Source organism: Dorea sp. YH-dor226, assembly GCF_039832105.1.
Lineage (GTDB): Bacteria > Bacillota > Clostridia > Lachnospirales > Lachnospiraceae > Dorea_A.
The window spans coordinates 1-57,671 of record NZ_JBDOHS010000010.1 but is presented as its reverse complement, the minus strand read 5'-3'; the positions used below and the strand labels follow the sequence as shown (position 1 = coordinate 57,671).

Here is a 57,671-nt window from a genome sequence, read left to right as displayed (position 1 = left end):
TTCACGCAAAATCATTTCATTCGTAACTTTATATTTAGTACAAATATTTTTATTCAAAGGATTTTCACTATTTTCTATCTTTGCAAAAGGCTTTTGATATGTTTTCTTCAATTTCAGTACTCAACCTTCCTTCCAGAATCTTAACACCATATATAACAATTTAAAAAATAAATTTCGATTTATCGAACTCATGTACGTCCAAAAATCGCATAATTATGGAATCTTATCCATTATAACTCAGTTATATTTCAATTCCTCATCTTAAAGTATTAGTTTTTTTATATTTTTTCTCAACAATTATTTCCCTTATCATAACATGTCTGTTTGACCATTTCTACACCAAACGTTACACTTAATTCAAAAAGGGGTGTTTTTATGAAATCTGTCATCTGATGCAGCCGCATCTTTCTCCTGATCAGAATCGAATACTGGAAACCGTATTAAATCAGGTGTTTGACACCTGCAATCTTCCGGATTGTTCTATCGATACGCCCGCTGTTGATTCCAGACAGAACAAAAAACTGATTCAGCTTTTTATTGCCGCCAAAAAGATCGAGGGATGTTCTGACAACACGCTGGATTATTACTATAATACGCTTTCCCGCATGGACAAAACGCTCCAGAAAAACATCTGTGATATCCAGACCAATGATCTTCGCCTTTATCTGTCCAATTATCAGAATTCGAGGCATTCCAGTAAAATTACGCTTGATAACATCCGACGAATCATGTCTTCCTTTTTTGCCTGGTTGGAGGATGAAGATTATATTGTGAAAAGTCCGGTACGCCGCATCCACAAAGTAAAGACCACACAACAGGTCAAGGAAACTCTCTCAGACGAACAGCTGGAGCTTTTGCGCGATCAATGTTCGCACCCTCGCGATCTGGCAATCATTGACCTCCTGACATCTACCGGTATCCGAGTCGGAGAACTGGTGAAATTGAATCGCTCTGACATTAATTTTGTGGAACGCGAATGCATTGTTCTGGGAAACGGCGACAAAGAACGGCCTGTGTACTTTGATGCAAAAACGAAAATTCATTTGCAGCAATACCTTGCGACCCGAACAGATTCTGACCCCGCTCTATTCGTCAGCGTGCATGCTCCATGGAATCGTCTTACCATTGCCGGAGTTGAACGTTTCCTGAAGAATCTGGGGCAGAAATCGCAGGTGCGTCATGTCCACCCTCATAAATTCCGGCGTACCATGGCGACCATGGCAATTGAAAAAGGAATGCCGATCGAACAGGTGCAAAAACTTCTCGGTCACACTAAGATTGATACGACTCTCCATTATTATGGAAAGCAAGTACTTATGGAAAGCGATGTCCTTAAGTCTGCATAGTTAACGTTTTTTCTGTGGCTTTTCTTTACATAATAACCGATACTTTCTGATGTAACTGACAATACGTCATAATCAGAAAGGAGACGGTTTGTTATGCTAAGACAAATCAAAGTCGCGGATCTTTGCAATGAGCTGGAAGAAAAACTGGTTGATCTTCAGTATTCCGAAGACTCAATGCGGAGATATCGCAAGGTATTCCAGGAATTTAAGGAATACGCAGGTGATTGTGATTATTCACAGTCAAAAGGAACGGATTTCCTTCTTTGGAAATTCAAGCAGCTCGGGGGCTTCGTCACATCCGGAGAGCATTCCAAGAATGAAATGTATTACTTCCGTGCAATTCGCTCTCTTGCTGAATACTTCAACTTCGGCACACTTTTTCGGCGGCATGATTACCACGGCGAAATCGTTTGGCCGATTCCCTTTAAGGAGGTGACGGAAGGGTTTCTAAAGTATGAAGTGGAATACGGCTGCTCCCATTATCAGTACAGGCGTTGCCGGGATATTATCAAAGACCTGATACTGTTTTTGGATTCTGCGGGAATCCATGATCTCAATGGCATTACCCCCGCCTTGATGTCACGTTTTACTGAAACAATGGTTGGACTCGCTCCGGTAACGATTGCGGAAAGGTTGTCTGCTCTCCGGCAATACTTCAAGTATGCATTTTTACATGAGTATGTAAACAAACCGATAGAAGTGTTTTTGCCGCATCCACCGCAGAGGCTGCGCACAAAGCTGCCCACTGTGTGGAATGAGGAACAGATTGAGCGCCTGATCAACAGCGTTGACATCACCACGCCAATCGGGAAAAGGGATTACGCCATTATCCTTTTAGGGGCAAGGCTTGGGCTTCGAATCGGAGATATTCTTTCCCTCACGTTGAATGACATTGACTGGGATAAAAAGCTTATCACGATTATCCAGAGTAAAACCCGGGAGCCTCTTTCGCTTCCGCTTCCGGATGATGCCGGGTGGGCAATCATTGATTACCTGAAAAATGGAAGGCCGGTTACGGACTATCCAAATATTTTTGTAACGCACAATGCACCTTATAAGGGCAGCCCGTTTAAGAGCACACTCCGACACAACATCAACAAGGCTTTGAAAAGGGCTGGCATTCCTATCGATAAATCAAAGCATTATGGCTGGCATACCCTCCGCCATTCACTTGCAACAAACCTGCTTCAGAATGACGTGGAGACATCAACCATCTCAGATATACTGGGTCACTCGGATCCACAGGTAGCAAAACATTATCTCAGAGTAGATATAAATGGCCTGCGCAAGTGCGCCCTGGAAGTGGAGGTGAAGGATTATGTCAAAGAATAAGACATTTACCGGTCCTCTCGCCGAACATATACGGAACTTCCTTAATGAGAAGCGCACGCTCGGCTATAAATACGAAGAGCAGGAACGAGTTCTCTCCGTCCTTGACAGGATGAGTCAGCAGTTTGATTGTTCCAACGGGCTTCCTAAAGCTTTATGCCTTGCCTTTATCCAGTGGGATCCAAACTGGAAACAGAGGACGCAGGAACAGCGTGTTATCCTGATCCGTACTTTTGCCGAATATCTGATCAGACACGAAATCCCTGCGTACCTGGTTGACTTCTCTATCGTAACCAAAAGAAATGAGGATTTCAAGCCGTATATTTTTACCCACTCGCAGATAAGCGACATTTTTAATGCCGCAGATTCCATACATCCGCATTCATCCAACGCACACATTTTTTATCCTGCAATCCTGCGTGTACAGTACGGATGCGGCCTTCGTATTTCAGAAACTCTGGGACTACGAATGAAAGATGTCGATATGGATAAAAACATCCTCCATGTCATAAATGCGAAGAACAACAAGGACCGTGATATCCCGGTAAGCGGTTCTGTAATGGAGTACATCAAATGGTATGGACGGAAAGTACATCCTGTCTATGTGCCTGATGAGTATTTCTTTAAGAGCCGCCGCGGCACGGGGCATTATGAAAAAACTGCTGTAAACCACTACTTCCGGGATATACTCTTCGACTGCGGAATTATGCACGGAAACAAAAGTGATGGTGGACCGCATCTCCACAATCTTCGCCATACATTCTGTGTGCACAGTCTGGAAGCAATGCTGAGAAATGGCATACCGCATCAGGTTGCCCTGCCTTTATTGATGACCTACTTGGGGCATTCCTCCCTTTCCGCCACCGGGCGTTATCTGAAACTTACAGCCGAGTCGTTCCCGGACCTGGTCGATCAAATCAACCGGATTTACGCTGACATTATTCCGGATCTGGAGGTGAAAACAGAGTATGAAGACGACTGATTTTCCCCGATTGCTCAGTGACTTTTTACTGAAAGAACTGCCCGGTGTGCGCAATCAGAGCAGTAATACGATTGCTTCTTACAGAGACACTTACATACGGTTGCTGACATACTGCCGCGATATACTCTCGATAAAGCCTGAAAAGCTTCGTGTTAGCGATTTGACTGCTGAACGGATTACTGAGTATCTAAACTGGCTGGAACAGGAATGCAATAACAGTATAAGTACCCGAAATCAAAGGCTTGCTGCTATCCATTCATTATTCCGATATATTCAGATGCAGGCTCCGGAATATATGTTTCAGTGCCAGCAGATACTGGGCATTCCGTATAAAAAAGCTGAAAAGCATCAGGTAGGATACTTAAGTGAGGCTGAGACCAAAAGCCTGTTAGCCATGCCAGATGCAGAAACCAGGAAAGGGCGCCGTGACCAGGCCATGCTCACTCTCTTATATGATAGCGGTGCCCGTGTCCAAGAACTCGCTGATTTATGTGTTGGCGACCTGCGGTTGGATTGTCCCGCTCAGGTAAAGTTAACTGGTAAAGGAAGAAAAACCAGAAGTGTACCGCTGATGGATAAAACTGTAGTCCTTCTGAAGAATTATCTTTCAGAGCAGCGTTTAGACACTCCTTCGAGTTTTGAACATCCGTTGTTCTTTAATTCACAGGGTAAAAAGCTTTCACGTCAGGGTATCGCATATATTTTAAAGAAGTATGCAAATGAGTGTGGAATCGATAAGATTTCTCCACATGGAATGCGCCACACAAAAGCCATGCACCTAACAGAAGCAGACGTAAACCCGATTTTTATCAGGGACTTTCTTGGCCATACTGATTTAAAAGTAACTGAGATTTACTCGAAAACCAGCATCAAGATGAAGAAAGCGGCACTTGATAAGATGAAATCTGGAAAGGACATCATCCCTGAAAAGCCTCTAAAGGACTGGACAGAAGACAAGTCTCTTTTGGACTGGCTTAATGGTCTGAAGCATTAATTATGGAAAGTTGTTCTGGCGGATACCTCTGTAAATATGCAGAACCGTCAGTGCAACTTGTCATAAGCTTTTTCTTTCCATAATACTCATTATGACAAGCTTGTCATAACCATTATGCAATTGTAAATCAATCCAATGTAAAACTGGCACATAAACGCTATATCGGATAGGCACTGACTAGCCCAGCCTGGTACACCACATCCGAAAGCCGTACATTCTATACCACACTTTTATAAATAGCAACCAAAAAGGGCATAAAATCAGACAAAAAGATGCCATTGGATGACTCTGCGCTTTTTCACCCCTGACATCTTTCGTTTTCCTGATTCATTTATCCCGCTTTTCGCTCAAATAAATCGCAATTTATCTTATTCTTTCATTTCCCCTTACAAAGCAAACTCCTCAAATAACTTCTGCTGATATTCCATATCCACCGATGCACGTATAATATCATCAATACGCTTCTTCTCGGCCAGTATGCAATTCAACCTATTCACTCTCTTGCATCCGGCAATACTTCCCTGCTCTATTCCACGCTCTATTCCACGCTCTATGCCCTGTTCTATTCCACACTCTATTCCATCGTTATACAGATCTTCTAATGCCTTACACATATCCACCGTCTCCTTTCCTTCCTCTTTCTTTATCTTACTTTTCAATATCCTTTCGGAGTGCAGGAACTCCCGGATTGCCTGATAGGTCTCTTCATCCACATTCCGGAAGTATGACTCTTTTTCGCTTAAGTATTCAATTAATTTTTCTTTACTTTCTTTACATTGTATCATACCGAATATCTCTTGTAAATCTGTTTGAAAGCGTTCCAGATTTTTTATATTTCCTGCATCAATCAGGTTAATCCGGTAATTCTGCACATACTTTTTCAGGACGATATTTTCTTTTTCATCTTTGCTCCACTGCAGCATTCCGTACAGATCCGTACTTCCGTCCCAGGGCTTGTCAGCATAGTAAAATACCAATGTAATGACTGGCATCAATTTATCTCCCTTGCGAAATTTCGACAGGAATTCTGCCGAAGAGGGTTTTTCGACTTTCAGATCCTCTTTCTTCCCCTTCCATGAATTCTGAATCTGCTCGACATAGGACAGACTGTCATATAACATATTTCGGACAGACATAGCATAATGTACCTTTGCCTGATTCTCGCATGCCAGGAGAACCAACAGACATCCTCGTTTCCACTTCATTACAAGATCCCGGTACCTGTGTACTTCCTGTAGTTTTCCATTCTTATCTTCCAGCAGTGTATCCTTCTCTCCATCCGCCGGTTCCAATTCTTCCGGCTGGATCACCTGCTCCCCTTCAAATACCATTCCGTTAAACAAATCCGCAAACCGCTCCGGATTACCCATCCACTGCCTGACTGCAGCATTTCCCTTGCCCATGCTGTAACCTCCTTCTGTATTCTGTTTTTCATTTTTTCGCTTTATCAAACTTGAGTTAACTGGCGAAACTGCCATTGAATTTATGAATCGCTTCGACAGCGATTGTCCAGACATTTCAGAAATATCCGAATCGGACTTCATCTGGATCCAAGATGTGGATGTAGTATAGCATACCTCTTATATCAGATGCAATATCTTATTTTTCTTCATTTTGCACTTTCTTCTTCATTTTGCACTTTCTTGCAATGAACCAGTTGATATCAATTTACCTTTGCACCGGAAGGATCAATATAATTCTCCCGTATGCCCTTACATGCATACCTGTGGAAGACAGCCCTCTCTATGAAGCAGGATATAAACGGAAGTTTCTCATATCCTGTTTATAGGGGACACTTGAAAATCACGCGGTGGGCGTAGATGTAAAAAAGATGCTGTCATCCCCACTCTTTCTACTCATATGGAATATATTTGGGCGCAAATGCAAACCTTCCACTCTACCGCCCTCTTTTCAGGCAAAAATCATCCCATTTCAAGGATGAATTGTGAAAAAACGGGCGTGATGGACTACATATTTTCTATACGCCCTTCTCCCCTCTGGTTGCCTCGCTTCTTTCTATCCTTCTCCCCTCCGGTTGTCTCGCTTCTTTCCGTCCTAAAAAGTGTATCCCCGATGAACGCTAGCTTTTCTCTATCGTTCATCGAGGATTCCTTCTTCTTTTCCTCTCCGGATTGCCTGAACGCGATTGTTCACGCCCAGTTTTTTATACAAATTATAGATATGTGTTTTTACGGTCGGGAGTTTCAGGTTCAGCTCCTCGCAGATCTGTGTGTTGGTCAGCCCCCGGTTGATATCCTGCAGAATGATCGTTTCCATCATGGTCAGCTGTTCTTCCGGAGTCTCTTCTGCGCCGGAACTGTCCGAGCGCATGCGGCGCTTTGCGCATCGCAGGACAACCCCCATATAGTCCGCTTCCGGCATGCGAAGAACATTACCGTAATTGTACTTTTTCTTCCTGTGCCATCCTCCGGGCGCATTTTTGCTGAGCCAGTCAATATGGTCTTCCAGTACTGCTTTTCCTGTTCTGTCATACTCGGTATAAAATCCGACGTAGCGAGAAGTTCCATTTACCACAAAGGACTCAATCGTATCCTTCAGGGCCTGTCCTTTTCTCTTTTCTGCCCAGTGGATCACCGCCTGCTGAAACAGGGCTTCCGCCAGATGTTTATAACGTCTGTACAGCTGCAGATAAGGAACCAGATAATGCAGAATCTTTTCTGCGCGTTTATACTGGTTCAGCTGCAGACACCCCTTGGCCCGGCAGCACAGTATCGCATAACATTCCTCATCTGCCAGAATTTCCGCACTCTGTTCTGCACTGACCAGCCACTTTGCCAGACGTTCTCTCCGGTTGTCTGCCGGTGCATACAGACAGAGTACGGCATCTGTTATCCTTTTGCATACCGAGTGCTCCTCCTGCTGCAGGGACAACGCCAGGCTGTGAATGGAGCTGCTGTGCTCTTCTTCCGGCATCACCTGCTGCAGCCTGCAAAGCAGATACAGTCTTGCCAGACGCTGCTGCCAGATGATTGGCTTCCTTTCCGGCCTGTCCCCCGGATTATTTTCGCAATCTTCCAAAAGCAGTTTCCGGTCATCTAACGATATCACATCTTTCCGTTCTGTCTCCAGATAGTATTCCATCCTTGCAAGCCGGTAACTGAGCCTTGATTCCTTTCCAAGGTGTTCCCTCCACAGTCTGGCTTTCCTGTTTTCTTCTTTTTTTGCACAGGCAAATAATCCGGACAGATCACGCAGTCCGCAGAGGCAGGAATAGGAATATCCCTGTATATCATATAATTGTATCCGTTCTTTGTCTTTCGTGTATGTTTCCAGAAGCGCAAGCCAGCTGTCCAGATCCAGATCCGGCTGCCGATACGTCAGATTCAGATAGATCTCCCGTTTCCTGCTGTCATCTTCCGGCGCCGCATTCAGATTCTGAATCTCCGCCTTAAGTCCATCCATCTGCTGCCTTGTATAACGGTAGATTCCTCTCAGATAGCAGAGCTCCGGTTCATTTCCTTTCCAGTTCATAACTTCGGCATACGAGATTCCCAGTAACGGAACCTCTGAATAATGCCGGAGCATACAGCTTCGATAGGCTGCTTTCTCTTTCGACTTCTTCAGGCACTGGAGCGCTTCTTTGAGATTGCCGTGCTTTTCATACCAGCTTCCAAGCTGTTTCCAGAGATCAGGATCCGCATACCGGACATGATGTGCCTGCAATATCGGCATTTCCATCTTGTGATTCTCCTGCAATACCGATGCTTTTATCCTGTAATTCTCCTGCAATATGAGTGCTGCCTTCCACCGGTTCTTCTGCTTATCATGCACCAGCAGCCCCTTCCTTCCAAGTCTTTCCAGAATCCCAGATATCTTCCTTGCCTGCCACACTTCGCTGCACAGCTCCTCCGTGAACCAGGGACATAAGATCGCGCGCTGCATCATTTCCCGTTCTTCCGCAGACAATGGATCCAGAATCTGCCGCTTCACATAAGTCCGGATCTCATAGGATTCCATCCACGCTTCCACGGAACCGGATTGCTCCGCCCCTTCACCGACAGACAGACGAATCAGCATATCTGCACAGCCGGCCCAGCCTCCGGTTCTCTGATAAATGTCTTTCGGATTCAGACTGCTGTGATAGTATTGCACCAGATCACCGATCTCTTTCTCTGTAAACTGCAGGGTTTTCTGCGGAACGATCTGCATCTGTCTCTTCCACAGCAGATCCAGAAATTCCTCTTCCGGCCAGTCTCTGCCCGCAACGATCACTTTAGATTCCGGCGGCATGGTACGGATATAGTCCGCAATCTTCTCCACGCAGACTTTTGAAACAGAGGCATCCAGCCCGTCAATCATCAACCACTTTGCTCCGACGAAGGAATCCCATTCTCTTAGAATCCGGTCAAACCGCTTCATTGCGCTCACTTCATCCTGAAGATCCAGTGCCTGTATCTCCACTTCCGAATGCTTTCGCCTCAGCATTTTCATTGCACAGGTTTTTCCTGTGGCTGCCGCTCCCTCAATATAAATAGAAGGGAATAATGCTATTCCCTTCTCCAACACTTCTGTCTTATCGATATACAATAACTCTTTTCCTGCAGATATCTCTTTCTTATTCTTATTCCTGTTCTTCTCCATCTTCCGGATCCCCTGTTAATATACCTCCGGTTATCAATGTATCCAGAAATTCCCGGATATCTTCCCTTGCAACACTTTCTTCTACATCGTATTCTTCCAGAATGTTCTGTACAATCTGATCAAATGTAACTTCTTCCTGTAACATCTTCCAGATAGAAACACCCACTTCATTGACCGTGATCAGACCGTTAAATTCCAGTACCGTCTTACCGGTTGGTATAATTACGTAATCACCGGCAATTTCGCGAAGCACAAATTCTTTCTTTATCCTCATGTCTACTTCCCTCTATGCCATTCTTTGCATATCCCTCCTGCTCATATTATTATATCCTATGAAGTAGGCAATTTCAATCCTTACACATATGCAAGTAATGGCATTAAATTGCAGTTAGTGCATATTTATCAGTTCTGCAACTCGATCACGGCAATTTCCGGAATGTTATTGATTCGAGGCAACTTTTCGCTGTGGCTTCCAAGTCCACTGGTAGCGAATATCTGCATCTGATCTTTCTGATACATTCCATGGATATACTTTGGAAAATATCCCTGGTCTCCGCCAAAGACCCCGCCCAAAACCGGAAGTACCACCTGGCCCCCATGATTGTGTCCACTGATCACCAGATCTACCTTCCACACAGAAGACGCATCTCCAAAAATAAAACTGTCCGGCCGGTGGGAAAGCATCACGCACAGGTGATCCGTATCCTGATACGCTTCCAGAAACTCCCGGATCTCAGGATCGACTGCCTCTGCAGAATCATTTCCATCCAGGCCAAATGCATACGCATACAGACCTCCGATGCGGATCGTCTCACCATGGACCTGTACATCCACATACTCCTGATCCAGATATACAGCTCCGGCATCCTGAAGTTCCCCGATCAGTTCCTCATGCCCCGCCTGCATATACGTCTCCTCATGGTTTCCCTTCGCATAATAGACCGGGGCTATCTTCACAAGCTCACGCACCAGCGTTACCGGAACATGAGCATCTTCAGAATCTTCATTCAGCATATCTCCGTCCAGCAGGATCAGATCCGGCTGCTGCTCCTCCACTTTTGCAATCAGCCGCTTATTATCCTTCCCGAATTCATGGTCATGCAGATCTGATAACACCACAAGCTTCACTTTACCGGAGATTTTTTCCGTCTTCCAGGTATATGTGTTCACAGTGAGACAATTTGCAGACATATAGATACTGAGCATCAGGCCCAGTACCAGCACTCCTGCCACAATCAACAGCATCCTCCGTTTCCTGTGTTTCATGTCTTCTTCACTCCTCTAATACATTGTCTGAAGACCTGTCAGTGGCCAGATACGGCATACCAGCTTTCCTACAATCTGTTCTTCTGCCACACATCCTACCGCTTTACTTCTGGAATCCACAGAAACACTTCGGTGATCTCCCATGACAAAGATCCTGGACTCCGGAACCTGATAAGGAAGCTCCAGATCACATTCTCCAAAAGCCTTATCCTTCACATAAGGCTCATCCAGCTTTTCTCCGTTGACATATACCGTTCCGTCCTCATCCAGATCCACCCAGTCCCCGGAGCCTGCAATCACACGCTTAATCAGGATCTTATTATTATAATAAAATGCCACGATATCTCCGGTTTCATACGTTTTACTCTTGATGGATACCACGATATCCCCTTCCTCCAGAGTCGGAGTCATGGAACTGCCATAGATCTGAAGAACCGGAAGCCATAAGGTCGCCACAAGAACAGCCACGGCTGCCACCGTGATTAATATGTATATCGTGCTCCGAAATACTGTCCAGTATCGATTTTTATACTTTTCACGCTTTAATTCCGATTCCAGTTCTGCTACATTCGGAATCGGAGGAGTCTTTTTTTCCTTCATGATCATACACTTCTTTCCGAAAGAATCTCCATTCATTCTACCGTAAATCTGCCGTTTTTTCAATCACCGATATATTTTCTGTAGATACTCTGCACATCGTATTCCGGCGCAAATTCCCCGGTCGCTTCGTATATCTTTCGGATCACGTCCAGCGGCTCCTCCAGAAGTTCAGCCGTCTGCTCTGCGGTATCCCCTTTTCTTAATCTCCTGACCACAAGTTCAATTAACTTTAACAGCTCTCCCTTATCACAGCCTAGCCTCTCTCCTTCTTCAAAAGCTTCCTCCCTCTGCACTTCTATATCCATTTCGTAATCATATTCCGCCACCAGCATATTCACTACCTCGCTTCCTCTCTTTGTCAGATAGTCTGCAAGTATCCCCTGTCGAATGCATTCTTTGATTGCATGTTCGTATGCATCTTCGTCTCCCTCATCCTGATACTTCCGGATCGTATCAATAAACTGACCATACTCTTTCAGGATCTTTTCTTTTTCCATCGGTGCCTTTCCATTATAAAAAGTATAGAACTCCGGTTTGGGAAGCTTCACAATCTCCCTCTTATACCGCTTCTTTACCGGAACCAGCTGCTCATATGCCCTGCCGGTATACATCAGATTGCGAAGCGGCATATTTTTATTGATCGTCGACTGATGCTCTCCCAGAACCAGCACCTTTCCTCCCGCGCCGAAAGAAAAATCATTTTCAAAGTTCATATACAACACGTTATCCACCCGGATCTTCTGAATCTCTGTTCCTTCCGGCAACGGTTCCTCATGCAACGCATTGTACAACATACGATCATTGTCTTCTGCAGACTCATCTTCGTAAAACAAATCCACCAACACACTGTTTTTCACCTGTCGGTTCTCTTTCGCCATAGAATCTCCTTTCCGTTTCATACGGAACAGATTCCCTGCATATCGCTCGCGGAGCGTATACTTAACTTTAGTATAAGCGAAATATTTCTTTTCTTCAAGGCCGTCCGTGTAAAACTTCACTTTTAAATTATCCTGCATCACTTATCATGAATTTCCGAGAGATCATTCTCGCTGACAGCCGTCCGGCTGTTTTGAAATACTGGAACTGTCAGATACAATTCCGATAGATACAGATATGATTATCTGTAAGTGAAGTCATTTTAACACATGAGTAAAAAATATGCAACCCTTTTCTTTACACTACTTTCTTTTCATAATATATCCCAGAAACCGCTAAAAATATTGTGTCGTATAGAACACTCCTCCGGCGTAGCTGGCTCTGGTGCCTGTCTCTTCCTTGCAGAATCCGCTTTTGGATATACTGGTCATAATTCCTTCCAGCCCGTGCTTATTTTTCTATAGATACTCTGCACATCATATTCCGGCGCAAACTCCCCGGAAGCTTCGTAAATCTTTTGAATCACTTCCAACGGCTCCTCCAGAAGTTCTGCCGTCTGCTCTGCGGTATCCCCTTTTCTTAATTTCCTGACCACAAGTTCAATTAACTTTAACAGCTCTCCCTTATCACGACCCAGCCTTTCTCCTTCCATACGGCCCAGCCTTTCTCCTTCTATACGCCCCAGCCTCTCTCCTTCCATACGGCCCAGCCTCTCTCCTTCTTCAAAAGCTTCCTCCCTCTGCACTTCTATATCCATTTCGTAATCATATTCTGCTACCAACATATTTACTACCTCGCTTCCCCTCTTGGTCAGACAGTCTGCAAGTATCCCCTGTCGAATGCATTCTTTGATTGCATGTTCGTATGCATCTTCCTCTCCCTCATCCTGATACTTCCGAATCGTATCAATAAACTGACCATACTCTTTTAAGATCGGGCACTTTTCCGGCACCTCATGTCCGGCATCCGGATTAATATTGAAATCTGCCATTTTTTCAATCACCGATATATTTTCTGTAGATACTCTGCACATCGTATTCCGGCGCAAATTCCCCGGCCGCTTCGTATATCTTTCGAATCACTTCCGGCGGCTCCTCCAGAAGTTCTGTCGTCTGCTCTGCGGTATCCCCTTTTCTTAATCTCCTGACCACAAGCTCAATTAACTTTAGCAGTTCTCCCTTATCACAGCCCAGCCTCTCTCCTTCCATACGGCCCAGCCTCTCTCCTTCTTCAAAAGCTTCCTCCCTCTGCACTTCTATATCCATTTCGTAATCATATTCCGCTACCAGCATATTTACTACCTCGCTTCCCCTCTTTGTCAGATAGTCTGCAAGTATCCCCTGTCGAATGCATTCTTTGATTGCATGTTCGTATGCATCTTCGTCCCCCTCATCCTGATACTTCCGGATCGTATCAATAAACTGACCATACTCTTTCAGGATCGGGCACTTTTCCAGCACCTCATGTCCGGCATCTGGATTAATATTGATTACCTTCACCTGAAGTTCCAGCATCGGATCATCATCCTGAACTTCATATGCGTCAGATAATTTCAGGATCTTTTCTTTTTCCATCGGTGCCTTTCCATTATAAAAAGTATAGAACTCCGGTTTGGGAAGCTTCACAATCTCCCGCTTATACCGCTTCTTTACCGGAACCAGCTGTTCATATGCCCTGCCGGTATACATCAGATTGCGAAGCGGCATATTTTTATTGATCGTTGACTGATGCTCTCCCAGAACCAGCACTTTTCCTCCCGCACCGAAAGAAAAATCATTTTTAAAGTTCATATACAATACGTTATCTACACGGATCTTCTGAATCTCTGTTCCTTCCGGCAACGGTTCCTCATGCAACGCATTGTACAGCATACGATCATTGTCTTCTGCAGACTCATCTTCGTAGAACAAATCCACTAACACACTATTTTTCACCTGTCGGTTCTCTTTCGCCATAGAATCTCCTTTCCGTTTCATACGGAACAGATTCCCTGCATATCGCTCGCGGAGCGTATACTTAACTTTAGTATAAGCGAAATATTTCTTTTCTTCAAGGCCGTCCGTGTAAAACTTCACTTTTAAATTATCCTGCATCACTTATCATGAATTTCCGAGAGATCATTCTCGCTGACAGCCATCCGGCTGTTTTGAAATACTGGAACTGTAAGATCCAGTTCCGATAGATACAGATATGATTATCTGTAAGTGAAGTTATTTTAACACAGGAATAAAAATCATGCAACCCCTTTCTTCATACTACTCCGGATTCTGCAGCTTCCGAAGCAGCCGCAGCGCCATACGTGTGTACTTATCATCTTCTCCCAGCAGTTTCTCCCACGTCCGGTACGCCTTCTGCGCGTAATCGATCACCTCATCCAGATCCTCCCCGATGTCCACGCCCAGGATGGATCGGTCCTCCGCAACCGCATAATAAGACTGGGCCGTATCAACATGCCCGTCCTTTAGCTTTTTCCTCCGGATGTCCAGCGCCTTACGGTCATATTCCAGCGCATGCTCAAAATCATATTTATTTGCATAGAGATTGGCTTTGTTCTGATACAAAGTAGCAGTGTAAATGTGATCTCCCCCGAATACCCGATAGAAGTCCGCTTCCCGCTCTGCCAATAACCGCTCAGCCAGCCGATACTGCTGCATTTCCATCCAGACACTGATCTTATTAAACTCAATCACCAGCCGGTCTTGCTCCGTGATCACTTCATTTTCAATCTTCAAAGCCCGATCAAAAGTCTCAATCGCCTCTCTGTACCGCCTGCTTTTTGCAAGCATCGTTCCATATAGCCGATATGCCAAGAAATAATGCTTATGATTCTCATCCTTCCACAATACTTTCGTCACTTTCAGCAGGATCTCACACCAGCCAATCGCCTCCCGATACTGCTGCATGGCCTCCAGCACAAGAGCCTTATTGTACAGTGATTCTTCCGTATATGGATGACAGACACCATAGTTCTCCAGATTCAGTTCCAGATCCAGATCCGCGTAACTGATCGCCTTATCAAACATACAGTAATTCTTACATGCCACAACGAGTACGGTCATTACTGTCTGCATCGCTTCCTGCTCCTTCGGCGGAAAATGTCTGACCAGCGAGTCCACCAGCCGGATCCTGCCGCAGACAGTCTCATAGTCCAGACTTTCATCAAAAAAGGCTTCCTCATCATCCAATATATGCCAGATCAACGCATGCACATCCTCAAATGCAGGCTTGTCCTGCAGCAGTATGGCCTCCCGGACAACCGGATGCATCTCGTATCCGGTACTGACCTTTGCAATCCATCCCCGTTTACACAGATTCCGAAACTCCGGTTTCAGCGCATCTTCCTGCGCATGCTCCCCGGCAATCCATCTCCGGAAAGCATACGGCAGCACTTCCTCCGGCGCAACCGCAAAATTCTTCAGAATATAAGTCTCCGTCTCCGACAGTTTCTGCATGTGATAGAGGTGGATCAGATGCCTTGCAATCGTATCTTCTTCTGTATCATGTGATGTCGCGATCGTATCGGCCGATGTCTCATACCCCTGCTCCAAAACACTGTGAAGATATTCCTCCAGCGGACACTCCGCCCAGCGCGCCGTCTTTGCCGCCATCTCTATCATCAGAGTATGACACTGCATTTTCCTCAAAAACTTCCTGACCACGACTTCGGCTTTCGCATCTCTTGCCCCATAATATCTCCAGAACAATTCACACGCATGATCTTCCGACAGAGCCGGAACTTCATAAGAATAAAACATGTCCGGAATGTCATTTCGTCTGGTCGTAACAATAAAGCGAACCGTTCCGTCCAGCTCCCGGAAATACGGATCCTGAAACAGTCTTTCATCGGCATTATCCACAAAGAACAGAACATGTCCCCGGTGTCTTAGAAGAAATGCCTCCATCTCTTCCTGCCCTTTCTGAATCGCATCCGCCACTCCGGCGAAAATGATATCCTTCTTCAGATTTCCGCTATACTCCAGCCACGCCAGATAATCGTCCGACTCTTCCATCCGGCAAAACAGATCTCTTGCCACCGTCGTCTTCCCGATTCCACCAATGCCCCAGATCGCCAGATCCTCATATCGTCCCGCCAGATCCACGAGTTCTTCCAGCATCTGCTCCCGGTATGCATATGCAGCCGGAACCTTCGGCGGAGCAGCCGTCAGTAATCGGCAGACCTCCACATCCTTCGACGGATGATCCGCAACCTTCTGTTCCACCTCCCGGATCATCTGCTGAGTCCTCTCACCTTGCTTCCACAGAACCGTTTCTCCCACTGACATCTGACTTCTGATATATTGATTCAGATCCGCGAAAATGTCATCTATGACCTTTCCCAGTTCCTTTCGTTCCAGATAACGGCATCCGATGTCCTTATAAAACTCCCCTTTATATAATTCAATCTGCTCCCTTGAAAATATCTCCGGTCTTCCCGTTTCCAAAAGAGCAGACTTAAATGCATCCAGCTGCGCCTGAAGCAGCGGATCCTCCGTCTGGTATGTATTCAGATCAAATTCTTTCTTTTTAAATCTTCGTCGGGCAGCGCCAAACCACCCCCTGGCAGCCTCCTCGATTGTAACAATCGAAGACAAGAGGCCAAGCATGGTATTCACATCCAACACCGTTTTTGCCACTTTCCTTCCTATCATATCATTCCCCTGATTCATCTATCACTACATTCATAAGCCGAAGCCCTGTCTCCGCCCTATGTACCTTTCTCACCGCGTGCTCTCATGGCATCCGTGATCTGATAGATCGCCTCCCAGTATACAGGAGGCGCTGTAACATTTCCGTGATCATCTGCTTCCGCCAGATGATCCTACCCTCCCATACGAGAAAATGATTCCTACGCAGTATCTTTATATTTCAATTATATAATCCCGCACCACATCCATGATGAAGTCTGCGCTTGCCGGAGTATAATTTGGAGACTGCGCCATTACCACAAAATCATAATCGCCCTTATAATGAACTGATTCATACGTAGGAAAAATCGTAAACGGAACTTCCGGCTCCCGAATACTGTGTTCCAGGAATTTATCATAACCCTTTCTCTCCTGTGGACAATAAAACGGAAATTCCATATCCGGGTTGTATAAGAGCTGAATGGTATTCTCTACACATGAATCAGACCCATAATTTTCTTCAAGATCTTTCAGGATTCCCCAACAAAAGTCATCATGCTCTTTGTATGGATTGGCACAGTATGTCAGTCTGGAAATCATGCGATACGCAATTGCAAAGAGAAGATAATCTCCGATTCCTTCTTTTTTGACTTTTCCTTCAGAATCCAGATAACCGCAATGTAACGAACGCTCTTTTACTTCCCATTGAAGCATGTTTTTTACAATATGCTCAAATGCTTCCCAGCCGCCGCATCCCAGATCCCCATGTGAATCCACATGCACCACTTCAAAAGGCGCCTGCAATTTCCCGCATGCGATCAATTCCTGCCAAAAGTACAAGGCTTCGTTATGTCCCCTGACAATTCTTCCCGGAATTTTATTCTTCTTCGACAGCCCCAGATTCTTCTCCAAAAATGTCCGGACTCGCTCTTCCGAGAAAACACCTTTCCCATACACTTCTTCATCCAATCGTTCTTCACAATCTTCCGGAATGTCCACTGCCGGTGTTTCTGAAAAAAAATCCATGTCCAAATCTAATACTTTCATTCTCTATATTCCAATCTAAAGCCCAATCTCTTTATACATTTTCTTCAATCTCAGTACTTCTTCCGTATCTGCGTTCATAATTCCTTTCGCATGATCGGCATAACGCCCCCATGATCCATGGTTTCCAATCAGACGATGACCCCAGGCAAACGGCAGAAGCCAATGATGCTTTTGAAGATATGTATATCGATTCTCCAGACTGGAGATTGGTGGAAATATATGAAACATAAGAGTTTTAAAACGGGAAACCTTCTCTTCATTCCTATCCTGCTGTTTCAGGAAAACTACACTTCTGTCCCGTCCCACTTTGCCAAACACACCGCCTTCCAATGTAAAGACTGTAAATGCATCCATAATCTCATCCGACAGTTTGCGAATCGGCACCGGACTTGAAACCCCAAACCATCTCTCCACTGCATTAAAAGTAATATTGGCAAAATCTTCAAATTTTAATATCTTTAACTGCTCCTTTATCCATGCCCAGTCAATCGTATCTTCAAAATGTTTTATGAAAAAAGCAATATCCAGATACATACGAATCCCAGCACCGGATACACTGATGTGCTTCGCAATATGAGTCAGCAAATACAAAAAATGAAATTCCGGGTCAAATTCATAAGAATAGGACGCTGATTCCGGAAATCTCTTTCTTACATGCTCCCAGATATGACTGTAATATTCCCGATAATCCGCTTTATCTGACACATCCACTTCCATTACATCCGTATGAATCTCATAATATTCCATACCTTTGGTATAACTGTAAACAGGCTCCCAGTCCTCATGTGGTTCATAGCCCAGCTCCTTCATCAATTCATCACATTTTTTGCGATCTTCCTTTCGGATAACAAAGTCAATATCCCCAAATGTTCTCAACTCCGGACAACTGGTATAATAATCTCTTACTATAAATCCTTTAAACAGCAAATGATCAATCTGGTGTGCATTTAATTGGCATATTAACTGGTTCATCTGTTCTGCCCTCCTGGAATAGAGCGCAATCTCATGCATACATCGCTGTCTGCCAAAATTATTCAAATCTGAATCTGCCAGATCTTTGTACAGCATCAAAATATACCCGACAATTCCCATTGTACTGTTTATATTGGCACATTGGATAATTTCCGGCCAGTTTATCTCCTGACTCAACTTGGGTTTTTCTTCTTTAACAAACGATCTTAATAAAGTAATATAATCCTGATATTCCTGTTTCATCTCTTCTTCCTGCCGTCTCAAAACAGCTGCTTCTCCTTATTATTTCATAAACAATCTACCAGATTGCTCTGATACGCAGATACAAATGAATACACCAGCATGTAATGCTAAATCCAAATATTTGATAAAAACGATAAATCAATTTAGTCTTTCGATCCAATCCATATTTCAGCAAGTACTGATGTCCAAGCATAAGCTCTTTTGTATCTTTTCGCAGATTTGATACATTCCCCATACAGATTCCATATTCAAAAGCTACCAGACCTGCCACTGCCCGTACATGACTGATGTTTCCTTTTTTCAGTCTTTCTGCCCAGTCAGAAATAATCACAGCCAAGTCATTCACTGCATCTTTTTCTGTACTTCGTGATCCTGTTTTATGCTGTGTATATGCATAAGCATCAAGATTCAGCAGGCAGATTGTCTGCGCATACGAAAAAAGCTGCAGCACCCAGTCTATGTCTTCTCCACGAAGCCCCTCCACAAATGAAATGGAATGCCCGTTTAAAAGCTTTCTTTTCACACATTTATTACAGGCAGATGCCAGAACCTGCCCATCTGATACCAGATCCGTATACACATCCCTTACCCGCAGAACTACATTTTCATGAACAAACGGTGGTTTCTTATATCGCTTCAGAATCACTCCGCCTTCTGTCACTTTCACCATCTGATACATAAATATATCAGTATGATTGTATCGAATCATACTCTGCAGGCTGCTCAGCAAAGATTCTTCCATCCAAAAATCATCCGCATCCATAAACAGGACATACTCTCCGGTAGCCAGTTTCAGGCCTGCATTACGAGCAGCACCTGCTCCGCCATGCGGAATCTGTTCACATCTAATCTCCGGATGAACTTTTGCCATTTCACATATGACGGACCAGCTCTTATCCGTCGATTGATCATCAATCAGAATAATTTCTATATCATCTATATTCTGTTTATAGATACTGTCAACACAGTGTCTAATTGAAGTCTCCGCATTATAAACCGGTACAATTACTGAAAATAACATATTTTCCCTCCGATTATGACCACTTTGCTTACATTATATTATGTTTTTATATATATATCAAATGTTATTTAAAATAACATTTTCGATAATCATGTTTTCTTATTGACTTTTTTTGTTCTTTTAGATATCATTTTATGGATATAACGTAATCAGTATTAACATTTTACAGATAGGGAAATACATTATGAATACTTTTTCTACTGAAAAGCTGGCACAAACCGTGTCCACTCTTCGTAAATCCAGACATTTAAGCCAAATGCAGCTTGCTGCAGAAACAGGCATCAACCGTGCTATGATCAGCAGGATCGAAAAGCAGGATTACACCCCCTCACTGGAACAACTGGAAAGTTTAAGCAGCGCTCTGGGGTTCAATATTACTGATCTTTTCATTGATTCTGAGAATCTTAAAAAGGATACCCCCACCAGGTCTGCCACTATGAAAAAATATAACATTGCCGTTGCCGGAACCGGATATGTAGGTCTTTCCATTGCAACTCTTCTTGCACAGCATAATCATGTAACTGCTGTTGATATCGTTCCTGAGAAGGTTGATTTGATCAACAACCGCAAGTCTCCTATCCAGGATGAATATATTGAAAAATATCTGGCAGAAAAAGATCTGGATCTGACCGCTACCTTAGATGGCTCAACCGCTTATGCAGAAGCTGACTTCGTAATAATTGCCGCACCCACTAATTACGACGGCAAGAAAAACTTCTTTGACTGCTCCGCTGTAGAAGATGTGATCAGGCTTGTACTGAAAGTAAATCCAAATGCTGTCATGGTCATCAAATCTACGATTCCTGTCGGATATACCAAAAAAACCCGCGAAACGTTCCACACTAAGAACCTCATCTTTAGTCCGGAATTTCTGCGCGAATCCAGGGCCTTGTATGATAATCTGTATCCGTCACGTATCATTGTAAGCTGTGATGAAGAATCAGAAGAAGCCGCCCACACCTTTGCTGCTCTTTTGCAGCAGGGTGCTATCAAGGACAATATCGATACTCTGTTCATGGGCTTCACCGAAGCAGAAGCTGTAAAGCTCTTTGCCAACACCTATCTGGCACTTCGGGTATCTTATTTCAACGAGCTGGATACCTATGCTGAATCCAAGGGACTTAATACGCAGCAGATCATCAACGGTGTATGTCTGGATCCACGTATCGGAAGCCATTATAACAACCCTTCCTTCGGATATGGCGGCTACTGCCTGCCAAAGGATACCAAACAGCTGCTGGCAAATTTCCAGGATGTCCCTGAGAATCTGATTGAAGCAATTGTCGAATCTAATCGGACCCGTAAAGATTTCATCGCTGACCGTGTTCTTGAACTTGCCGGTGCTTATGAAGCAAATTCCACGTGGGACCTTAGCAGAGAGAAAGAAGTAATTGTCGGAGTATATCGTCTGACTATGAAAAGTAATTCTGATAACTTCCGCCAGTCTTCTATCCAGGGCGTAATGAAACGAATCAAAGCAAAAGGTGCTACGGTTGTCATCTATGAGCCAACTCTTCCGGCAGGTTCCACCTTCTTCGGGAGCCGGGTCATCGGCGATCTGAAGGAATTTAAGGCAGTCTCTCAGGCCATCATCGCAAACCGCTATGATTCATGTCTGGATGACGTGGCAGAAAAAGTATACACCCGTGACATTTTCCGCCGCGACTAAGCCAAAACATTCTGGATAGAAAGGGAGCATTGATATGCAAAAAATAGATTTAACCAACAAAACTGTATTTGTAACCGGTGGTATCGGATTCATCGGTGCAAATCTTATTATGGAGCTTTTAAGAACAATAGAACCAATCCACATCGTTTCTGTTGATTCCAGAACCGATTATTATGATGTAAATATTAAGGACTGGCGCCTGAACGAAATCAAAAAGGAAGCTGAAAAGCATCCTGCATCCAACTTCACCTTTATTCTTGGAAATATTGCTGATAGTGCTGTTGTTCAGAATATTTTTACTGAATATAAGCCTGATATCGTTGTAAACCTGGCAGCCCAGGCCGGTGTCCGTTACTCCATTACGAATCCGGATTCTTATATTCAATCGAATCTGATCGGCTTCTATAACATTCTGGAAGCCTGTCGTCATTCCTACGATAATGACGCCAAAGGTGTGGAGCATCTTGTATATGCCTCTTCCTCTTCTGTCTACGGCACCAACAAAAAGGTGCCCTACAGCACGGATGACAAAGTAGATAACCCGGTGTCTCTCTATGCCGCGACAAAGAAAAGCAACGAACTCATGGCACATGCTTATGCAAAGCTATATAACATTCCATCCACCGGTTTGCGTTTCTTCACCGTATATGGCCCTGCCGGAAGACCGGATATGGCTTACTTTGGCTTCACAAATAAATTACTAAAGGGTCAGACCATTCAAATATTCAACTATGGAAATTGCAAAAGGGATTTCACTTATATAGATGATATTGTAGAAGGTGTAAAAAGAGTCATGCAGGGTGCGCCTGAACGAAAGAACGGTGAAGACGGATTGCCACTTCCCCCATATGCCGTTTATAACATCGGAAACAGCAATCCTGAAAACCTGCTTGACTTTGTAGATATCCTGCAGCAGGAACTGATTCGCGCCGGTGTACTTCCTGATAATTATGATTTTGAAGCACATAAGGAGCTGGTTCCCATGCAGGCCGGAGATGTGCCTGTCACTTACGCAGATACCGCACCGCTGGAAAGAGACTTTGGCTTCAAACCGGCAACTCCGTTGAGAAACGGACTGCGAAAATTTGCAGAATGGTATAAAGAATTTTATCAGATATAATTGTAATCTAACTACAACTACACACTGGTTCAGACCTAAACTTGCTATTTTTTAGGTCTGAACCGGCACAGAAAGCCGTAAAAAGAAACTGCATACGGTCTGATTGGAATCATACGAATCCAGACATATTGAAAGAATTTCCATACAAAATCTTTTGGATAATATCTTTTTCCTTTTCGATAAATAGATGTTACAATAGCAAATACACACTTCTGATCCAGTGGACCTTCTATCACAGTCTGTGCATCGCCAATGCACCACATATGTCCTTTTGAATCAGTTCGGCATATCCGATGCAGAATATATCGTCCATTCGCGCGTTGATAGAAAACAATATCACCCTTTTTCAACGGACGATTTGGCGCCTCCAATTGAACACTATCCTTCTGATGTGTAATAAGCGGGCGCATGGAATTCCCGCTGACAACCATACTCACCGTGTTCCCACTTTCAATGATTTCCTTTAGTATTGGAATGTACTCATCATTATTAACGTATCTCATCTGCTTCCTCACTATTCCCTGAATGCCCTGTTTTTGTTGATTTACTTCTTAGCCTTAATACATAATAATATCCGGCAACCGGAATCCCTCCAATCGCAACTCCTAATACATTATTAATCATATCATCAAATTCAAAATTGCCTGTGCGCATCACCAGCTGTAGGCATTCAATCGTAACTGTAATCAAAAGACCCAGACAGATTGCCTTAATAAACTTATGCTTTTTCGTGATATATGCTGCAAGCACACCTACCGGAATAAAAAGTATAACATTCAGCAAGATCTGCTTCAGCATGTCCGTATCTCCTGATTCCAGCAAGGAACGGTAAGACCATCCAACTTCCAAATGATATCGGTAATATGACCAAGATCTTCTTCCAAATACTGAAAAAAAGAATAGTAATTCTATGTAGAATACCAGAAGCCATTCTGCTATAGCACATCTTTTGACAATCAATCCATTCCTATAAAGCCGACGTAATCTGAGATATGCAAAAAAAGCAATTCCAAACATCACTATGAAATTGATAAAAGTTTTTAAAGGAAAATACATAAATACTGTAATAATTGGACTTAACATAATTTCTACTCTACTAATAAAACAATTTTATAGTTCCACATCACAAATCGTTCAAGCATCATTACATATTCTTCTTATATACCAATTTTTCTTTTACTTTTCTAGCAAAACAAGTAAATATACTTTCTCTTTCTAACATTTTTTTGAATCGTTTTAAATACCTATAGTTGAACCACTTTCTAACAGCTCTTGCATAGCCAAATTCTTTTCCATAAGCAATTAATGCATTTTCACATCTTCTTCTAACCCCTTTTTTCAGATCATCATATTTAGGGGATAAAACCTCTATGTATCTTAAAGATAACAATGCATGATAGCATAATCCATCCATAGACTTTTCTAATGCTAACTTATATTGATTTTGTCTAAAGAATTCTATCTGCTGCTCAAGACCATCTAATTGATCCAATCTGCAAGGTTTCCATTCATTCCTTGATATACTTGCGTAATTTATAAAATAATAGTACAGTGGTATTGTTATATAAGCTATCTTTTCCTCTGCAAAAATCAATTTATATGTTGTCGCTTCATCTTCATATATTTTCCCAACTGGATACCTGATTTCCTTAAAACATTCAGTTCTATATAATTTCCCCCATGCTAATAATCCATTTGAACGATTTTTCACCCATAATTGTTCCGGCGTCATACATTCATATTGAAAATTCATTTCCGATATTTCCAACTCATTTTTTTCTGTTACCGAATAATAACAACAACTAATATTACATTTTGATTCTTTTATCGCTCTCATCAAATATTCTAAATAATAAGGATGAACATAATCATCACTATCAACGAAATTAATATATGAATTATTTAAATCTTCTTGTTTGAGTACATACTCTATTCCTGTATTTCTAGCAACAGAAAGCCCTCCATTTTTTTGATGAATAACACTAATATTATTATATATTTCTGAATATTTATCACATAATAACGGGGAAGCATCTGATGATCCGTCATCTATCAAAATAACTTCTACCTTCTTATACGTCTGATTATGTACACTATTAATACATCTTTCAAGATACTTTTCAACATTGTATACCGGTATAATAACATAAATTTTTTCTTGCATATTCTACCATTCCTTTAAATTCGCAGACTCTAAAATAACCACTATTATATTAATAATCTACTCTCAAACAGCTAACCCTATCGTGAAAATTATCAATCACTATTTAAACAAATTATCTCTGGAAGTTCATAAAATCCCCAGGAAGCGTTCGAAGCTCGAAACACCTTCTTCTCCTCTGTTGCCTGGACTTCAAACATGATGACATCTCGATTCAGTACATCATGCTTCACCAGCATTCCGGCATTATCTACTTCTGTCATAATCAACTCAAGGCAATATTTACCTGGTAGCAATTTAGAGATATCTATCGAAAATTTCTGTTTATTATTCCCTTTTTTTACTGGAAATTCTTGGGAAAATGTTATTCCCACCGCCATCTGACTAACAGTAAAAATTCCGATACGCATCTTCATGCGCTCAAATGTTTGTTTTGCAGTCCACTCCAAGGAGAACCCCAATACATCTCCCATGTCATAAACTGCATCCGCATTATCCAAAGTCATCTTTGTCATATGACAAAGTTCAGTAGTTGAATATGGTCGTTGCTGTTCTCCCAGGTTGATTTCATTTGTTAAAGCAAAGTCCTTTGTCACATAATGAGAAATCGCCTCCTCTACCTCTCCCTGAAAGATAACCTGCCCTTTACTTAATACGATACATCTATCACAAAGACTTCGAATTGTAGACATATTATGACTTACATAAAGAATGGTTCTACCAGAATCCGCAACCTCTCGCATTTTCTTGATACATTTATTCTGAAATGCCACATCTCCTACCGCAAGTACCTCATCCATAATCATAATTTCAGAATCAAGATGCGCTGCAACAGAGAATGCCAGCTTTACATACATACCCGATGAATAACGCTTTACCGGTGTATCAATAAATTGACGCACTTCTGAAAATTCAATGATGTCTTCCATCTTTGCATCAATTTCTTTTTTTGTCATACCAAGGATTGCACCATTTAAGTACACATTTTCGCGCCCTGTCAATTCCGGATGAAAGCCAGTTCCCACTTCAAGCATAGAAGCAACCCGGCCATTCAGATAAATATCGCCGGTTGTCGGTGCCGTAATTCTGGTGACAAGTTTCAATAAAGTTGATTTCCCTGCACCATTATGTCCTATAATTCCTACTGCTTCTCCCTTTTTCACCTCAAAAGAAACACCATTCAATGCCATAAATCGCTCATTAGAATCCGCTCTTGTCTGACCAATTTTTAGTGTTGGATCCTCCTGATGTTTTCTCTTTGCTCTTGCACGCTGTAATTCTTCTCGAAGTGTTGTTCCGCCAATTGCACCAAGGCGATATTCTTTTGTGACATTATCAATTTTTATCATTAATTCGTCCATTTTATTTCTCCTATCGCCTTATACAGTATCCATAAAGGTTCTCTCTATTTTATTAAATAGGATTAACCCGACGAAAAACACAACCAAAGTAACAATTAAACTAATAATGTAATATAATGAATTAAAATACCCAACGCCAAAAAATGCCAGTCGCATGGTCGTGACAATCGGTGTAACCGGATTTAATAAATACAATCCTAGATATTTCTCCGGAATCAGCGCAAGTCCGTAAGGAATAGGTGACAAATATTGCCATAACTGCAATCCAAATCCTACTAACATAGCAAGATCACGATACTTTGTCGTAAGCGCAGAAATAATAATTCCAATACCAGTACTAAGCATTACTAATTGCAAAACCAATATAGGGAATAACAGTAAATATATTGACAAATGAATCTGTGCAATCCCGACCACATTACAAATCAATGCAATTCCGCAAAACAGCACAATCTGAATAAAAAATGAAATTAAATTCGCTAAAGCGGTCGCAATAGGAGTAACGATGCGCGGATAATACACCTTCCCCATAATCGCACGGTTCGTAATAAATGTATTTGAATTAGCCGTAACCGTTGTCGAAAAATAAGACCATGTTACTGTACCTATCATGTAAAACAAGAAGGATGGCATCTCCAAACTTTCTCCACGTACATCTGCTGTCGTTAATTGCGCCAAACTTCCAAAGACAATAGAAAATACTACCGTTGTAAGCAATGGCTGAATTACAGCCCATAATGGTCCAAGTACGGTCTGTTTATATTTTGATGTAAAGTCTCGCTTCACAAATAGTACAATCAGATCTCTATAATCCCAGATTTCCTTAAAATTAATATTAATTTTACTGTTAGATGAAGTAATATGAGTCTTCCAGGTCTGTTGCTCTTGCATGAGTTATTATCTCCTTCGAAATTCCACTTAAAAAGATATTTTAAGTATAGGCATATCAATTTATTACAAACAATTCTTTATGCGAACAGAAAATATTTTATATATGATCACACAAATACCTATACTTTCTCCATATTTTTGTCTTATAAAACAATTTATCCACTCTACCATGAATAATGAGCGAAACAAATATTTTTAAATAATAATATTTCCCATGATCCCATGGTTTCTCTTTCCCTGGGAAATGAATCATATAGAAATCTTTCGGTTTACATTTTTCTTTTTTACAAAGATCAGAAATCCACCCCCAACAAATATTATACCGTTCAGAAATATGCAACTTCTTATTATTTCTCCATTCAGGAAATGCTAAATGAAATACATCCTGATCACCTGCCTGCTGTTTTTTTGATGCTTTAAATCTGATGGCGGGAATAATAAATGAAAGTAGCTTTTCATGAATTGCATCAGATGGTTCCATCACTAATAGTCCAGATGACAGGCCATTCCAATCATTATGCACACATTTTCCGCAAATAGTTGAAGTTAAAGGTGGTGAATCAAATAAATGATCTATGTTTTTTACTGTCATTTGATCACAATCAAGAAGAATTATTTTGTCAAATTCTGTACATCCTGTTGCTTGAAGTTTAAAAAAAGAATCTTTCCAATAATCATATTTGTCCTCTATTGTTGCCAAATCATCCTTTTCGAATAATGTGATATTTTCCTTTGGCAAAAGAAAAACACCCGGAACATCTAATATTCCATAATTGTTAATTTTTCTCGCCAATTCATCTTCCTTCTCTACCGGAATCATTATCGCAATATCATATTTCGTATTAACTTCCTTTAATGATCTAACCAAAGCCATAGCGCCCGGTATATATCTTTCGTTTGTTAACGCTGTTATATAAACTTTTTTCACTTTATCATCCCCATCAATCAAATAATTTCTTCCCATTGATCCACAATCTTGTTTATACTTAATTGTTCTCGAACTTTCGAAGCCTCTTTAGAAAGACCCTCTGCCAATCCTTTATTTTCAATAATTTCCTTCATTCCTTTATATACGGCCTGCGCATCTCCGACCGGAACAAGTATTCCATTCACATGATCCTGTATCATCATTCTTGCCCCACCACCGGCACAGTCTGTACATACACATGGAAGTCCAATCGCCATCGCCTCAATCATAGAATTAGAAAGGCCCTCATAATCTGAAGTAAAGGCAAACATTGCAGCATCTACAATTTGCTCATGAATATCTGTAGCAAAGTCTTCGAAAAAAACTGATGATTCCAGTTCCTTTTCTTTTATATATGAGATAAGATTATCTTTCTCCTCTCCTCTCCCATAAATCCGAAGTTTATAATCCGGATATTCCTTCTGCAAAAGTTCAAAAGCATCAATTAGCAACGGGATATTCTTTTGCTTATTCAGACGACAAAAATTGACAATTTCATGTTTCCTTTGTCCTGTAAAACGTTCAGGCAGATTTTCCTTTATTGGGTTTGGGATGACTGCAGTATCACATTTTAACTTTGTATAATACTCTCTCTCCTCTTCTGTCTGAAAGACCGCCGCATGACATCGGGGATAAATACGATCTCTGATTTTCATAATATTCGCTGGCATGTCCGGACGGACTGGATTGTTGCGCTCACAGAATACCGTTCTCACACCCGTTCCCTTTGCAGCCTGAAGTAACGCAATATTAGAACGAATAAGGAAGCCGAAAGCTGTGCAATCTTTATTTATCTTTAAATACTCCCTATATGGAAGGGCATACTTTGCATAAAAATAAAAACTTGTCTCATTCCATTTCGGATAATCCATATAATTCAATTTTCTTAATAAAGGAACATAAAATCGTTTTCGTATTCTGCTCCATAAAGAAAAAGTTTTTCGAACTACCCTGCCATGAAACGAAGTAACCGGCATTTCATCTGCATAAAAAACTGAAACTTCATCTGCAAGATTGTATGCAATATCCCGATTCATCCACATAACTATATCAACAGAATATCCTCTATTTGATAATTCATTAGCCAGTACAGAAATTACTCGTTCTGCTCCACCTCCACCCATGGAGTCAATAAAAAAAGATACCTTTTTGTTCATCATTGGTTCCTCTTTATTATTTGATTCAGCTTATACTCCACACGATAAAGCTGTTTTTGAATTCCAGTTGAACATTTAATTTTCAGTTTTGAATCGCCAAATCCATTATGACCTAATACATTTTTACAGAATCTTTGATACTCAATAAAAACTTTTTCTTTATCTTTTTCCTCAAGAGACTGAAATTTACCCCACACGCTTTTTGCAACTCGAATCATATAGAGATCAGCTGCTTTTCCTGCAACATTGCCAATTTTATAACCCGATTCAATTTCTTGATAAATTCTTAGTAAACTTTCATATCTTCTAAGCATTTTAGAACCAGTCATAATTGAACCAGGGCGTATTCTTCTGGCATATAATTGCTCATGACAATGTGCTACCATACCATTTGCGTTAAACACTAGGAAGGTAAATAATTCATCTTCATGTAGAATTCCATCTAGAAACCATAGATTATGATTTGTAAGATATTCTTTTTTATAAAACATTAATGGCACTGCAGTACGATATTCATCATTCAGGAGAAGCTGCAGCAACATTTCCCTTCCTTTTTGCGTCTTATAACATTCTCTACGACTATATCCAGATACAGATTGATCATCTTCACATTCATCGAAAAACACATAACCGTCAAAAAAGACCGCATCCGCAATTTCCTTCACAGCCGCTTCTACCAAATGTCCCAATGTATGATTTTCAATATAATCGTCACTATCAAGGAAATAAATATACTCTCCTTTTGCTTCTTTCAATCCAGTATTTCGAGCTGCTGAGAGACCTCCATTTTTCTGATGAATTACCCGAACTCGTGAATCCGCGGTCATATAGCTATCACATATATGACCGCTGGAATCTGTAGATCCATCATCCACCAAAATAATTTCATAATCTTTATATGTCTGATTCAAGACGCTTTCGATGCATTCGTTTAAGTATTTTTCTACATTATATACCGGAATAACTACACTAATCATATTCTACCTTCCGCGAATCTTCTTATATAACTTCTTAATCATCTGATTTCTAAAAGCTATGTCTAATAAAGGCATTACATAATGCTTTTTCCATGCTAATTGCTTCAAATATTTATTTAATTTAACAGCATCCTGTTTTTTCATGTACATATACAAAGTAGCATATTCTTTATTCATCCCTTTATCAGATATTTTACTTATTGCATTTATACAAAGCGAATCCCTTATGACTTCCTGCATCCTGGCAATACGTTCCTTATTATTGCGAAGTTTTGCTTCATTTCGAATGACACTAGTACAGAAATAAAAGATACATACATTCATTGCTTCCGTGAAATCATATTCCTTGCATCGTCCGGTCATTTCTATCATATAAGACATCAATGATTGAATCGATTTCCACATGTTTTTTGTATATGCACGTGATTTTGAATTTTCATTCGGGCGATAATGATATAATTCTCCTTCATCTAATACCACATAGCATTTGGCATGAAGTGTACACTCTACTGCAAACGCAAAATCTTCACATCTCCGACTCTTTTCATAAAATCTAATATGATTACCACGAACCAAAGAACGTTTATATAATCTAGAGCAGTTGCCCCAGTCAACTGTCCTAAAGGTTCCTGATTCTACCACATGTGGCAAAATCGCAGGATATATAATATCTTGAATTTCTCTCTCCTTATATATCCCCTTAGGAAGATGAATATAATCTGCCAGTCCCTTCATTCTGCAATATACTATATCTGCAGACACATTTCTTGCTGTCTGGTACATTATTTCAAACATATTCGGTTCAATCCAGTCGTCAGAATCAACAAATCCAATATACTCTCCCTTTGCATGTTCTAATCCGACATTTCGTGCAGATGCAGTCCCTCCATTTTCTTTATAATAATATTCAAAATTCGGATGCGTATCTATAAATTCTTTGCATATTTTCGCAGAAGAATCCTTGGATCCATCATCCACTAAAAGGACCTGAATATCTTTAAGTGTCTGAGCTGCAATACTCTCCAAACATTCTAACAAATATTTTTCAATATTATAGATTGGCACAACAACACTAATCTTAGGCTCCATCATAAACTCCTTTTGAAAATACGCTTTTTCACACCTGAAAGAATTTTTACACTCTGTTTTACAATCTGAAGTGTTAAAAAATGTTTTTTTATAATAAGATTCCCCGCAAGCTGATAATATGTACTAATTTTTGAAACGTTTCTTTCTTTCCACAATTCCTGGAAAAACTCATCATCAGCAACGCTATCTAATACTTCCAGCCATTTCTTTTTATCACGAATTTCCGCTAAAAGGACATTTAAAATCATATTAATTCTTTTTTGTTTAATTTGGCTGACACTATCATTATCAAATCCCCATTTATTCAAATATTCATCTGTGCGCTTGTATATTGCACGATATGAATAATAATATTCAGGATTAATGTTTCTAGAAATACTCTCTCCATTCCATCTATAAAAATAGAGCGGTTCTTTTAAATAAACAACTTTCTTAGCTGCATCCAGAATCGGCAAACTTTGTAGTAAATCTTCCCCCAAACTATTTACTAACTCATTTTTCCATTTATTATAGTCCTCATCCCAATCCATAAGATTACGTGAGACAACCTTTACAAATATTGCATTCAAATCTTTTCCCAACAGAAGTTTGTGATAAAGCTTCTCCTTATTTTCATTTTGAAACACATATCCATTGGGCATATCAAACAATGATATTCGCCGATTAGTCTGATTATAATAAGATTTATCAGAGCCACAAATATATTCGTAAATAAGTAAATCAGCATTTTTTTGTTCAATCATGCATTTAATTTTTTTCAAAGCATCACTATCATAAAAAAAATCATCTGAATCGATACAAACAAAATAATCACCTTTTGCTTCTTTAAATCCACGCCTTCTCGCCATAAGTAATCCTTCATTTTCTTTATGAATGACTCTGATATTTGAATAATTTTCTGCATATCTGTCACATATACGCGGACAATCATCTGTGGAGCCATCATCTATCAAAACAATTTCGTAATCCTTTTCCGTTTGCCTTAATACCGACTCCAGACACTCTTCTAAATATTTTGATGTATTATAAACCGGTATACATACACTAAACAGCATCGTTTACTTTCCTTTCATCTGCGCTGGTACCCCAACAATCAGGCTACCAACTTCTTCAAAATCTTTTATCACAACGGCATTGGCTCCGATTATACATTGATCTGCAATATGAATATTGCCTATCACAACCGCTCCAACACCTAAATCCACTCCATTTCCCAGAACTGGAATCCCGTCATCTCCGTTACCTTTATTACCAATCACATTATTCCCATGAATCACACAGTCATCACCAAGAGATCCACTAATTACAACGCTACCATGCCAGATATCCAACCTTCGTCCTAGTACACAGTGATTGGCAATCTCAACGCCTGACCTTTCACTATATATATTTCTCTGCCGGAAATAGTGGCGATACGCTAATTTCGCATAAAGCCTTTTTGCAAGCCCTACATCCGAATCTTTTATAACTGCTTTCCAATATTGCGCCATTCTAAAGCACGATAAACATTTCCATATGAGGTAACGTTTTTGATGTGACCATTTCATAAACAAATATCGGTCATTAACATACATTTTTCTTTCTTCGCTTATAATCTGTTTTACTTCGTTAAAACTTGTACAATTTGGATTCATATTTTTAATAACCTACTCTCCAGTTTAAAAAAGGCATCTAATAGAAATTGCTTTTCCTTTTTTAACAGAAAAGCAATAAAAGGAACACAAACACTGTTATATCGAGTAGAAAGATATTTCTTATCATAGTTCTTTAAACATTCCTCAAACATTGAATCTTTCTTCAAAATAACGATCTCATCCTTCATAGGCATATTTATTGCATTTTTACCATCTCTATATAACCACCGAATACAATTAATTATATTTTCCAGCTGCTTCGTATAGCGCTTTTGCTCAACGTTATGTGGAATCTTCCAAAGTACTGCATAATCCTGTTCAATTGTAAAAGAACGATGAATTGCCCTCCAATTGGCAAGTGTTGCGTTACTGGTAATACTTCCATTCCCTTTTCGATAATAATAAAGCACCTTATTTATATATACTGTTTTTTTTGTATTAGTATACAACGGCAATACTTGAACTGCATCTTCACACATATTCCGCAGACCAATTTCACTGTAATCTGCCTCTATGTCAACAATATCTCTATGAATAGCACGAAGCCACATATTATTTATATTAGTAGTCGTCATTCTCTCTTCATAAAGCAGTTGTTTCTTTTTTCCTTCATATACCATACCGTCATTTAAGTTCAGTTTTGACCCAGACACATTTCCAAAATCATCAATATAGCAGTAATTATACATGACCATATCACATTTATAGTGATTTATAGTGTCTACAACAGTACTAAGAAGTTGAGGATCTATATAATCGTCTGAATCTATACAGATAAACCAATCTCCTTTCGCTTCCTTAAAGCCTCTGCGTCTTGTAAGAAGCAATCCTTCATTCTCTTTATGAATCACTCTGACTATATCCGGACATGCAGCTTGATATTGATCACAAATATCCGGACAACTGTCTGTAGATCCATCATCAATCAAAATAATTTCAAAAGGACACCCTGTTTGAATGAGAATAGAATCAATGCACTTTTTCAAATATTTTTCGACATTATATATAGGCACCAAAAATGAAACAAACATACAATCCCTTTCTATAACCGAAGAGGCTTTCCACGCCAATATTCCAGATATTCCTGACAGATCTTACAATTATCCCACTCGCTCATATCTACAAAATGTTTACCATATCCATTCGTCTCTACATATTCAATAATTCTATCTGCCCACCCCTTCGCGCCTATACTTAGGGGAAAGAACGAACAGATGCCACAATTGCATTCGTCGGATACAGCATCAGAAACAAAGCATGGAAGCCCCATTGCCTGTGCTTCAAGGGCAACGTTGGGCAAACCTTCCTGAAGTGACGGAATCAATAAAATCGTTGCCTTCGCCATTTCAGCCGGAATATCTGCATCTTGTGGCAAAAATCTCACTTTATCCTTAAGCCCAAGAACCTTCACATATTCTTTCAGATTTGGCAAATATGGATCAGATGGGGTCCTTGAATATCCGATAAAGGTAAGCGTCGTATCAGGATGAGATATCGATAATTCTTTCAGTATATCCACTGCAAATCTTTGATTTTTCCTCTCTCCATAGCTCCCAACCATAATCAGATGAATTCGATTATCCGAAGTAATATTTTTATATATCTCCGGATTAAACTTGTCCAATGCAATGGTAGGATTTTTCATAACACTCCCATTGCCTTCACCACACAAATACTCTACCGCACTTTTAGTTACTCCAAAACAATGTGTAGCATTTCTTCGTAGCACTCCGGCGCAGTATGCCAGATACCATGTCACATATTGACGATCTTTAAATTTCCCTTTCGGTCTGTCAACCGCGCAATGAGCTATCCTTACCGGGATTCCCGCCTTCTTGGCCGCAAGGATACACGGAGCATTCAAAATGATATGTCTTGCATGTACGGCATCGTAGTTCGGATGCTCCCGTAAGAAGTGATTCATCTCTCTTTGCACATACACATAATTCGTAAAGATAGATAAAAACCTGCCGATTTTTGTCTTTTTCTTTTTCAAAGGAATCCGATAAATATTCCCATATTTTTTAAATTCATCTTCATAATATCCAATGGTATCAGACAACAGCATGACATCAAACAAAACATCTTCTTTACTTAAGATTCTTGCCGGATACATTACTTCTGCCTGAATTCCACCTTTTTTAAAATCCGCTATTACATGTAATACTCTAATCGGTTTCTTTGCCATTTTACTACTCCTGACGTTTTATTCGCAGTCTCCTGTAAGAATTGTACTGGGACGCTATAATCATCCCAAGTATAATACATGGATTGTCCTTATACATATATGGAACACCAATACCAACAAACAAAAACATAAGCAAGAATGCAAGCATTTCCTTTTGGAACGTGTATTCTTCGTAATCATGCGCGTTTAACCTGATAAGCTTTATCTGGTTTTTCAACATATAATAGTAAGGAAATAAATAAAGCAATCCTATAAGCCCATTACACGCTAAAGTCTCTACATATGTAGAATGTGTATAATTTCCATGAACCACAACAAAATTATTAAATCCCAAACCGAGGATAGGACGTTTGAAGAACTCCTGCAATGCCAATATATATAACTCTACTCTTGCATCATTAGAAGCATCCGCCGCTTCTGCACCTCGGCCAAACAATCTAACATAAAGATTTGTCTCCTCAACATGTGGAGCCAGATTTTTATTTATAAACCAAAAAGCAATTGCACATACAACAACTATTGTCATTATAGACATAATAGAACTTCTCTTTATATAATCCTTTCCACAGAAAAGTATCAATAAAGCCAAAAGAATAATAACCGCAAAAATGCTTTTTCTCGATCCAGCCAGGAATATTACGGTTACCATCGCTATTATAAATGCCGCCTTTATTAAGGATGTAATTATTGATGTTTTTTTGCCAAATGCAAATAATACCGCAAAAACACCAAACGCCATTAATGCACCAACATCATTTGCACTAAGATTTGCAGATGACGATATACTTAATTTCTGCTGAATATCATCTACCATATATAGAATTGCTATCGCACAGGCCACTGCATCGACTGCAAGCAACCTGAGTCCAAACCTAATAGAGTGCTCTTTCTCACAAATATACGCTATCATTGCAATCAGTGCAAGTCTCTGCATATATTTTAACACATCACCAACCACACCACTGGGATCTACCGCAAACCCCATGGTTATCAATGCCAACAAACCGTAAAAAGCCCAACAACGCATTTCTTTTCCCACATGTACCAATTGATCTTTTAAGACGTTCACACCCACACATGCCGCTGCAACCCCAAAAAAGATTATTGTTCCATAAGGAATAAATGTACCGGTAATGACATAGTAGCAGTAATAATTTAAGAACATTCCATACAATGCCAATTTCGCCACAAATAGTAATTCCATACTTACAACCCCATATATTCTAAAATTCTTTTAGCACGTGTTCTGATATTCAGACTCTCTGCTGACCTTTTTGCACCCTTTGCCAGTTTTTCACAAAGCTTCGGATTCTCATATAACCTACAAATACTCTCCTGAATTTGTTTCACATCATCTACATCAATTCGTATTGAATTTTGGTCATTTAAGATATCATCATTGAACGGAAGATCCGAAGATACAACAGGCAATCCGCATGCTAAAGCTTCTATAATTGCATTACAGCATCCTTCACCTTTTGTCGGAAGAACAAATATATCTGCTGCATTCAGATACTTGGCTACGTCATTATTGGATACTCTTCCTTTGAATAATATACGCTCACAATCTGGATCTACTATCCCTTGTCCCATAAAAATTGCGTAAACATTCTCACAGGATTTAAGTGCTTCATTCAATCGGTCTGCCCCCTTATTCGTAGTGAACGCTCCAGTAAATGCTACAATAAACACATCTTCTGGAAACCCTAATACTTTTCTACAGGTCTTCTTATCCATGCGGCGGAATTTTGTATCATCAACTCCATTCGGAAACACGCCAATTGGCATGGTTTCATTCACAAATCCATTATCTCGAAGAAGCACTTTGTTATTACTTGATACGCTGATGATCCCGGAAAGTTTTTCCAGGGTCTTTTTCCAATTGCAATATTTCATCCCCGTATCATATGGCGCCTTACCTTTTTCCAAACGAAGAGAATTCTCCCCGCATGCACAATATGCGGGAATTCCAAGTTTTTCACCTACTCTCGCTGCAGTCAGACCACATTGATAGATGAAATGTCCATAAACAAGATCCGGTATCAGTTTTTCTTTACGAATCGTAGTCATTACTGAATGGAAATGATTATCCATTGAAAATCGCATAGTCTGTTTCCGCGAGGAGAGATACAGGTAAAATGGAGTGAAAATTCTTATCTTAGATCCCCGCTCCGTATATTCAATCCTTTTATATGAAACTTTATTGTTCGTGTGAAAAGCCATCCTACTAATAATGCGCGGTGCAATTACCACACATTCATATCCCATATCTGCAATTGCACAGATTAGATGCTTTGCAAACACACAACCGTTATTTGTTTTTGTCGGATACCAATCCAGTATAAAAAGAATCTGTTTACTCATCTATATACTCCAGCAAATGCTCACACACTATCTCCACGTCTTCTTTTTCTATATAGGGATGAATTGGAAGGCTTAGTACACATTTACAGAGATGCTCTGTTACTTCGCAATCCGCTCTACTGCTGGCCATTCCCTCAAATGCCCCCTGAAGATGCATTGGTTTCACATAGTAAACCATAGTAGGAATACCAAAAGATTTCAGATGTGCCTGAAGACCAGCACGGTCCGTTTTTTCCGGCAGTTGTATTGTGTACTGGGCCCAACTGCTGATCATTCCATCGGGAATAATCGGAAGTGTCAGGCAACTATTATTCAGACGCTTTGTATATTCTTCAGCAACTTTATTCACTGCCGCCAATTCATATTTCTTAAAAGCTTCCAGTTTAGGAAGAAGTACTGCTGCCTGAATAGTATCTAATCGGCTATTCATTCCAATGCGAATATTGTTGTATTTATCATCTCCACTCTTACCATGAACAGTCAGACTTCTAAGAACAGCCGCCCATTCATCATTATCAGTAAATATGGCACCACCATCTCCATAACAGCCAAGTGGTTTTGCCGGAAAGAAACTGGTAGTGGAAATATCACCAAAACTGCAAGCCATCTTGCCATTAATAGAGCCACCAAATCCCTGGGCTCCATCTTCCATAAGAAGCAGACCATATTTGTGGCAGATTGGTCGTATCTTAGCATAATCAGCCGGTCTGCCAAACAAATCAACTGCCACTACTGCCTTAGGGCTGTATTTTCCTTCAGCAATTATCTTTTGAATAGCAATTTCCAATTTTGCAGGATCCATATTATAGGAATCCTTCTCTACATCCACATAAATCGGAGTGGCGCCTTCATATGCAGGACATTCTCCACTGGAAAAGAATGTAAAATCAGGCACAAAAACTGCATCACCTTCATCAATTCCCCATGTCATCATTGCAAGGGTAATCGCATCGGTCCCATTACCACAGGTGATGCAATGTTTAACGCCAACATACTCTGCCAATTTCTGCTCAAGTTCTTTTACCTGAGAACCGGAAATAAAACGAGCACTGGTTAATACTTCCGCAATATTTGCATCTATTTCTGACTTTAAAACCTGATACTGTTTTTTCAGATCACGAAATTCCATCTATTTCACCTCTGTCAACAAATTATTCTTCATCCGATATGTACGCTTACAATCCGGGCATTCCAGATCATCATTTAAAACCTGTCCACATTCACATACCCAGCCAATCTGTTTTGCAGGTATCCCCGCCATAAGTGCATGTGCAGGAACATTTTTCGTAATAACAGCCCCTGCCGCAATTGTACACCATTCTCCCAGTTCGTGGCCACATACGATTGTTGCATTTGCTCCTATCGTTGCTCCGGTCTTTATCAAAGTATGTTTATACCCTGCATGTCCCTTAGGATATTTAGCTCTGGGGGTCAGATCATTGGTAAATACCATGGATGGTCCGCAAAACACGTAATCTTCCAATTCTACACCTTCATAAATAGACACATTATTCTGCACTTTCACGCCATTTCCAATCTTTACATTGTTGGATACGTTTACATTTTGACCAAAAGAACAATTTTCACCAATTCTGGCTCCTTTCTGAATATGGCAGAAATGCCATATCTTTGTACCATTTCCAATTTCGACGTCATCATCCACATAAGATGACTCATGAACAAAATAATTACTCATGATCAAACCTTCCTGTAAAATCAAGTGTATCACATGCCTCTAACGGGAACTGTACCCGTTCTCCTTCTGCTGCAGATTTATATATAGCCAAAATCATCTCAAGAGCTTTCTTTCCATCTTCAGCTGTGACAAGTGGATCATGGTCGCTTTCAATCGCATCAATTACATCTGCATAAAGCGGTGTATGGCCAAATCCATATACAGAAGGCGGATTTTCACAAAATTCTGCTTTTACTTCATTCGCATCATCCAGCGCATCAGAAAAAGCCCATTCCTCAATCTTATTTACAGAAGTACCTCCGGCTTTAACGGTTCCCTTTTCCCCAAACAAATAGAGAGTTTCTTCCAGATTTTTCGGATATACATTGGTTGTTCCTTCGATAATACCATACGCACCATTTGCGAATTTTACAATAGCAATACCTAAATCTTCCGCTTCAATATAATCATGTCTCAAGCGATCAGTATATGCCATAACTTCAACAGGCTCACCACCCAGCATCCAAATCAAAAGGTCGATATTATGGATGCACTGATTCATGAGACATCCACCGTCCTGGGCCCAGGTTCCTCTCCATTTAGCCCTGGAATAATACTCCCAGTCACGTGCCCATCTGACGTGAGCAGTACCATGATACATTTTCCCAAATCGACCTTTATCTACCGCATCACGAATTTTCTGAATTGACTTATTAAAACGATTCTGATGGCTTACACAAACTTTAACATTATTTTTTTTCGCAGCCTCAATGATAGCATCAGCATCTTTTATGGAAAGTGCAATTGGTTTCTCTATGATTACATTACATCCCGCATTAATACAGTCAATTGCAATCTTCGCATGCAAACCACTCTCTGTACATACAGCGACCAACTCTGGTTTTTCTACGAAAAGAAGTTCTTTATAATCTATATACTTCTTAACAGTTACAGGTATATCAAATTTTCGAATTTTATCTTCCATACAGGATCCATCAACATCACAGATAGCAACCATATCCAGATGGTTATTCTTCGCTGCCATAATATGATTTGGTGAAATTCTTCCACATCCAATTAATGCATACTTCATAAATTTTACTCCTCTACAAGTTCAAAAATTTTTCTATATTGTGATTCCCATGTCATATGCTCTTGCGCATATTTTCTAAGTTTTAATGTATGATCCGGACGCGCTCTCATTCTCATGGCAAAATCTACGATTTCATTCATATCCGGGATGCTGTCATCATTAGATATCCTAAGCCACAGATTTTCTTTATTATCTATCAGAGCAGGATCTTGAACAGAACACACGAAAGGCAAACCACGAGCCGCATATTCACGGGCTTTCAGTTCAGAAGTCATTGTAAATCCTTTTCGGTACATTCCCATGGAATTTACTCCAACATCACACAAGTCAAACATTTCTTCCAACTCCGCTCCATTTTTCTGTCCGTGAAATATTACTTGTTCACTAAGTCCTAGTTGATCCGTAAGTTCTTTCCACTCAAGCAAAGAGCCACCATCATTTCCGCCCACCATATGAATTATAACCTTTTGATCTCCATCATAGTTTGCAAGAGAATTGATTAGCCGATCATACCCATGCCAATAACTCATTGATGCAAGTGCCAAGATATGAATACATTCAAGGTCTGACTTTGGTGTTCGAATTGGGAGTGTATCCAGATTAATACCATTTGAAATATTGATTGCAGGCTTTCCCCTATATGCACCACCAGCATCTTCTCCGATCATTACAAAACAATTTACGTATTTTTCCATCTTTTTCTGCCAAAAATCAGAATATATAAAAAACAATTCCCTCAGCTTACTCAACTGTTTTTCTCTTACCAATGTATAAGTCGGAAATTCTAAAATATATTTTGCACCGTTTTTATAGATACTCCTGCTTGCCAGATATGTGGTTGTCCAACAAGGAGCAAATCTCCAATAAACATAATCCCATATTAAAGATTTCATCAACTTCATTACAATACGATTCAAATCAATATAGAAAAATGTATGTATATAACCAGGAAGACCAAAATGAGTCTTTCCAATAACTTTTTTCTTATCTTTCTTTATCAGGTAAAAATACTTTCTGTCATATGCAATGTAATAAGCATCATATCCTAAATTCTGAAATGAAGAAATCTGACCATCAAACTTCATCTTTAAATTAAAGTTTTCTTCAAGATCATATCTCATTACATAGAGCAGTTTTTTCTTCTTCATCTTTATAATCTCCAATATGTCATTCCAGATTCGTCCAACTCTTTTACAGAATAAAGTCCTTTCACATCAATCAATACTTTGGAACTATCTGCTGTGCTTGCACGGAATAACTTCTTAATCTCTTCCAGTTTCAATAAACGGAATTCATTATGTGCTACCGCCACAATCACACAATCGGCATCCCTTATCTCTTCTAAAGCCGTCAATTGAACACCATATTCATGCATTGCATCTCTTTTACTTGCCCAAGGATCTACAACCACCGGTTTAATACCATATTCTTTCAACCGTTTGATGATGTCATCCACTTTACTGTTTCTGGTGTCAGGGCAATTCTCCTTGAAAGTAAGACCGAGTATCACCACATTAGAAGTTTTGGGAGCAAGCCCCGCTTTGATCATCTCTTTGATTGACGCATCTGCAACAAACTTACCCATACTGTCATTTACAATACGCCCATTCAAGATAATCTGACTGTGATAACCAAGCTTTTCAGCTTCATAAGTGAAATAATATGGGTCAACTCCAATACAGTGTCCACCAACAAGCCCCGGTCTGAATCCAAGTGCATTCCACTTGGTATTCATTCCATCAACAACTTCATTCGTATCAATCCCCATACGGTCAAATACCATTGCAAGCTCATTCATGAATGCAATATTAATATCTCTCTGACTATTTTCCACAACCTTTACTGCTTCTGCTGTCTTGATACTGGAAACAGAATATGTTCCAACCTCAATCACCAGATCATAGACATGCTGAATTTCTTCCAGAGAATCTTTATCCATACCGGAAACAATCTTATGAATATTTTCAAGACGATGAACTTTATCACCAGGATTGATACGTTCAGGACTGTAACCAACCTTAAAATCCACACCACATTTCAAGCCAGATTCCTTTTCCAGAATCGGCACGCATACATCTTCTGTTACTCCCGGATATACAGTTGATTCATAGACTACAATAGAACCTTTCTGTAAATTACGGCCCACAATTTCACTTGCACCAATAACAGGTGTCAGATCCGGTGTATGGTCACTATTTACCGGAGTTGGAACAGCCACAATACAAAATGAAGCATCCTGTAATCGCTTCTCATCAGCGGTAAACTGTACCGTTGTGCTTTGAATCGCTTCATTCCCAACTTCATTCGTTGGATCTACACCAGACTTGTATAGATTAATCTTTGCCTCATTCAAATCATAACCTATGACATTCAGACCTTTTCTGGCAAAAGCTACTGCAATTGGCATCCCTACGTAACCAAGCCCAACCAGGGCAAGGGAGGTCTTCTTATTTATCAAATTATTAAAAATCTCCAACGCCATTTTTCATCTACTCTCCTGCTCATTTGTATAATTCAGATAAAGTTTTTGCTACCACCTGTCTCTTATCAAAACACATCTCCATACGCTTTCTTCCAGCTAATCCCATCTGCTTTCGTTCCGCATAAGACAGCCCAACAAAAGTTTTCATTTTCTGGTATAAATCTTGTGAATTCCGACATTCACATAAATATCCGGACACACCATCTTCCACCGCTTCCAGGCAACCATGTATATTACTTGTAATCACCGGTCTTCCACTGGATGCACATTCCAGATTCGTATTTGCCATCCCTTCATGCCAGGATGGAAGTACAAAACAATGAGAATCATGAATAAACGGTTTAACATCTACCTGATACCCATGATATTTCAACCATCCCTCACTTTGATATCGATTGATAATTTCTTTATAATCTTCTTCATAATCGCCAAGAACATCAAGTTGCACCTGCTCACCATCTTTATATAGCATATGCATAGCAGTAAAAAGTTCTTCGATGCCTTTTTCCTTCATCACTCTTCCGATGAACAAATACTTCGTGATATCCCCATCTGGATATTCCGCCAGATGATATCTTTCAACATTCACCCCTGCACCGTTAAGCTGACATGCCTGTCTTCTCTTTACCACCTTATTCTTTACAAACATTTGAAAATTTTCACCATTTTCAAAAAATACTACTTTTGCACGTTTTAACCCAATGCGATACATAATCGTAACAATTCTTCTAAGTAGTCCCTCTTTCTGGAAAGCCGTACCAAGTCCTGTGATATTAACAGCATATGGAATATGCAAAATTCTACAGACAATTCCTCCATACACATTTGGCTTAATCGTGTACGTGACCACCAAATCCGGCTTAATCTTTCGAATCATACTGACATATTTCAAAAAAAGCTTAATATCTGTCAAAGGATTTATTCCTCTTCTATCAACAGATGTATCAATATATTGACATCCCATTTTCTTTAGGGGTTCCACTAATTTTCCATAAGGCAATGAAATATATACCATATTCTTTTTTAAAAGCTCTTGTATCAATTCCTTTCGGAACTGATAAAGTCCAACATCATTATTGGCTAAAATCAGTACCTTCATCTACTTAATCCTTCTTGCCGGCACTCCAATATAAGTACCTGCTTCTGTAATATCTTTCACAACCACTGCACCTGCTCCAATCATGCACTGACTGCAGATTGAGCAATTATTACTGATTGTTACGCCCGCTCCAATCCAGCTATGTTGCCCCATCTCTACCGTACCGCAAAGATGTGTACCCACTGAAATGTGGCAGAAATCGCCTATCACACAATCATGATCTATAGAACTGGCTGTATTACAGATAACTCCTTTTCCAATTTGCGTACCTGTATTAATAATCGTTCCAGGCATCAAAACACTGCCTTTATCAATCGACACATGACTTCCTATAATTGCAGACGGATGAATCAACGTCGGATACTCGGCATCCGGATATTTATCCATAATCATCTGTCTAATACGGCTGTTTCCAATGGCTACGCACAAAGCATATTCTTTTTGTAATTCTTCTGCTCTTGCACTTGTTCCCAGATATGGATATGTAGTTTCTGCAGTTGGCTCAGCATCATCCAAAAACACAATTTCTTCATAGCATCCCATCGCAGCTGCTATATCTGCCACGACTCTTCCGTGTCCACCAAATCCAATAATAGCAAGTTTCGTTTTCATCAGTTATTTCCTCTAAAAGGCTCCATCGTTACAGAAGATCCAGATGAAACCCCTTCTCTCTTTAACGCAACTTTCACAGTATCCCATATAATCTTCACGTCTCCTAAGAAAGTGATATTATCTACATATTTGACATCCATAGCAAATTTCTCCTGCCAGGAAACAGTATTTCTTCCATGAACCTGCGCATATCCGGAGAGTCCCGGTCTTACATCATGACGTATTCTCTGCTCCTCATTGTAAAGTGGCAGATATTGCACTAACAGTGGACGCGGTCCAATAACACTCATATCACCTTTCAATATATTGAACGCCTCTGGCAATTCATCCAGACTCGTAGAGCGAAGGAATCCCCCAAACTTTGTGAGACGAATTTCGTCTGGCAGAAGTTCTCCGTTTTCATCCCTTTCGTCCGTCATCGTACGGAACTTATAAAGTTCAAAAATCTCTTCATCCTTTCCTGGCCGCTTCTGCCGAAATATTACAGGAGATCCAAGTTTTATCCGTACAAGAATTGCCACAATTACATATACCCACCAGAATGCAAGAATTGCCGCCAGCGCACATACTATGTCCAGTGGACGTTTTACAAGTTTTTCGTAGATTCCTTTTGGTTTATGTCTCTTTTCCATAAAGACCTCATTCTTTATTCAAAACACCTTCTAATGGCTTCGATTATAATCTCCTGCTGTTCTGCTGTCATTTTATTATCACTTGGAAGACACAGTCCCCGGTTAAAGATATCCATACCTACATCTGCCGCGCCGCCTTCAATATAGGCATTCGTTCTGGCTCTTCCATTCCCATCACGAGTTACAAAACCATTCTTACGGTATATTGGCTGCATATGCATTGGTTTCCAGATTGGACGGCCTTCCGCGTTAAGCGCTGCAATTGCTTCAAGAATTTCTGTAGGACAAGTCTTCCCTCGTTCGTGAATATACAAAGCTTCAGAATCTGATCGAACCTGCCTGCACATGGCATTTTTATCAATTAACATACAGCTCAACCAAAAGTTAGGCTCACAGTTTTCCGAATCATAAGGATTCATAGTAACTGGTAAGTCCCTTAATCCGTCTTTATATCTCATGTAGATTGCTTTTTTCTGAGCGATATGCTCCTCCAGATATGTATATTGACCTTTTACAACGCCTGCAATTACATTTGACATACGATAGTTATAACCAAGTTCCTCATGCTGATACCATGCAGCGTTTTCACGACTTTGAGTAGACCATTTACGTACTTTTTCAGCAGCATCTTTATTATCAGTTAATAACATTCCTCCTGATGAACCTGTAATAATCTTGTTTCCATTAAACGAAATACAATTATAATCACCAAAAGTACCTGTTTGCTTATTTCGATAAGTTGCTCCCAGAGATTCCGCAGCATCTTCAATTATCAGAGCATGATGAGCATCTGCGATTTCTCTGATTCTATGAATTTTGCCAGGCGTACCATAAAGATGAGCAATAACAATCACTCTTACCTCCGGATAGATTTCAAACGCCTTCTCCAGAGCATCCGGATCCATATTCCAGGTGTCATATTCTGTATCAATAAATACGGGGACTCCACCTTCATATGCAATCGGATTAACCGTCGCACCGAAAGTCATATCCGAACAAAATACCTTTCTTCCTTCCAAAGCGCCATGTCCGATATCCGGCTTGCCATATAAAGCCTCTCCCGCCAATTTCACCGCAAGATGAAGAGACGCCGTTCCGGAAGAAAGCGCAACTGCATATTTGCATCCTGTTTTTTCACAAGTGATGCGTTCCACTTCATTTATATTGGCACCAACGGTCGACATCCAGTTGGTGTCATATGCTTCTTTCATATACTTAAGCTCATCACCATGCATCGTCGGGGAAGAAAGCCATATCTTATTTTCAAAAGGTTCCATGTTTTCTCTTTTCCTTTTCATCACTAAGCACACTTTATCACAGTATCTACCATATATAAACCAAATTGCAATATTTTTCTTCTAAAACAGGATATTTACTATTTATAAGAAATATTTAGTTACTCATAAGATTATATATTTCCTCTCGTCTTCGGATGGTACGTCGGAACCACACTCTCCACGATCAGACGCATATCATCCGTCTCACGCTCTGCTGCGTTCTCCAGCACATAGAGTGCGTAAGACAGTTTATCCTCATCCACGTCGATCGGATGTCCGATATGGATCAGTTTATTCGGCGTGTCTGTCATGCCTTCCTCATCCATCAGAAGTTCTTCATATAACTTTTCTCCCGGGCGAAGTCCTGTGAATTCAATCTCGATATCCTGCCCCAGCTTCAGTCCGGATAGACGAATCAGATTCTTTGCCAGATCCAGGATCTTGACCGGCTCACCCATATCCAGGACGAAGATCTCTCCGCCTTCTGCATAGGCGCCTGCCTGAAGCACCAGAGACACAGCCTCCGGAATCGTCATAAAGTAACGGATGATGTCCGGATGCGTCACCGTCACCGGCCCCCCATGTTCAATCTGCTTTTTGAACAACGGAATCACGCTTCCGTTGCTTCCCAGAACATTTCCAAATCGAACTGCTACAAACTCTGTCTCAGACCGTTTGTTATAGGTCTGAATGATCATCTCACAGATACGCTTGGAAGCACCCATGATATTGGTCGGATTGACCGCCTTGTCGGTAGAGATCTGTACGAACTTCTTCACATGGAAGCGATCTGCCATCTCCACCAGTTTGTATGTACCAAGGACATTATTCTTAATGGCCTCGTTCGGACTGTCCTCCATCAGCGGCACATGCTTATGTGCTGCCGCATGATAGACGAGCTCCGGATGGTATTTTTTAAAGATGCTTTCCAGCCGGTTTCCGTCCCGCACAGAACCGATGAGTACTACCAGATTCAGCTCCGGATGATTCCTCAGCAGTTCCTGCTGAATGTCATACGCATTATTTTCATAGATATCGAAGATAATCAGCTGCTTCGGATGATGTGTGGCAAGCTGTCTGCACAGTTCGCTTCCGATAGAGCCACCGCCGCCGGTAACCATGATCACTTTTCCGGAGACATAACCCATGACTTCATCCAGATTCACCTGGATCTCTTCTCTTCCCAGCAGGTCATCGATGCTGACCGGACGGAGCTTGCTTACACTTACTTCTCCGTTGACCAGCTGATAGACCCCCGGAATGATCAGAAGTTCACATTCTGTCTCCTTACAGATGTCAAGAATGGGGCGAAGCGTCGCTGCTCCCGCCGATGGAATCGTCACAATGATCTGCTGGATATTATACCGTGTGACATTCCACTTGATCGTATTGCGGCCTCCCACAATCTTGATTCCTTTGATGTATTTTCCCTGTTTTGCCGGGTCATCATCAATGATACAGCATACCTGCTGATTCAGATACTGACTGTTCTGTATCTCCGCGATCAGGGCTCTGCCGGCTTCTCCGCCGCCAATCACCATGACACGCTTGCGCTTTCTCCATGGAAATGCACGGTTATGCCTGCGCATGCGAGCCATACGGTAGACGAAGCGACTGCCGCCGATCAGGATCATCAGATACAGGACGTCCAGTACATACCAGCTTCTCGGCATAACACTCCATGTAACCGCTATAATGCCTATCTTAAACAGCTCTGACAGGAGGCATGCCAATATGATACCGAATACTTCTTCTATACCGGCATATTCCCACAGACTGCTGTATATGCGAAAAACGAGAAATACAAGCAATGTAATAATGATGAAATAAATCTCATATTTTGTAATCACATCCAGAAATTCCTCCGGAATGGAAGAAAACTGAAATTCAAATCTTGTCAGCAGTGCCGCCACAGACGCACCTATCATGCACGCGATATCCAGAATGATCAGACAGATTCTTCTTATCAGGAGCTGATAATTAAATTCTTTCCTTGTATTATACTCCATAACTTTTCCTTTATATCTTTACAATATATATCTCTGATTTTTATTGGTCTGAGTACATATTATACCACAGTTTTTGGGAATATGCTGTACAGATTATTACAACTTTTCTCCTCTTGTTCGTCCCTCATTTAAGACGATTCATTTTCGTTCTACAGATTTTACAGAATTTTCACTCGCTTCTAACCGTTTTTTCCTCTGTTTTTAATAATGTGTCCCTATAATTCAGATTACATCGATCAAATATTGCAAAGGAGAATATTTCTTATGGAAACACGAGCAAGTAATAGAAAAAAACATCTGATGATCGTCTGCTCCGTTCTCGCTGTCATCCTGCTTGCGATCGCAGGACGATTCCTGTACCAGCAGTATCTGGAATGGAAGAACGGCACTCCTGCTTACAGCCAGGATGCAGTCGACTGGAGCGATGACATGGACGCGGACGCTGAAGAGGGATACATCACCATGCCGGGATATGACACCGTTTCTATGAAAGCAGGTAATGATACTGCCAACATCGTGCTGACCAATCCCGAATCCAACCAGTGTCTGTTCCAGTTTCAGCTGGTTCTGAAGGACACAGACGAAGTTCTCTACACTTCTGATATGGTAAAGCCCGGTAAGGCCATCATGAGCCAGAAGCTATCAAGGGCTCTGGACGAAGGAGACTACAACTTTATCATCCGGATCAACACGTTCTCTCCGGATGGAAAGACATCCTACAACGGGTCTGACATTGAGACTACCTTACACGTTTTTAAGGGTTGATCCCCTTAAAAAGATGCAGGTGCATGCCTGCATCAGATATACAACCTGAATATGAAGGAGGAATGAATCATGAAAAAAAGAATGGTAACATCTATGCTTGCGCTTGCTCTTACATTAGCAGCAGTCGCACCAACAGCGGTTCACGCAGCAACACCGGGTATCCAGCCGGGAACCGTGGAATGGACAAGAATCGGCAACTCTACGGAAGACTTCAGCCTGTCTCTGAAGTATGAAGACGCACTGAAGCCGGCCTATACGATCAAGGTTCCACAGTCTCTGAACATGCAGGAAGACGGTACAGACGTATGGGTGGAAGTATCCAATGTCAAAAACATGGTAGAGAACAACAAGTATCTCTCTGTAAAAGTTCGTGACACCTGGTCTTCTTCTTTCCCGAAGGCTTATCGTGATGACGATCACAAGTACAACCTGTACTGTGGATATGAATTTATGAAGTACAATGTACAGCCGAAGCTTTCTGACGGATCCTATGGAGCTGCTCTGACAGACTTTGATCAGGAAGTACTTGCATTTACAGAAGACGCTACAAAGTACTACCGCGTAACTCCTCTGGAAGATACCAAGACAGCAGAAAAGCCTTACTGGTGGGGTGCGATCAACTTTACCGTCAGCGTAGAGAATCTTCCTGCCAACCAGTAACAGTAAGAGGAGACATGATATATGAGATTTAGAAACTTATTAGTGACTTTTGCCACACTTGCAGTTTTCGTCTGCACCGCAGCTCCGGGTACCGTATTCGCTGCGGATCAGACCACGGAGGCATCTACGGAATTTTCTTATACGAAAGAGAATACGCCTACTTATTCCATATTGATCCCGACAACCCTCTCCTTATCTGATGAGGGAACACCGTTCAGCATAACTGCATCCGACATCTCATATCTTGGTGACAAACGGATCTCCGTGACAATCGCGGGAACCGACTATTATCGCAACCAGATGGTACTTACCGGCAAGACATCCAAGCCATCCTACTCCGGCGTTCTTCGCTATCAGCTCATTGCACCGGATGGCAGCGTGATCGAGACCACCGGTAAGGATACCGTAACCGGCACGGAACTTGCTTCCTTCATCGAAGCAGGAACCGTTACATATACCGCAAAACCGGTCAGCCAGGGAACCGGCATCAACCTCGAACCGGGGATTCCATATAAAGGAACGATGACATTTGGGATCTCACTAGTGGAATAATTCGATGACAGAAGGGTATCTTTTAAGCCATACGCAGCTTGGGGGATGCCTTTCTTTTTATTTGTAGTTTCTTCAAATGTGCAACTACTAAAAAAATAGGAGAAGACCAATTCTTCCCCTACAATTGCAAATCTAAATATCTGAGAACTCATGCCAAATAGCTTCTCGGTTGCTTTCCAACTTTGATACTCGTTGTATCAATCCGTAACAATGATTATCATACTCAGGTTTCACAAATTTAATACCTTCATCACATTCTGAAAATTTAAAGTTGTTCTTATAATGTGAAATTAGTTTCTTCATATCAATTTCATTTTGTCCTTCGGTCTTATCGGCAGCAAATAGATAAACATATTTACATCCTACTTTTTTAGTAATATCAATAATAACAGGAACAATTATCTCCCAAAAAATGCCAAATCCCAAAGGAATATCAACTTCCTCCGGCACAATAAAATCTTCATTCTTACATAAATGCCTTAATTCTATTGCTGATATGCAATTTGGAACATTAATTGTATTTTCAGATTGACCTATTTCTATTGATTCGGTTTTGGTATCAAGTCTATGTTCTGCTATTTCAAACAAACGATCAACTTCATCTCCATACATCGACATACCAGCATCATACATTTGCTTTATAACATTCTCATCCTTAGATTTCTTAACCTCAATAACTGCATCAACAAACTCTTGATATTCTTCTGATAACTTTTCTTCTAAATTTTCTCCAACCAAAAGTCCACATTTTACAGAAAAAAACAAGGCAATGCTTCCGGATTTATCTTTAACAAGATATACTCTTGTTTCTCCATCCAAATCTTCTGTCCATGCCTTGTCTTCATCTCTTAGGTATGTTTCAAGCGTATTATTTACTTTTTTCGAAACAAATCCACTTATCAACTCTTTGTTTTCCGGTTTGGAGGTCAATACTTCGCATTTAAACTCACGAAAATAATTTCGTTTTTCTCCAACGTTAATTGTAATACCTCCCTTATGCCATAGCGGTTTTTCTATTCATCAGTTCTCTTGTGGCATCCACCCTCATAGCATCAAGTGACAACTCAACATCACCATCATCGGCAGCTTCCAAACCTTTTCTGGCTTTTTTCCACGAAAACTCTTCATGTGATAAACTGCTAAGCTTCCATGACGACAATGAACCATATCTTTCAAGGACGCTTTTCAGTAATTTCATAGTATCATCAGATACTTTCTCAAATGATTTTGATAACAATGTATCAGACATATATGCGCTTCTAACAGCTTTTAATACTGGTCCATATTTCCAACCATAAAAAGTGCCATCAAATAAAGGCTCATTATTATACATGAGGGATTCTCTTTGTGCAAAATACATAAGTTTATGCATCTTCATCTCATCCATGCGCACACCACTCTGCTCATAATACATATCGTATAAAGCCTTTGCAACACACATTGTCTTTTCCATATGCATCCCTCCATAAAAATTAATAATAGTTTTAATAGTATACCACTTCCACTTATATTATACAATAACTTTTTCAAGTTGGTACAGGAATTTTCAGGAATTTTGAAACAATTATTATTTAAATGGTTAATGGGCAACTCTTCAATCCCAACGTCTCAAAAGAGCATCCTGAACACTATCGATATCCATTAACTCTCTCTCATCTTCTGCCTCCACGCAGGTACACGCGTGCCTGCGGATGACCTTTCGTCCGCCTTCGTCTTCCCGAAGTTCCAGAAGTTCCGGTATCAGCCGTGCGGAGAACATCGCGGGACTTCCAGGCTTTCCCCGGAATGTCACGGATGCTGTTTCCGGTTTCTGATCCGGAAGATCTGCCTGACGGATCAGTCGTTCCAGTGTCATCTTCGACAGACAGGGCTGATCTGCTACAAAGAAGATCAGATAGTCCTCTTCTGACACCTCATCCCCAAGTCCCTTGATTCCTGCCTTTATGGAATATGACATTCCCTTATAACTATCCGGGCTGTATACCACAGGGATCCCTTCTTTCATCATCTGCTGCAGGATCTCTTCATACTGGGTTACGACAAGTACCGAACAGTCCTTTCGTCCGCGACAGAATTCCTGTATCATATCCAGTCCATGGCGATACAATGGTTTTCCTTTATATGGATGCAATAATTTATTTGAACCAAAACGGCGGCTGTTGCCAGCCGCCAGATATATAATGTATTTATTCATCTTCCAGCTCCATAAGAATCTTCTCCGGAGTGATTGGCAGTGTACGGTGCCATACTCCTGTTGCATTATAGATCGCATGTGCCAGTGCCGGAGCAGGTGTATTGATTACAATCTCTCCGATGGATTTTGCACCGAACGGACCAGTTGGTTCATAGCTGGATTCAAATTCCACTTTCAGATGTCCCATATCCAGACGTGTCGGAATCTTGTACTGCATAAAGGAATTTTCCAGAATCCGTCCCTGATCCGAGTATGTTACATTTTCATAAAGTGCCATTCCGATTCCCTGCACCAGACCACCTTCGGTCTGAATCCTTGCAAGATTCGGATTGATTGGAGTACCACAGTCCACAACTGCCACATAATCAAGAATCTCGACTTTTCCGGTCTCCTTATCCAGCTCGATCTCTACCATTCCGGCCATATAAGGCGGCGGGGATACCGGAGAGCTGTGTGTTGCCGTTGTCTGAACTGCAATCTCATTATTAGCCATCGACTTAGTAGCAATATCGAATCTGGATATGAATCCTGTGCCATCCAGTCTGCGGACACCGTCACCGGTATATTCCACTTCTTCTACCTTGCAATCCATCATGCCTGCAGCAATCTTACACATATTTTCTTTTAACTCTTCACAGGCCAGCTCCACTGCTTTTCCGGTCACATAAGTCGTAGAGGAAGCATAAGATCCGGAATCATAAGGGGAAGAATCTGTATCCGCTCCATAGACCTCGATCTCATCGACGGAGCATCCCATACATTCTGCTGCCATCTGTGCAAGGATCGTATCACATCCGGTTCCCATATCGGCAGCTCCAATAATCAGATTATAAAACCCTTCATCTCCAAGCTTCACGGTCGCTGACCCTACATCCAGATTCGAGATACAGGATCCCTGCATCGCAAGAGCTACTCCGGCAGTACGAACCTTGCCATTGCCCATGTCCCGTACCGGATATTTTTCATCCCAATGGAACAATTCCTTACATCTCTCCAGACAGCGATCCAGTGCGCATGCCTCTGCCTTCTCTCCGTAGTACGCCGGCATGACCATGCCTTCGCGCACGATATTCTTCATACGCAGCTCGATCGGATCCATCTGAAGTCGGGCCGCCAGTTCATTTACCGCGCTCTCCAGTGCAAAGATTCCCTGCGTCGCACCATATCCACGATAAGCACCTGCCGCCTGAACATTCGTATATACAACATCATAAGCAAAACGGTGTGCTTCCAGTCCTCCTGTATACAGCGGAATGGACTTGTGTCCGGACAGGCCGACCGTCGTCGGACCATGTTCGCCGTAAGCACCTGTATTTGATAAGGTATAGACATCCAGTGCACGGATCTTTCCTTCCTTTGATGCACCGAGTCTTACATGAACTTCCATCTCATGACGCGGGGTGGCTGCCGTCTGACATTCTTCTCTTGTATAGATCATTTTCGCCGGACGCTTTGTCTTCCAGGTAACGAAGGCAGGATATACCTCTGCCACCACAGTCTGTTTTGCACCGAAGCCTCCGCCGATCCGTGGTTTTTCCACACGTACCTTTGACTTTGGAATGTTCAGTGCAGTGGCTATGATACGGCGGCAGTGGAACACGATCTGTGTCGAGCTGATCACATGCAGTCTTCCGTAGCGGTCGATCTCCGTATATGTACGGAACGTTTCCATCATCGCCTGCTGACAGGCTTTCACATGATACGTATGATCCACGATCTCGTCACAATCCGCCAGCACCGCATCTACATCTCCGTCCGAAGACACTTCGCTGGCACAGAGATTCCTCTGATTATCTGCTCCCACAGGGCACAGAGACTCCCAGTTTTCTTCCGGGTGCACCAGGATCAGATTGTCCTTTGCTTTTCGGAAATCCAGCACCGGCTCCAGCACCTGATACTTTACCTTGATCATCTTCAGGGCTCTGTCTACGGCTTTTTCCGTCTCACCTGCCACGATCGCCACAACATCTCCTACATAACGCACCCTCTGATCCAGCAGGAGTCTGTCATACGGAGATGGTTCCGGATACGTCTGTCCGGCCATGGTAAAGCGCTTCTGCGGCACATCTTCATAAGTATAGATGCCAACGATTCCCGGTACCTTCATCGCAATATCCGTCTTGATCTCTTCAATCCATGCGTGTGCATGAGGACTTCTGAGCACCTTTACCACCAGAGCATCGGAAGGGGTAATATCATCTACATAAGCTGGTTTCCCCAGCAGGAGCTGCATGGCGTCCTTCTTTCGTACAGGCTGTCCTACACTTTTAAAATTCTGTTCCATGCGTTTACACCCCCTTCTTCCAGTTCAGATATGCGCGAATTCCGCGAAGCTGTCCTTCATATCCGGAACAGCGGCAGAGATTTCCTGCAAGATATGCACGAATCTCATCATCAGAAGGATCCGGATTCTCCCGCAGCAGTGCGATCGTATTCATAACGAATCCCGGATTGCAGAAGCCGCACTGCTCTGCCCCTTGATCTGCAATGAATCCGACGAATTCTTCTGCTTCTTCCTGAAGCCCTTCCAGTGTCCGGACCACATGCCCGTGTGCTCTTGCAGCCAGAATACTGCAGGAAAGCACCGGCACTTCATCCATCAGCACCGTACACAGCCCACAGTTTGAAGTTTCACATCCACGTTTTACAGAGGCACATCCATGCGCTCTGACAAAATCGATCAGAAGAAGATCCGGTTCTATCTCCGAAGAGATCTTTTTTCCATTCAGCGTCAGTTCTATGTTCATGGCTAAACCTCCCGAAGTGCAAGTGCCGCACGACGTACCAGCACTTCACATATTTTCTTACGATATTCGGCTCCTGCACGAAGATTACTCTGGAATACTGCTCTGTCTGCAATATCCCCGGCATATGCAGCAGCCGTCTCTTCCGTCACACCACCTGCAAGAATCTTTTTCTCATCATCAAAGGAAACTGCCTTCATCGGACGCGCTCCGATCACACAGGTGTACTTCCCGTTACGCTCTGCAAGTGCACAGGTCAGGACCGGGAAGTCCGTCTCTGTATTACGCATTGACAGATAAACCGTACGCACGGGTGTCCTGGGAACAATGACCCGAACCAGAATATCACGCTTTTCCCTTGGATATTCCGCAAATTCTTTTACGCTCATGACTCCCGCATGATATAATTCCACTTTTGCATCCAGTGCCATAAAAAGGGTCAGAACATCAGAGAAGCCAAATCGTCCATAGATACTTCCGCCGATCGTAGCCACATTTCGAAACTGTACACCTACGATATGACAGACTGCCTCTCTGAGTGCCCCTGCGGTCATTGTGTTCAGTCCCTCATGCAGTTCCAGTGTCCGAAGAGACACCATGGCACCGATCCGATATTCCTCTGCAGTCTCTTCAATCTGATCCAGTCCAAGATCACACAGGTCGATGGCCGTTCCCCGTCTGCCGTTCTGCATCTTCAGCCACAGCATACCTCCGATCACAACATTATTCTTTTTCTGGCACAGCTCGTATGCTTCCTCCAGGCTTTCGGGCCTGACATATTGCTGAAAAGAAATCATATAATCCAACCTCCGGATGTATTTATGCTTCCTCTTTCGGAAGCAGAATATTTAATATAATCGCTACAAATGCAGCCGGTACGATTCCGGAACCGCCAAAGATCAGTCTGACTGTCTCCGGAAGTGCCGCAAGAATCGCACTGTTTGCACCGATTCCATATCCAAGTCCAAGCGCAACGGATACGATCGTCATGCTACGCGCATTCAGTGGTTCCTTTGTGATCAGCTGAATACCACTCATAACGATGGATGAGAACATGATGACAGCAGCTCCGCCAAGCACACACTGCGGCATAATGGATACCAGTGCGGCAAGCTTCGGCAGAAGTCCGCACAGAATCAGAAATACTGCACCACAGCCGAGCGCATATCTGTTTACAATCTTCGTCATCGTTACAAGACCGACATTCTGGCTGAAGGATGTATTCGGAAGCACACCGAAGAGTGCTGCAAAAGAAGATCCCACACCATCACAGATAACTCCGCCTGACAGTTCTGTATCAGTTGCTTCCCGGCTCATACCACCTTCGATACAGCCGGAGATGTCTCCTACCGTCTCAACTGCCGTAACCACGAACATGATCAGAACCGGAAGGATCGCACGCAGGTCAAAGACCGGCTTCACCGGCATAAACTTCGGAACTGCGAACCATTTTGCCTGTGCTACCTTGTCCCAGTTGAGTACCCATGCCTTTGTATATTCCACACCCTCTGCGTTGACTGCTGTTGTAGAGAGGAATAACGGCAGGATCGCACAGATGATATATCCGACAATAATTCCAAATAAGATACAGGAAGAACTGGTCATTCCCTTCGTTCCGTGCTTCAGAGCCAGAATCACGATCATCACCACCAGCGCGATCAAAAGATTCTCTGCAGATCCATAATCACTGGCAGAAGAGCCTCCTCCGAAAGAGCCGACACCGACACCGATCAGCGACAATCCGATCGCCAGTACAACGGTACCCGTTACAACCGACGGAAAGAATCTCCGAAGCGGCTTTAAAAACGCTCCCAGAACCGTCTCAAAAAGGCCGCCGATCAGGCTGGCTCCCATGATTGCCCCATAAGCAACGACTCCGCCTCCCATAATATTTACAATACTCTGGAATACACCGATGAATCCGGAACTCGTACCCATGATGATCGGAACCTTTCCTCCGACCGGACCGATCGCGTATAACTGTACCAGTGTTACGATTCCCGCGATCAGCATTGCATTCTGTAATAACGATACCTGAATTGCAGCAAAGTCCTCTGACCCACACGCTGCAGTAATAATCAGAATCGGCGTAAGATTACCGACGAACATCGCAAGCACATGCTGAAGCCCTAACGGAATTGCCTGTTTTAACGGTAACTTACCTTCAAATTCATAAGGACTTCCCATCACAGCTGCTGTACTTTCCTTACTCTTATCCATAATAACAATAATCCTCCTTCATTTATGCATAATCATTATATCAGAAAGAGAATAATAGGTAATTGTTAAATGATTTTTTTCTATGATGTGGATAACTCTCCTCATATAAGGAGAGAAAAAACGGTCATTATTCAGAATGGTTTCTGAATTGACATAAATCATCAGATATGGGGCGT

Annotated in this window: 55 protein-coding genes (1 of these 55 running past the window's edge); 9 read left to right on the top strand and 46 right to left on the bottom strand. The window is 41.5% G+C overall.

Annotation, left to right across the window (positions count from 1 at the left end):
* On the bottom strand, positions 1-111 hold the 5' portion of the coding sequence (locus ABE547_RS09965) for a PqqD family protein (protein WP_347378633.1). 249 nt of this gene lie to the left of the window's left edge; the window shows 111 of its 360 coding nt (coding positions 1-111); it begins with the start codon at positions 109-111; its stop codon lies beyond the left edge, outside the window.
* Between the two features lie 281 nt (positions 112-392).
* Here ABE547_RS09965 and xerA point away from each other — a divergent pair, with 281 nt between their 5' ends.
* From xerA to ABE547_RS09945, 4 genes are all read left to right on the top strand, one after another.
* Entirely contained in the window at positions 393-1,346 is a 954-nt protein-coding gene (gene xerA / locus ABE547_RS09960; protein WP_347378632.1) for a site-specific tyrosine recombinase/integron integrase, read from the top strand.
* 93 nt (positions 1,347-1,439) lie between these two features.
* Complete coding sequence (locus ABE547_RS09955; RefSeq protein WP_287776843.1) at positions 1,440-2,678, top strand: site-specific integrase; 1,239 nt, start codon at positions 1,440-1,442, stop codon at positions 2,676-2,678.
* Positions 2,665-3,657 (top strand): tyrosine-type recombinase/integrase, encoded by a 993-nt coding sequence (locus ABE547_RS09950; RefSeq protein ID WP_347378631.1) that lies wholly within the window; start codon positions 2,665-2,667, stop codon positions 3,655-3,657. Before ABE547_RS09955 ends, ABE547_RS09950 begins: the two co-directional genes overlap by 14 nt.
* Positions 3,644-4,651, top strand: coding sequence for a tyrosine-type recombinase/integrase (locus ABE547_RS09945; RefSeq protein WP_347378630.1), 1,008 nt, complete (start codon positions 3,644-3,646; stop codon positions 4,649-4,651). Before ABE547_RS09950 ends, ABE547_RS09945 begins: the two co-directional genes overlap by 14 nt.
* Before the next feature lie 386 nt (positions 4,652-5,037).
* Here the strand turns inward: ABE547_RS09945 and ABE547_RS09940 are convergent, their stop codons facing one another.
* The 13 genes from ABE547_RS09940 to ABE547_RS09880 all read right to left on the bottom strand — a co-directional run bounded on the left by ABE547_RS09940 (position 5,038) and on the right by ABE547_RS09880 (position 19,903).
* Positions 5,038-6,054: a hypothetical protein gene (locus tag ABE547_RS09940; RefSeq protein ID WP_347378629.1), complete on the bottom strand. Its 1,017-nt coding sequence runs from the start codon at positions 6,052-6,054 to the stop codon at positions 5,038-5,040.
* A gap of 564 nt (positions 6,055-6,618) precedes the next feature.
* On the bottom strand, positions 6,619-6,753 hold the full coding sequence (locus ABE547_RS09935) for a hypothetical protein (protein ID WP_347378628.1): 135 nt from the start codon (positions 6,751-6,753) through the stop codon (positions 6,619-6,621).
* Positions 6,743-9,253 (bottom strand): LuxR C-terminal-related transcriptional regulator, encoded by a 2,511-nt coding sequence (locus ABE547_RS09930; protein WP_347378627.1) that lies wholly within the window; start codon positions 9,251-9,253, stop codon positions 6,743-6,745. Before ABE547_RS09930 ends, ABE547_RS09935 begins: the two co-directional genes overlap by 11 nt.
* On the bottom strand, positions 9,234-9,527 hold the full coding sequence (locus tag ABE547_RS09925) for a PqqD family protein (protein WP_235250757.1): 294 nt from the start codon (positions 9,525-9,527) through the stop codon (positions 9,234-9,236). Before ABE547_RS09925 ends, ABE547_RS09930 begins: the two co-directional genes overlap by 20 nt.
* Positions 9,528-9,655: 128 nt before the next feature.
* On the bottom strand, positions 9,656-10,519 hold the full coding sequence (locus ABE547_RS09920; RefSeq protein WP_347378626.1) for a metallophosphoesterase: 864 nt from the start codon (positions 10,517-10,519) through the stop codon (positions 9,656-9,658).
* 15 nt (positions 10,520-10,534) lie between these two features.
* On the bottom strand, positions 10,535-11,119 hold the full coding sequence (lepB, locus tag ABE547_RS09915) for a signal peptidase I (RefSeq protein ID WP_347378625.1): 585 nt from the start codon (positions 11,117-11,119) through the stop codon (positions 10,535-10,537).
* Between the two features lie 59 nt (positions 11,120-11,178).
* The gene (locus tag ABE547_RS09910) at positions 11,179-12,018 is read right to left on the bottom strand and encodes a hypothetical protein (RefSeq protein WP_347378624.1); all 840 of its coding nucleotides are present in this window, start codon (positions 12,016-12,018) and stop codon (positions 11,179-11,181) included.
* Between the two features lie 404 nt (positions 12,019-12,422).
* On the bottom strand, positions 12,423-12,986 hold the full coding sequence (locus tag ABE547_RS09905) for a hypothetical protein (protein ID WP_347378623.1): 564 nt from the start codon (positions 12,984-12,986) through the stop codon (positions 12,423-12,425).
* A gap of 4 nt (positions 12,987-12,990) precedes the next feature.
* Entirely contained in the window at positions 12,991-13,971 is a 981-nt protein-coding gene (locus ABE547_RS09900; RefSeq protein ID WP_347378622.1) for a hypothetical protein, read from the bottom strand.
* Positions 13,972-14,250: 279 nt separating this feature from the next.
* Positions 14,251-16,644 carry a tetratricopeptide repeat protein gene (locus ABE547_RS09895; RefSeq protein WP_347378621.1) on the bottom strand — a complete coding sequence of 798 codons (2,394 nt, stop codon included), beginning with the start codon at positions 16,642-16,644 and terminating at the stop codon, positions 14,251-14,253.
* Positions 16,645-16,854: 210 nt separating this feature from the next.
* On the bottom strand, positions 16,855-17,667 hold the full coding sequence (locus ABE547_RS09890) for a UPF0489 family protein (RefSeq protein WP_347378620.1): 813 nt from the start codon (positions 17,665-17,667) through the stop codon (positions 16,855-16,857).
* A gap of 15 nt (positions 17,668-17,682) precedes the next feature.
* Complete coding sequence (locus tag ABE547_RS09885; protein WP_347378619.1) at positions 17,683-18,903, bottom strand: nucleotidyltransferase family protein; 1,221 nt, start codon at positions 18,901-18,903, stop codon at positions 17,683-17,685.
* A gap of 34 nt (positions 18,904-18,937) precedes the next feature.
* The gene (locus ABE547_RS09880) at positions 18,938-19,903 is read right to left on the bottom strand and encodes a glycosyltransferase family A protein (RefSeq protein ID WP_347378618.1); all 966 of its coding nucleotides are present in this window, start codon (positions 19,901-19,903) and stop codon (positions 18,938-18,940) included.
* Positions 19,904-20,087: 184 nt separating this feature from the next.
* Between ABE547_RS09880 and ABE547_RS09875 the strand changes: the two genes are divergently transcribed.
* Both ABE547_RS09875 and ABE547_RS09870 read left to right on the top strand, forming a co-directional pair.
* Positions 20,088-21,572, top strand: a complete 1,485-nt coding sequence (locus ABE547_RS09875; protein WP_347378617.1) for a nucleotide sugar dehydrogenase — start codon at positions 20,088-20,090, stop codon at positions 21,570-21,572.
* Between the two features lie 34 nt (positions 21,573-21,606).
* Complete coding sequence (locus ABE547_RS09870; protein WP_347378616.1) at positions 21,607-22,692, top strand: NAD-dependent epimerase/dehydratase family protein; 1,086 nt, start codon at positions 21,607-21,609, stop codon at positions 22,690-22,692.
* A gap of 44 nt (positions 22,693-22,736) precedes the next feature.
* Here ABE547_RS09870 and ABE547_RS09865 read toward each other — a convergent pair whose 3' ends face one another.
* From ABE547_RS09865 to ABE547_RS09745, 25 genes are all read right to left on the bottom strand, one after another.
* Positions 22,737-23,195 (bottom strand): S24/S26 family peptidase, encoded by a 459-nt coding sequence (locus ABE547_RS09865; RefSeq protein WP_347378615.1) that lies wholly within the window; start codon positions 23,193-23,195, stop codon positions 22,737-22,739.
* On the bottom strand, positions 23,182-23,709 hold the full coding sequence (locus ABE547_RS09860) for a VanZ family protein (RefSeq protein ID WP_347378689.1): 528 nt from the start codon (positions 23,707-23,709) through the stop codon (positions 23,182-23,184). The genes ABE547_RS09865 and ABE547_RS09860 overlap by 14 nt, the downstream gene beginning before the upstream one ends.
* A gap of 127 nt (positions 23,710-23,836) precedes the next feature.
* Positions 23,837-24,856 carry a glycosyltransferase gene (locus ABE547_RS09855; RefSeq protein ID WP_347378614.1) on the bottom strand — a complete coding sequence of 340 codons (1,020 nt, stop codon included), beginning with the start codon at positions 24,854-24,856 and terminating at the stop codon, positions 23,837-23,839.
* Between the two features lie 92 nt (positions 24,857-24,948).
* Complete coding sequence (locus ABE547_RS09850) at positions 24,949-26,214, bottom strand: ABC transporter ATP-binding protein (RefSeq protein ID WP_347378613.1); 1,266 nt, start codon at positions 26,212-26,214, stop codon at positions 24,949-24,951.
* Between the two features lie 18 nt (positions 26,215-26,232).
* Positions 26,233-27,105 (bottom strand): ABC transporter permease, encoded by an 873-nt coding sequence (locus tag ABE547_RS09845; protein ID WP_347378612.1) that lies wholly within the window; start codon positions 27,103-27,105, stop codon positions 26,233-26,235.
* A gap of 97 nt (positions 27,106-27,202) precedes the next feature.
* On the bottom strand, positions 27,203-28,054 hold the full coding sequence (locus tag ABE547_RS09840) for a glycosyltransferase (RefSeq protein ID WP_347378611.1): 852 nt from the start codon (positions 28,052-28,054) through the stop codon (positions 27,203-27,205).
* The gene (locus tag ABE547_RS09835) at positions 28,051-29,232 is read right to left on the bottom strand and encodes a glycosyltransferase (protein WP_347378610.1); all 1,182 of its coding nucleotides are present in this window, start codon (positions 29,230-29,232) and stop codon (positions 28,051-28,053) included. Before ABE547_RS09835 ends, ABE547_RS09840 begins: the two co-directional genes overlap by 4 nt.
* A complete protein-coding gene (locus tag ABE547_RS09830) occupies positions 29,229-30,206 on the bottom strand; it encodes a glycosyltransferase family 2 protein (RefSeq protein WP_347378609.1) in 978 nt (325 codons plus the stop codon). The genes ABE547_RS09835 and ABE547_RS09830 overlap by 4 nt, the downstream gene beginning before the upstream one ends.
* A gap of 3 nt (positions 30,207-30,209) precedes the next feature.
* Positions 30,210-31,295 (bottom strand): glycosyltransferase, encoded by a 1,086-nt coding sequence (locus ABE547_RS09825; RefSeq protein ID WP_347378608.1) that lies wholly within the window; start codon positions 31,293-31,295, stop codon positions 30,210-30,212.
* On the bottom strand, positions 31,295-32,350 hold the full coding sequence (locus tag ABE547_RS09820) for a glycosyltransferase (RefSeq protein ID WP_347378607.1): 1,056 nt from the start codon (positions 32,348-32,350) through the stop codon (positions 31,295-31,297). The genes ABE547_RS09825 and ABE547_RS09820 overlap by 1 nt, the downstream gene beginning before the upstream one ends.
* Positions 32,351-32,353: 3 nt before the next feature.
* Positions 32,354-32,929, bottom strand: a complete 576-nt coding sequence (locus ABE547_RS09815) for a hypothetical protein (RefSeq protein ID WP_347378606.1) — start codon at positions 32,927-32,929, stop codon at positions 32,354-32,356.
* The gene (locus tag ABE547_RS09810; protein ID WP_347378605.1) at positions 32,926-33,960 is read right to left on the bottom strand and encodes a glycosyltransferase family 2 protein; all 1,035 of its coding nucleotides are present in this window, start codon (positions 33,958-33,960) and stop codon (positions 32,926-32,928) included. The genes ABE547_RS09815 and ABE547_RS09810 overlap by 4 nt, the downstream gene beginning before the upstream one ends.
* A gap of 11 nt (positions 33,961-33,971) precedes the next feature.
* Positions 33,972-35,117: a glycosyltransferase gene (locus ABE547_RS09805; RefSeq protein WP_347378604.1), complete on the bottom strand. Its 1,146-nt coding sequence runs from the start codon at positions 35,115-35,117 to the stop codon at positions 33,972-33,974.
* A gap of 4 nt (positions 35,118-35,121) precedes the next feature.
* On the bottom strand, positions 35,122-36,321 hold the full coding sequence (locus ABE547_RS09800) for an O-antigen ligase family protein (RefSeq protein ID WP_347378603.1): 1,200 nt from the start codon (positions 36,319-36,321) through the stop codon (positions 35,122-35,124).
* A gap of 2 nt (positions 36,322-36,323) precedes the next feature.
* A complete protein-coding gene (locus ABE547_RS09795; protein WP_347378602.1) occupies positions 36,324-37,223 on the bottom strand; it encodes a glycosyltransferase in 900 nt (299 codons plus the stop codon).
* A 250-nt stretch (positions 37,224-37,473) separates the two neighbouring features.
* On the bottom strand, positions 37,474-38,610 hold the full coding sequence (locus ABE547_RS09790) for a DegT/DnrJ/EryC1/StrS family aminotransferase (protein ID WP_347378601.1): 1,137 nt from the start codon (positions 38,608-38,610) through the stop codon (positions 37,474-37,476).
* Positions 38,611-39,177 carry a DapH/DapD/GlmU-related protein gene (locus ABE547_RS09785; protein WP_347378600.1) on the bottom strand — a complete coding sequence of 189 codons (567 nt, stop codon included), beginning with the start codon at positions 39,175-39,177 and terminating at the stop codon, positions 38,611-38,613.
* The gene (locus tag ABE547_RS09780) at positions 39,170-40,249 is read right to left on the bottom strand and encodes a Gfo/Idh/MocA family oxidoreductase (RefSeq protein ID WP_347378599.1); all 1,080 of its coding nucleotides are present in this window, start codon (positions 40,247-40,249) and stop codon (positions 39,170-39,172) included. The genes ABE547_RS09785 and ABE547_RS09780 overlap by 8 nt, the downstream gene beginning before the upstream one ends.
* A gap of 5 nt (positions 40,250-40,254) precedes the next feature.
* Positions 40,255-41,397 carry a glycosyltransferase gene (locus tag ABE547_RS09775; protein WP_347378598.1) on the bottom strand — a complete coding sequence of 381 codons (1,143 nt, stop codon included), beginning with the start codon at positions 41,395-41,397 and terminating at the stop codon, positions 40,255-40,257.
* Positions 41,398-41,399: 2 nt separating this feature from the next.
* Entirely contained in the window at positions 41,400-42,725 is a 1,326-nt protein-coding gene (locus ABE547_RS09770) for a nucleotide sugar dehydrogenase (RefSeq protein WP_347378688.1), read from the bottom strand.
* 25 nt (positions 42,726-42,750) lie between these two features.
* Complete coding sequence (locus ABE547_RS09765) at positions 42,751-43,830, bottom strand: glycosyltransferase family 4 protein (protein WP_347378597.1); 1,080 nt, start codon at positions 43,828-43,830, stop codon at positions 42,751-42,753.
* Positions 43,831-44,442, bottom strand: a complete 612-nt coding sequence (locus tag ABE547_RS09760) for an acetyltransferase (protein WP_347378596.1) — start codon at positions 44,440-44,442, stop codon at positions 43,831-43,833.
* Positions 44,442-45,074, bottom strand: coding sequence for a sugar transferase (locus ABE547_RS09755; RefSeq protein ID WP_347378595.1), 633 nt, complete (start codon positions 45,072-45,074; stop codon positions 44,442-44,444). Before ABE547_RS09755 ends, ABE547_RS09760 begins: the two co-directional genes overlap by 1 nt.
* Positions 45,075-45,088: 14 nt before the next feature.
* Positions 45,089-46,372, bottom strand: coding sequence for a DegT/DnrJ/EryC1/StrS family aminotransferase (locus tag ABE547_RS09750; RefSeq protein ID WP_347378594.1), 1,284 nt, complete (start codon positions 46,370-46,372; stop codon positions 45,089-45,091).
* Between the two features lie 110 nt (positions 46,373-46,482).
* A complete protein-coding gene (locus tag ABE547_RS09745; RefSeq protein WP_347378593.1) occupies positions 46,483-48,360 on the bottom strand; it encodes a nucleoside-diphosphate sugar epimerase/dehydratase in 1,878 nt (625 codons plus the stop codon).
* Between the two features lie 264 nt (positions 48,361-48,624).
* On the opposite strand from ABE547_RS09745, the gene ABE547_RS09740 reads away from it, so the two are divergent.
* The 3 genes from ABE547_RS09740 (at position 48,625) to ABE547_RS09730 (ending at position 50,337) form a co-directional block, all read left to right on the top strand.
* Positions 48,625-49,125 carry a hypothetical protein gene (locus ABE547_RS09740; protein ID WP_347378592.1) on the top strand — a complete coding sequence of 167 codons (501 nt, stop codon included), beginning with the start codon at positions 48,625-48,627 and terminating at the stop codon, positions 49,123-49,125.
* 69 nt (positions 49,126-49,194) lie between these two features.
* Complete coding sequence (locus ABE547_RS09735; RefSeq protein ID WP_347378591.1) at positions 49,195-49,785, top strand: hypothetical protein; 591 nt, start codon at positions 49,195-49,197, stop codon at positions 49,783-49,785.
* A gap of 21 nt (positions 49,786-49,806) precedes the next feature.
* A complete protein-coding gene (locus ABE547_RS09730) occupies positions 49,807-50,337 on the top strand; it encodes a hypothetical protein (protein WP_347378590.1) in 531 nt (176 codons plus the stop codon).
* Between the two features lie 132 nt (positions 50,338-50,469).
* On the opposite strand, the gene ABE547_RS09725 is transcribed toward ABE547_RS09730, so the two are convergent.
* The 7 genes from ABE547_RS09725 to ABE547_RS09695 form a co-directional block, all read right to left on the bottom strand.
* Positions 50,470-51,240 carry a hypothetical protein gene (locus ABE547_RS09725; protein ID WP_347378589.1) on the bottom strand — a complete coding sequence of 257 codons (771 nt, stop codon included), beginning with the start codon at positions 51,238-51,240 and terminating at the stop codon, positions 50,470-50,472.
* A 91-nt stretch (positions 51,241-51,331) separates the two neighbouring features.
* Entirely contained in the window at positions 51,332-51,790 is a 459-nt protein-coding gene (locus ABE547_RS09720; protein WP_347378588.1) for a type II toxin-antitoxin system antitoxin SocA domain-containing protein, read from the bottom strand.
* Positions 51,791-51,931: 141 nt separating this feature from the next.
* Positions 51,932-52,531 (bottom strand): nucleotidyltransferase family protein, encoded by a 600-nt coding sequence (locus ABE547_RS09715; protein ID WP_347378587.1) that lies wholly within the window; start codon positions 52,529-52,531, stop codon positions 51,932-51,934.
* Positions 52,524-54,815 (bottom strand): molybdopterin cofactor-binding domain-containing protein, encoded by a 2,292-nt coding sequence (locus tag ABE547_RS09710; protein ID WP_347378586.1) that lies wholly within the window; start codon positions 54,813-54,815, stop codon positions 52,524-52,526. The genes ABE547_RS09715 and ABE547_RS09710 overlap by 8 nt, the downstream gene beginning before the upstream one ends.
* Positions 54,816-54,819: 4 nt before the next feature.
* Entirely contained in the window at positions 54,820-55,278 is a 459-nt protein-coding gene (locus ABE547_RS09705) for a (2Fe-2S)-binding protein (protein ID WP_347378585.1), read from the bottom strand.
* A 2-nt stretch (positions 55,279-55,280) separates the two neighbouring features.
* Complete coding sequence (locus ABE547_RS09700) at positions 55,281-56,072, bottom strand: FAD binding domain-containing protein (protein ID WP_347378584.1); 792 nt, start codon at positions 56,070-56,072, stop codon at positions 55,281-55,283.
* A gap of 22 nt (positions 56,073-56,094) precedes the next feature.
* Positions 56,095-57,495, bottom strand: a complete 1,401-nt coding sequence (locus ABE547_RS09695; protein WP_347378583.1) for a solute carrier family 23 protein — start codon at positions 57,493-57,495, stop codon at positions 56,095-56,097.
* Between the last annotated feature and the right edge of the window lie 176 nt (positions 57,496-57,671).

Bases quoted from the DNA above. Each gene is read 5' to 3' on its own strand.
- ABE547_RS09945 (WP_347378630.1), top strand. From the start codon at position 3,644: ATGAAGACGACTGATTTTCCCCGATTGCTCAGTGACTTTTTACTGAAA.
- ABE547_RS09895 (WP_347378621.1), bottom strand. From the start codon at position 16,644: ATGATAGGAAGGAAAGTGGCAAAAACGGTGTTGGATGTGAATACCATG.
- ABE547_RS09930 (WP_347378627.1), bottom strand. From the start codon at position 9,253: ATGGAGAAGAACAGGAATAAGAATAAGAAAGAGATATCTGCAGGAAAA.
- ABE547_RS09910 (WP_347378624.1), bottom strand. From the start codon at position 12,018: ATGAAACGGAAAGGAGATTCTATGGCGAAAGAGAACCGACAGGTGAAA.
- ABE547_RS09810 (WP_347378605.1), bottom strand. From the start codon at position 33,960: ATGTTTGTTTCATTTTTGGTGCCTATATATAATGTCGAAAAATATTTG.
- ABE547_RS09925 (WP_235250757.1), bottom strand. From the start codon at position 9,527: ATGAGGATAAAGAAAGAATTTGTGCTTCGCGAAATTGCCGGTGATTAC.
- ABE547_RS09865 (WP_347378615.1), bottom strand. From the start codon at position 23,195: ATGAGATACGTTAATAATGATGAGTACATTCCAATACTAAAGGAAATC.
- ABE547_RS09880 (WP_347378618.1), bottom strand. From the start codon at position 19,903: ATGTTATTTTCAGTAATTGTACCGGTTTATAATGCGGAGACTTCAATT.
- ABE547_RS09955 (WP_287776843.1), top strand. From the start codon at position 1,440: ATGCTAAGACAAATCAAAGTCGCGGATCTTTGCAATGAGCTGGAAGAA.
- ABE547_RS09870 (WP_347378616.1), top strand. From the start codon at position 21,607: ATGCAAAAAATAGATTTAACCAACAAAACTGTATTTGTAACCGGTGGT.
- ABE547_RS09785 (WP_347378600.1), bottom strand. From the start codon at position 39,177: ATGAGTAATTATTTTGTTCATGAGTCATCTTATGTGGATGATGACGTC.
- ABE547_RS09815 (WP_347378606.1), bottom strand. From the start codon at position 32,929: ATGAATCCAAATTGTACAAGTTTTAACGAAGTAAAACAGATTATAAGC.
- xerA (WP_347378632.1), top strand. From the start codon at position 393: ATGCAGCCGCATCTTTCTCCTGATCAGAATCGAATACTGGAAACCGTA.
- ABE547_RS09940 (WP_347378629.1), bottom strand. From the start codon at position 6,054: ATGGGCAAGGGAAATGCTGCAGTCAGGCAGTGGATGGGTAATCCGGAG.
- ABE547_RS09760 (WP_347378596.1), bottom strand. From the start codon at position 44,442: ATGAAAACGAAACTTGCTATTATTGGATTTGGTGGACACGGAAGAGTC.
- ABE547_RS09805 (WP_347378604.1), bottom strand. From the start codon at position 35,117: ATGGCAAAGAAACCGATTAGAGTATTACATGTAATAGCGGATTTTAAA.
- ABE547_RS09850 (WP_347378613.1), bottom strand. From the start codon at position 26,214: ATGGACGAATTAATGATAAAAATTGATAATGTCACAAAAGAATATCGC.
- ABE547_RS09795 (WP_347378602.1), bottom strand. From the start codon at position 37,223: ATGCGATTTTCAATGGATAATCATTTCCATTCAGTAATGACTACGATT.
- ABE547_RS09935 (WP_347378628.1), bottom strand. From the start codon at position 6,753: ATGAACGATAGAGAAAAGCTAGCGTTCATCGGGGATACACTTTTTAGG.
- ABE547_RS09775 (WP_347378598.1), bottom strand. From the start codon at position 41,397: ATGAAGAAGAAAAAACTGCTCTATGTAATGAGATATGATCTTGAAGAA.
- ABE547_RS09920 (WP_347378626.1), bottom strand. From the start codon at position 10,519: ATGAAACACAGGAAACGGAGGATGCTGTTGATTGTGGCAGGAGTGCTG.
- ABE547_RS09950 (WP_347378631.1), top strand. From the start codon at position 2,665: ATGTCAAAGAATAAGACATTTACCGGTCCTCTCGCCGAACATATACGG.
- ABE547_RS09735 (WP_347378591.1), top strand. From the start codon at position 49,195: ATGAAAAAAAGAATGGTAACATCTATGCTTGCGCTTGCTCTTACATTA.
- ABE547_RS09780 (WP_347378599.1), bottom strand. From the start codon at position 40,249: ATGAAGTATGCATTAATTGGATGTGGAAGAATTTCACCAAATCATATT.
- ABE547_RS09890 (WP_347378620.1), bottom strand. From the start codon at position 17,667: ATGAAAGTATTAGATTTGGACATGGATTTTTTTTCAGAAACACCGGCA.
- ABE547_RS09755 (WP_347378595.1), bottom strand. From the start codon at position 45,074: ATGGAAAAGAGACATAAACCAAAAGGAATCTACGAAAAACTTGTAAAA.
- ABE547_RS09855 (WP_347378614.1), bottom strand. From the start codon at position 24,856: ATGCAAGAAAAAATTTATGTTATTATACCGGTATACAATGTTGAAAAG.
- ABE547_RS09740 (WP_347378592.1), top strand. From the start codon at position 48,625: ATGGAAACACGAGCAAGTAATAGAAAAAAACATCTGATGATCGTCTGC.
- ABE547_RS09825 (WP_347378608.1), bottom strand. From the start codon at position 31,295: ATGGAGCCTAAGATTAGTGTTGTTGTGCCAATCTATAATATTGAAAAA.
- ABE547_RS09830 (WP_347378609.1), bottom strand. From the start codon at position 30,206: ATGATTAGTGTAGTTATTCCGGTATATAATGTAGAAAAATACTTAAAC.
- ABE547_RS09700 (WP_347378584.1), bottom strand. From the start codon at position 56,072: ATGATTTCTTTTCAGCAATATGTCAGGCCCGAAAGCCTGGAGGAAGCA.
- ABE547_RS09900 (WP_347378622.1), bottom strand. From the start codon at position 13,971: ATGAAACGGAAAGGAGATTCTATGGCGAAAGAGAACCGACAGGTGAAA.
- ABE547_RS09845 (WP_347378612.1), bottom strand. From the start codon at position 27,105: ATGCAAGAGCAACAGACCTGGAAGACTCATATTACTTCATCTAACAGT.
- ABE547_RS09710 (WP_347378586.1), bottom strand. From the start codon at position 54,815: ATGGAACAGAATTTTAAAAGTGTAGGACAGCCTGTACGAAAGAAGGAC.
- ABE547_RS09835 (WP_347378610.1), bottom strand. From the start codon at position 29,232: ATGATGAACAAAAAGGTATCTTTTTTTATTGACTCCATGGGTGGAGGT.
- ABE547_RS09820 (WP_347378607.1), bottom strand. From the start codon at position 32,350: ATGCTGTTTAGTGTATGTATACCGGTTTATAATACATCAAAATATTTA.
- ABE547_RS09875 (WP_347378617.1), top strand. From the start codon at position 20,088: ATGAATACTTTTTCTACTGAAAAGCTGGCACAAACCGTGTCCACTCTT.
- ABE547_RS09745 (WP_347378593.1), bottom strand. From the start codon at position 48,360: ATGGAGTATAATACAAGGAAAGAATTTAATTATCAGCTCCTGATAAGA.
- ABE547_RS09800 (WP_347378603.1), bottom strand. From the start codon at position 36,321: ATGGAATTACTATTTGTGGCGAAATTGGCATTGTATGGAATGTTCTTA.
- ABE547_RS09705 (WP_347378585.1), bottom strand. From the start codon at position 55,278: ATGAACATAGAACTGACGCTGAATGGAAAAAAGATCTCTTCGGAGATA.
- ABE547_RS09695 (WP_347378583.1), bottom strand. From the start codon at position 57,495: ATGGATAAGAGTAAGGAAAGTACAGCAGCTGTGATGGGAAGTCCTTAT.
- ABE547_RS09790 (WP_347378601.1), bottom strand. From the start codon at position 38,610: ATGGAATTTCGTGATCTGAAAAAACAGTATCAGGTTTTAAAGTCAGAA.
- ABE547_RS09730 (WP_347378590.1), top strand. From the start codon at position 49,807: ATGAGATTTAGAAACTTATTAGTGACTTTTGCCACACTTGCAGTTTTC.
- ABE547_RS09720 (WP_347378588.1), bottom strand. From the start codon at position 51,790: ATGGAAAAGACAATGTGTGTTGCAAAGGCTTTATACGATATGTATTAT.
- ABE547_RS09905 (WP_347378623.1), bottom strand. From the start codon at position 12,986: ATGGCAGATTTCAATATTAATCCGGATGCCGGACATGAGGTGCCGGAA.
- lepB (WP_347378625.1), bottom strand. From the start codon at position 11,119: ATGAAGGAAAAAAAGACTCCTCCGATTCCGAATGTAGCAGAACTGGAA.
- ABE547_RS09715 (WP_347378587.1), bottom strand. From the start codon at position 52,531: ATGAATAAATACATTATATATCTGGCGGCTGGCAACAGCCGCCGTTTT.
- ABE547_RS09860 (WP_347378689.1), bottom strand. From the start codon at position 23,709: ATGTTTGGAATTGCTTTTTTTGCATATCTCAGATTACGTCGGCTTTAT.
- ABE547_RS09750 (WP_347378594.1), bottom strand. From the start codon at position 46,372: ATGAAAAGGAAAAGAGAAAACATGGAACCTTTTGAAAATAAGATATGG.
- ABE547_RS09765 (WP_347378597.1), bottom strand. From the start codon at position 43,830: ATGAAGGTACTGATTTTAGCCAATAATGATGTTGGACTTTATCAGTTC.